Annotated in this window: 52 protein-coding genes and 1 riboswitch (2 of these 53 running past the window's edge); of the genes, 29 read left to right on the top strand and 23 right to left on the bottom strand. The window is 56.7% G+C overall.

The features are described 5' to 3' along the window. The 4 genes from thiQ to sgrR form a co-directional block, all read right to left on the bottom strand. Positions 1-424, bottom strand: the 5' portion of a protein-coding gene (thiQ, locus tag CWM61_RS17750) for a thiamine ABC transporter ATP-binding protein ThiQ (RefSeq protein WP_074386878.1). The gene continues 278 nt to the left of window position 1, outside the view; only the first 424 of its 702 coding nucleotides appear in the window; it begins with the start codon at positions 422-424; its stop codon lies beyond the left edge, outside the window. Beyond that, entirely contained in the window at positions 408-2,018 is a 1,611-nt protein-coding gene (gene thiP, locus CWM61_RS17745) for a thiamine/thiamine pyrophosphate ABC transporter permease ThiP (protein ID WP_100631631.1), read from the bottom strand. The genes thiQ and thiP overlap by 17 nt, the downstream gene beginning before the upstream one ends. Further along, complete coding sequence (gene thiB, locus CWM61_RS17740; protein ID WP_100631630.1) at positions 1,994-2,977, bottom strand: thiamine ABC transporter substrate binding subunit; 984 nt, start codon at positions 2,975-2,977, stop codon at positions 1,994-1,996. The genes thiP and thiB overlap by 25 nt, the downstream gene beginning before the upstream one ends. A gap of 32 nt (positions 2,978-3,009) precedes the next feature. Then, positions 3,010-3,229, bottom strand: a riboswitch (TPP riboswitch). A gap of 37 nt (positions 3,230-3,266) precedes the next feature. Continuing rightward, positions 3,267-4,922, bottom strand: a complete 1,656-nt coding sequence (gene sgrR / locus CWM61_RS17735; protein WP_100631629.1) for an HTH-type transcriptional regulator SgrR — start codon at positions 4,920-4,922, stop codon at positions 3,267-3,269. Between the two features lie 87 nt (positions 4,923-5,009). Between sgrR and sgrT the strand changes: the two genes are divergently transcribed. Together sgrT and CWM61_RS17720 are read left to right on the top strand one after the other, a co-directional pair. Further along, positions 5,010-5,162, top strand: coding sequence for a glucose uptake inhibitor SgrT (gene sgrT / locus CWM61_RS17730; protein ID WP_012542866.1), 153 nt, complete (start codon positions 5,010-5,012; stop codon positions 5,160-5,162). Positions 5,163-5,433: 271 nt separating this feature from the next. Continuing rightward, positions 5,434-6,618, top strand: coding sequence for a sugar efflux transporter (locus tag CWM61_RS17720; protein WP_100631628.1), 1,185 nt, complete (start codon positions 5,434-5,436; stop codon positions 6,616-6,618). A 44-nt stretch (positions 6,619-6,662) separates the two neighbouring features. Here the strand turns inward: CWM61_RS17720 and CWM61_RS17715 are convergent, their stop codons facing one another. Further along, entirely contained in the window at positions 6,663-7,973 is a 1,311-nt protein-coding gene (locus CWM61_RS17715; protein ID WP_100631627.1) for an MFS transporter, read from the bottom strand. Between the two features lie 231 nt (positions 7,974-8,204). Here CWM61_RS17715 and CWM61_RS17710 point away from each other — a divergent pair, with 231 nt between their 5' ends. Beyond that, a complete protein-coding gene (locus CWM61_RS17710; protein ID WP_100631626.1) occupies positions 8,205-9,101 on the top strand; it encodes a LysR family transcriptional regulator in 897 nt (298 codons plus the stop codon). Between the two features lie 37 nt (positions 9,102-9,138). On the opposite strand, the gene aroD is transcribed toward CWM61_RS17710, so the two are convergent. The 9 genes from aroD to leuL all read right to left on the bottom strand — a co-directional run bounded on the left by aroD (position 9,139) and on the right by leuL (position 19,319). After that, positions 9,139-9,894 carry a type I 3-dehydroquinate dehydratase gene (gene aroD, locus CWM61_RS17705; protein ID WP_074386872.1) on the bottom strand — a complete coding sequence of 252 codons (756 nt, stop codon included), beginning with the start codon at positions 9,892-9,894 and terminating at the stop codon, positions 9,139-9,141. A gap of 30 nt (positions 9,895-9,924) precedes the next feature. Then, positions 9,925-11,139 carry an MFS transporter gene (locus CWM61_RS17700; RefSeq protein WP_074386871.1) on the bottom strand — a complete coding sequence of 405 codons (1,215 nt, stop codon included), beginning with the start codon at positions 11,137-11,139 and terminating at the stop codon, positions 9,925-9,927. Between the two features lie 10 nt (positions 11,140-11,149). Beyond that, on the bottom strand, positions 11,150-12,013 hold the full coding sequence (locus CWM61_RS17695; protein ID WP_008807448.1) for a shikimate dehydrogenase: 864 nt from the start codon (positions 12,011-12,013) through the stop codon (positions 11,150-11,152). 11 nt (positions 12,014-12,024) lie between these two features. Continuing rightward, complete coding sequence (locus tag CWM61_RS17690; protein ID WP_074386870.1) at positions 12,025-14,058, bottom strand: FAD-dependent oxidoreductase; 2,034 nt, start codon at positions 14,056-14,058, stop codon at positions 12,025-12,027. A 397-nt stretch (positions 14,059-14,455) separates the two neighbouring features. Further along, positions 14,456-15,061: a 3-isopropylmalate dehydratase small subunit gene (gene leuD, locus CWM61_RS17685; RefSeq protein ID WP_008807446.1), complete on the bottom strand. Its 606-nt coding sequence runs from the start codon at positions 15,059-15,061 to the stop codon at positions 14,456-14,458. Positions 15,062-15,071: 10 nt separating this feature from the next. After that, positions 15,072-16,472 (bottom strand): 3-isopropylmalate dehydratase large subunit, encoded by a 1,401-nt coding sequence (gene leuC, locus CWM61_RS17680; protein ID WP_061155772.1) that lies wholly within the window; start codon positions 16,470-16,472, stop codon positions 15,072-15,074. A 2-nt stretch (positions 16,473-16,474) separates the two neighbouring features. Then, complete coding sequence (gene leuB / locus CWM61_RS17675; protein ID WP_008807444.1) at positions 16,475-17,566, bottom strand: 3-isopropylmalate dehydrogenase; 1,092 nt, start codon at positions 17,564-17,566, stop codon at positions 16,475-16,477. Beyond that, complete coding sequence (gene leuA, locus CWM61_RS17670) at positions 17,566-19,137, bottom strand: 2-isopropylmalate synthase (protein ID WP_061155771.1); 1,572 nt, start codon at positions 19,135-19,137, stop codon at positions 17,566-17,568. Before leuA ends, leuB begins: the two co-directional genes overlap by 1 nt. Before the next feature lie 95 nt (positions 19,138-19,232). Beyond that, entirely contained in the window at positions 19,233-19,319 is an 87-nt protein-coding gene (leuL, locus tag CWM61_RS17665; RefSeq protein WP_004222662.1) for a leu operon leader peptide, read from the bottom strand. 613 nt (positions 19,320-19,932) lie between these two features. Here leuL and leuO point away from each other — a divergent pair. The 23 genes from leuO (at position 19,933) to mutT (ending at position 47,251) form a co-directional block, all read left to right on the top strand. Continuing rightward, a complete protein-coding gene (leuO, locus tag CWM61_RS17655; RefSeq protein ID WP_074386869.1) occupies positions 19,933-20,901 on the top strand; it encodes a transcriptional regulator LeuO in 969 nt (322 codons plus the stop codon). Positions 20,902-21,295: 394 nt separating this feature from the next. Next, positions 21,296-23,020, top strand: a complete 1,725-nt coding sequence (gene ilvI, locus CWM61_RS17645; protein ID WP_061155769.1) for an acetolactate synthase 3 large subunit — start codon at positions 21,296-21,298, stop codon at positions 23,018-23,020. Positions 23,021-23,022: 2 nt separating this feature from the next. Next, a complete protein-coding gene (gene ilvN / locus CWM61_RS17640) occupies positions 23,023-23,514 on the top strand; it encodes an acetolactate synthase small subunit (RefSeq protein ID WP_002888536.1) in 492 nt (163 codons plus the stop codon). A 180-nt stretch (positions 23,515-23,694) separates the two neighbouring features. Further along, a complete protein-coding gene (gene cra, locus CWM61_RS17635) occupies positions 23,695-24,699 on the top strand; it encodes a catabolite repressor/activator (RefSeq protein WP_004145952.1) in 1,005 nt (334 codons plus the stop codon). 641 nt (positions 24,700-25,340) lie between these two features. Then, the gene (mraZ, locus tag CWM61_RS17625; protein WP_012542858.1) at positions 25,341-25,799 is read left to right on the top strand and encodes a division/cell wall cluster transcriptional repressor MraZ; all 459 of its coding nucleotides are present in this window, start codon (positions 25,341-25,343) and stop codon (positions 25,797-25,799) included. Positions 25,800-25,801: 2 nt separating this feature from the next. Beyond that, entirely contained in the window at positions 25,802-26,743 is a 942-nt protein-coding gene (rsmH, locus tag CWM61_RS17620) for a 16S rRNA (cytosine(1402)-N(4))-methyltransferase RsmH (RefSeq protein ID WP_061155768.1), read from the top strand. Beyond that, positions 26,740-27,105: a cell division protein FtsL gene (ftsL, locus tag CWM61_RS17615; protein ID WP_002888550.1), complete on the top strand. Its 366-nt coding sequence runs from the start codon at positions 26,740-26,742 to the stop codon at positions 27,103-27,105. Before rsmH ends, ftsL begins: the two co-directional genes overlap by 4 nt. Positions 27,106-27,120: 15 nt before the next feature. Beyond that, the gene (locus CWM61_RS17610; protein WP_061155767.1) at positions 27,121-28,887 is read left to right on the top strand and encodes a peptidoglycan glycosyltransferase FtsI; all 1,767 of its coding nucleotides are present in this window, start codon (positions 27,121-27,123) and stop codon (positions 28,885-28,887) included. Next, positions 28,874-30,361: a UDP-N-acetylmuramoyl-L-alanyl-D-glutamate--2,6-diaminopimelate ligase gene (gene murE, locus CWM61_RS17605; RefSeq protein ID WP_074386867.1), complete on the top strand. Its 1,488-nt coding sequence runs from the start codon at positions 28,874-28,876 to the stop codon at positions 30,359-30,361. The genes CWM61_RS17610 and murE overlap by 14 nt, the downstream gene beginning before the upstream one ends. Then, positions 30,358-31,716: a UDP-N-acetylmuramoyl-tripeptide--D-alanyl-D-alanine ligase gene (murF, locus tag CWM61_RS17600; protein WP_074386866.1), complete on the top strand. Its 1,359-nt coding sequence runs from the start codon at positions 30,358-30,360 to the stop codon at positions 31,714-31,716. The genes murE and murF overlap by 4 nt, the downstream gene beginning before the upstream one ends. Then, positions 31,710-32,792 (top strand): phospho-N-acetylmuramoyl-pentapeptide-transferase, encoded by a 1,083-nt coding sequence (gene mraY, locus CWM61_RS17595; protein WP_008807434.1) that lies wholly within the window; start codon positions 31,710-31,712, stop codon positions 32,790-32,792. The genes murF and mraY overlap by 7 nt, the downstream gene beginning before the upstream one ends. A gap of 2 nt (positions 32,793-32,794) precedes the next feature. Next, positions 32,795-34,111, top strand: a complete 1,317-nt coding sequence (gene murD, locus CWM61_RS17590; protein WP_061155764.1) for a UDP-N-acetylmuramoyl-L-alanine--D-glutamate ligase — start codon at positions 32,795-32,797, stop codon at positions 34,109-34,111. After that, positions 34,111-35,385, top strand: a complete 1,275-nt coding sequence (ftsW, locus tag CWM61_RS17585) for a cell division protein FtsW (RefSeq protein WP_061155763.1) — start codon at positions 34,111-34,113, stop codon at positions 35,383-35,385. Before murD ends, ftsW begins: the two co-directional genes overlap by 1 nt. Continuing rightward, positions 35,382-36,452 carry an undecaprenyldiphospho-muramoylpentapeptide beta-N-acetylglucosaminyltransferase gene (murG, locus tag CWM61_RS17580; protein WP_008807432.1) on the top strand — a complete coding sequence of 357 codons (1,071 nt, stop codon included), beginning with the start codon at positions 35,382-35,384 and terminating at the stop codon, positions 36,450-36,452. The genes ftsW and murG overlap by 4 nt, the downstream gene beginning before the upstream one ends. Before the next feature lie 48 nt (positions 36,453-36,500). Then, positions 36,501-37,976 (top strand): UDP-N-acetylmuramate--L-alanine ligase, encoded by a 1,476-nt coding sequence (gene murC / locus CWM61_RS17575; protein WP_100631625.1) that lies wholly within the window; start codon positions 36,501-36,503, stop codon positions 37,974-37,976. Continuing rightward, complete coding sequence (locus CWM61_RS17570; protein WP_074386865.1) at positions 37,969-38,889, top strand: D-alanine--D-alanine ligase; 921 nt, start codon at positions 37,969-37,971, stop codon at positions 38,887-38,889. The genes murC and CWM61_RS17570 overlap by 8 nt, the downstream gene beginning before the upstream one ends. 1 nt (position 38,890) lies before the next feature. Beyond that, positions 38,891-39,721 (top strand): cell division protein FtsQ, encoded by an 831-nt coding sequence (ftsQ, locus tag CWM61_RS17565; RefSeq protein WP_004204342.1) that lies wholly within the window; start codon positions 38,891-38,893, stop codon positions 39,719-39,721. Further along, complete coding sequence (gene ftsA, locus CWM61_RS17560) at positions 39,718-40,980, top strand: cell division protein FtsA (RefSeq protein WP_004204343.1); 1,263 nt, start codon at positions 39,718-39,720, stop codon at positions 40,978-40,980. The genes ftsQ and ftsA overlap by 4 nt, the downstream gene beginning before the upstream one ends. A gap of 62 nt (positions 40,981-41,042) precedes the next feature. Continuing rightward, positions 41,043-42,194: a cell division protein FtsZ gene (gene ftsZ / locus CWM61_RS17555; protein WP_002888628.1), complete on the top strand. Its 1,152-nt coding sequence runs from the start codon at positions 41,043-41,045 to the stop codon at positions 42,192-42,194. 100 nt (positions 42,195-42,294) lie between these two features. Continuing rightward, positions 42,295-43,212, top strand: coding sequence for a UDP-3-O-acyl-N-acetylglucosamine deacetylase (gene lpxC, locus CWM61_RS17550; RefSeq protein WP_002888632.1), 918 nt, complete (start codon positions 42,295-42,297; stop codon positions 43,210-43,212). Between the two features lie 323 nt (positions 43,213-43,535). Further along, complete coding sequence (gene secM, locus CWM61_RS17545) at positions 43,536-44,033, top strand: secA translation cis-regulator SecM (RefSeq protein ID WP_061155761.1); 498 nt, start codon at positions 43,536-43,538, stop codon at positions 44,031-44,033. Positions 44,034-44,095: 62 nt separating this feature from the next. Then, the gene (secA, locus tag CWM61_RS17540; protein ID WP_061155760.1) at positions 44,096-46,801 is read left to right on the top strand and encodes a preprotein translocase subunit SecA; all 2,706 of its coding nucleotides are present in this window, start codon (positions 44,096-44,098) and stop codon (positions 46,799-46,801) included. A 57-nt stretch (positions 46,802-46,858) separates the two neighbouring features. Continuing rightward, positions 46,859-47,251: an 8-oxo-dGTP diphosphatase MutT gene (gene mutT, locus CWM61_RS17535; protein ID WP_061155759.1), complete on the top strand. Its 393-nt coding sequence runs from the start codon at positions 46,859-46,861 to the stop codon at positions 47,249-47,251. Positions 47,252-47,303: 52 nt separating this feature from the next. Here the strand turns inward: mutT and yacG are convergent, their stop codons facing one another. The 3 genes from yacG to coaE are packed head-to-tail and all read right to left on the bottom strand — an operon-like array spanning position 47,304 to position 48,871. Further along, a complete protein-coding gene (yacG, locus tag CWM61_RS17530; RefSeq protein WP_061155758.1) occupies positions 47,304-47,498 on the bottom strand; it encodes a DNA gyrase inhibitor YacG in 195 nt (64 codons plus the stop codon). Positions 47,499-47,507: 9 nt separating this feature from the next. Then, positions 47,508-48,251 (bottom strand): cell division protein ZapD, encoded by a 744-nt coding sequence (gene zapD / locus CWM61_RS17525; RefSeq protein ID WP_100631624.1) that lies wholly within the window; start codon positions 48,249-48,251, stop codon positions 47,508-47,510. Then, the gene (coaE, locus tag CWM61_RS17520) at positions 48,251-48,871 is read right to left on the bottom strand and encodes a dephospho-CoA kinase (RefSeq protein WP_100631623.1); all 621 of its coding nucleotides are present in this window, start codon (positions 48,869-48,871) and stop codon (positions 48,251-48,253) included. Before coaE ends, zapD begins: the two co-directional genes overlap by 1 nt. 343 nt (positions 48,872-49,214) lie before the next feature. Between coaE and CWM61_RS17515 the strand changes: the two genes are divergently transcribed. Further along, on the top strand, positions 49,215-50,258 hold the full coding sequence (locus CWM61_RS17515) for a GMP reductase (RefSeq protein ID WP_008807421.1): 1,044 nt from the start codon (positions 49,215-49,217) through the stop codon (positions 50,256-50,258). Positions 50,259-50,294: 36 nt separating this feature from the next. Here the strand turns inward: CWM61_RS17515 and hofC are convergent, their stop codons facing one another. The 4 genes from hofC to nadC form a co-directional block, all read right to left on the bottom strand. Next, positions 50,295-51,500 (bottom strand): protein transport protein HofC, encoded by a 1,206-nt coding sequence (hofC, locus tag CWM61_RS17510; protein WP_100631622.1) that lies wholly within the window; start codon positions 51,498-51,500, stop codon positions 50,295-50,297. Further along, positions 51,490-52,875, bottom strand: coding sequence for a type II secretion system protein GspE (gene gspE, locus CWM61_RS17505; protein WP_100631621.1), 1,386 nt, complete (start codon positions 52,873-52,875; stop codon positions 51,490-51,492). Before gspE ends, hofC begins: the two co-directional genes overlap by 11 nt. A gap of 10 nt (positions 52,876-52,885) precedes the next feature. Further along, positions 52,886-53,317 carry a prepilin peptidase-dependent pilin gene (gene ppdD / locus CWM61_RS17500; protein ID WP_008807418.1) on the bottom strand — a complete coding sequence of 144 codons (432 nt, stop codon included), beginning with the start codon at positions 53,315-53,317 and terminating at the stop codon, positions 52,886-52,888. 181 nt (positions 53,318-53,498) lie between these two features. After that, entirely contained in the window at positions 53,499-54,392 is an 894-nt protein-coding gene (nadC, locus tag CWM61_RS17495) for a carboxylating nicotinate-nucleotide diphosphorylase (protein WP_100631620.1), read from the bottom strand. A gap of 133 nt (positions 54,393-54,525) precedes the next feature. On the opposite strand from nadC, the gene ampD reads away from it, so the two are divergent. After that, the gene (gene ampD, locus CWM61_RS17490) at positions 54,526-55,089 is read left to right on the top strand and encodes a 1,6-anhydro-N-acetylmuramyl-L-alanine amidase AmpD (RefSeq protein ID WP_047667433.1); all 564 of its coding nucleotides are present in this window, start codon (positions 54,526-54,528) and stop codon (positions 55,087-55,089) included. Then, positions 55,086-55,940, top strand: a complete 855-nt coding sequence (ampE, locus tag CWM61_RS17485; RefSeq protein WP_061155750.1) for a beta-lactamase regulator AmpE — start codon at positions 55,086-55,088, stop codon at positions 55,938-55,940. The genes ampD and ampE overlap by 4 nt, the downstream gene beginning before the upstream one ends. Before the next feature lie 120 nt (positions 55,941-56,060). Here the strand turns inward: ampE and CWM61_RS17480 are convergent, their stop codons facing one another. Next, positions 56,061-57,011, bottom strand: a complete 951-nt coding sequence (locus CWM61_RS17480) for a family 43 glycosylhydrolase (RefSeq protein ID WP_100631619.1) — start codon at positions 57,009-57,011, stop codon at positions 56,061-56,063. Further along, positions 57,011-57,671, bottom strand: partial view of a glycoside-pentoside-hexuronide (GPH):cation symporter gene (locus CWM61_RS17475; protein WP_100631618.1) — the end only. 746 nt of this gene lie beyond the right edge of the window; 661 of the gene's 1,407 nt are visible here — the last part of the coding sequence; its start codon lies beyond the right edge, outside the window — the gene reads right to left on this strand; it ends in the stop codon at positions 57,011-57,013. Before CWM61_RS17475 ends, CWM61_RS17480 begins: the two co-directional genes overlap by 1 nt.

Genomic DNA, 57,671 nt, shown 5'->3' with positions numbered 1-57,671 from the left:
GGGCCAGCGCCGCGCGCTGCCGCTGACCGCCGGAAAGCTCGCCCGGCAGGCGTTCCAGCAGCGCATCAATTCCCATCTGTCCGGCCATCGCCGCCACCTGCGCCTGCTGCTCGCGGCTCAGTTTCAGGCCCGGGTGGATCCCGAGGCTGATATTCTGCCGAACCGTGAGATGGTTAAACAGGTTATTCTCCTGGAACAGCATTGAGACCGGACGCTGCGCCGGCGGCGTCGCGTTATGCGTCTCGCCGTTGATCTGCAGGCTGCCGCTGGCGGGCGGCAGAAAACCGGCGATCAGATTCAGCAGCGTGCTCTTTCCGGCGCCGCTGGGGCCGAGCACCGCGATACGCTCGCCGCGCGCGACGTCGAGGGTAAAGCGCATCGGCAGATGCTGGTACAGCCAGGTCACATCATTGAGTTTTAGCATCACGCCCCGGAAGTTTTTCAATCAGCGTAAATAATAAGAAACAGAGCAGCAGCAGGAGCAGGGCGGTGACGGCGCCGTCCTGGCTGCGGTAGGCGCCTATCTGCTGGTACAGATAGAAAGGCAGGGTGCGGAACGCCTCGTTACCGAACAGGGCCACCACGCCGAAGTCACCAATCGACAGCACGCAGGCGAAGGCGAGCGCCTGGGCCAGCGGGCGCCGGAGGGCGCGAAGCTCAACCACCCGCAGCCGCGTGAAGCCTTCAATCCCCAGCGACTGGCACAGCATACTGTAGCGGGCGGTCACGTCGCGCATCGGGTTTTCCAGCACTTTAAGCGCGTAGGGGATCGCCATCAGGGCATTGGTGAAGATGACGATGCCGTCGGCTGACTCCGGCAGTCCGACGCTGTTACTGAGCAGCAGAAAAAAGCCAGTGGCGAGCACAATCCCCGGCATCGCAAGGATTAACATGCCACTCAGCTCCATCGCCTGCCCGGCCAGCGGCCGCTGGCGGGCGCGCAGCTCCCGGCTGCTCCACAGCAGCATCATCGTCAGGGTTACGCTCAACAGCCCGGCGGCGATGGCGATGCGCAGAGAGGTACTCAATGCCTGCCAGAGCGCCGGCTGCGCCAGCACGTTCAGCATGTTGCGGTTGATCCCGTCGACGATGACCGCCAGCAGCGGCGGGAGCAGCAGCAGCAGGGCGGCGCCGATCAAGAGTCCATCACTCAGGCGGCTATGCAGGCGATCGTCAGGGTCGCGCCAGCCGTGGACATGGCTGACGCCGATAGCCACCGCTTTACTCAGACGCTGGCTGAGCAGCACCAGCGCGAGGCAGCAAAGCATCTGGATCAGCGCCAGCATTGCCGCTCGCGCCGGATCGTAGTCAAAGCTCAGCGCCTGGTAGATAGCCAGCTCAATCGTGGTGGCTTTCGGGCCGCCGCCCAGCGAGAGCACGGTGGCGAAGCTGGCAAAGCAGAGCATAAAAATCAGCGCAGCGACGGCGGGAATGTGCCGGCGCATCCACGGCCATTCGACGAAGCGGAAGAAGGCATAGCCGCGCATGCCAAGCTGGGCGGCAATTTGCCGCTGTTCACCAGGGATACTCTCCAGCGCCTGCAGCAGCAGGCGGGTGGCCATCGGCATATTGAAAAAGACGTGCGCCAGCAGGATGCCCTGCAGACCGTAGGGCGAGAAATCCCACTGCCAGCCGAGCGCGTGGAACAGCGCGGCGATCCACCCCTGGCGGCCATAGACGCTGAGGATGCCAAACACCGCCACCAGCACCGGCAGGATCAGGGTCATTGCGCACAGGCGCAGCAGCAGCGTGCGGCCCGGGAAGCGACGCCGGTAAAGCGCGCGGGCGAGAAAGATCGCCGGCCCCACCGAGAACAGCGCTGACAGCGACGCCTGCCAGAAGGAGAAGCGCACCACGTGCCACAGGTAGCTATCGCTGAAGACCGATTGCCAGCCCGCGCCGGGCGCGCTAAACCACAGCGCCATAAATGCCGCCAGCGCGACGGCGCAGAGCAGGGTGGCGGCAAAAAGGCCCGGTAATAGCCCGCTAAGGTTTAGCGGCTGACGGCGCGTTGCCATGCATTAATCCAGGTCTGACGCTCGCTGGCGACCTGCTGCGGGGTAAACGCCAGGGTGGTCTGCGGCTTCACCAGGGTATCAAACCCGGCCGGCAGCGCGACCTGAGTCACCGGGTACATCCAGTTCCCGGTGGGGATGGCGTTCTGGAAGCCAGGCGAGACCATAAATTTGAGGAACTTCTCCGCCAGTTCCGGCTGCTTGCTGGCGGCGGTACGCGCGGCAACTTCGACCTGCAGATAATGGCCTTCAGCGAAGCTCGCCGCCGCATAGTTGTCTTTCTTCTCTTCAATTATGTGGTAAGCCGGCGAGGTGGTGTAGCTTAAGACCAGGTCGCTTTCCCCTTTCAGAAACAGACCGTAGGCTTCACTCCAGCCCTTGGTGACGGTGACCGTTTTCGCCGCCAGCTTCTGCCAGGCCTCGGGTGCTTTATCGCCATAGACCTTTTGCATCCACAGCAGCAGACCCAGCCCCGGGGTGCTGGTGCGGGGATCTTCGTAGATGACGCGCCATTTCTGCGGGCTCTCAACCAGCTCTTTCAGGCTCTTCGGCGGGTTAGCCAGTTTATTTTTGTCATAGACGAAGGCGAAGTAGCCGTAATCGTAGGGGACAAAGGTGTCATTATCCCAGCCGCCCGGCACGCTGACCGCGCTGGCGGGAACGTGGCTTTTGGCGAACAGTTTACTCTGCGCCGCGGCTTCCAGCAGGTTGTTATCCAGGCCAAGCACGACGTCGGCTTTGCTGTTCTTGCCTTCCATGCGCAGGCGATTCAGTAGCGAAACGCCATCTTCCAGGGCGACGAACTTCAGTTCGCAGCCGCAGTCCGCTTCAAAGGCTTTTTTGACCGCCGGGCCGGGGCCCCAGTCGGCAGAGAAGGAGTCATAGGTATAGACGGTGAGGACAGGCTTAGCCAGAGCGGGCATGGCGACGAGCGCCAGCAGCGGGAGTAATTTTTTCAACACTTTGCACCTCAGAAAAAAGGGGGGGCAAAGGATTTTGAGTGAGCCTCAAATCCCTTCGCCGGCGTTATCCGGATCAGGTTCGACGGGTATTTTCTCAGCCCATACGCTTCATCCTTCAAGCCGCATCTGCGTTAGCTTCGCGCGTTCACCCCAGTCACATAGTTATCTATGCTCCAGGGGATTCACCCGCTTGCTGCCTTGATGCAACTTGAATGATATTGCGTATGTTTATTAGCACCCCGTTGAGAACGGCCTTAGTGTAATGATTTTGTCAGATGACGGAAAGCGCTTACGGCTCCGGCGGCGCAAACCACGCGGATTTAAAGTCGAACCAGCCGAGGGTGTTCATCCGTACGCCGCGCATACTGCGCTGCCCCTGAATCATCAGCCAGTGGTGGATCAGCGGCACGATATGTTGCCCGGCCAGCAGTCGCTGGCTCCAGGTGGCCGGATTAAACTCTCCCGCGCGCCAGTTGCAAGCGTCTGCCTGCCAGTCAATGGGGATGCAGCGCTGAATGAGCGGGACTTCGTACAGATAGGCGAAGAGTGAGAATTCGATCGGCAAGGTGAAGTTAACGCTGTTGAGCCAGATATCGCTGACCACCTCGCCGCGATGCCAGGCATCATACTCCAGCTCCTGGATCTCCAGCTTCACCTGATGCGCTGCCAGCAGGTCACGCATAATCCCGCCGATCACCCGGTGTTCGACATGATCGCGGTAATAGGTGAGGGTGACGGTCTCCAGCCCCGCAGGCTTCTCGCAGGCGTGGTTACTGGCGTGATGCCAGCGCGGCAGCAGGCCGTAGGCGGGAAACCAGTTGCCCTGGTAGTGTTCGCCCGCATGGTAGAGCAGGTTGGCGGGCTGAAACAGATAGCTTAACCAGCGACGCACCGCGTCGTTGGCCCCCAGCGGGCTTCGCGAGTCGAACAGCAGGTAATAGCAGCCCTCTTCCAGGCGACTCTCCACCGCTTTTTCGCTTTCGGTATTGCCCTGCAGCGTCAGGCCCCCATTGGGCTCTTCACTAATTTCCGGCAGCACCCAGACGTTCACCTCATCGATCAGCGCCCGGTAGCCAAAATAGTCTTCAAAGGCATGGATCTTGAGCTGGTTCTGATTGTTACGCACCACGGCATAAGGGCCGGTGCCGACCGGCATGGAGGAAAAGTGGTTCATGGTCTGCCACTCCTGCGGCAGCACCATCGCCGGCACCTGACCCAGCAGCCAGGGCAGCCAGCGGTCGGGCTGGCGCAGATGAATATCCAGGGTCCAGGCGGTGGGCGATTCGATGCGTTCGATATGTGAATAGAGCGGCAGGGCATTGCTGCGCTGCAGAGAGGCGATTACATCCTCCATCTCCAGCTCACGGCCATGGTGAAAATGGATGCCCGGGCGGAGGAAAAAGCGCCAGTGGGTGGGGGTCAGTTGCTGCCAGTGGTGGGCAATATCGGCTTCCAGTTCCCCATTTTCCTCATTTACCCGCGTCAGGGCGCTGAATATTTGCCGGGCAATATGCGTTTCCGAACGCCGCAGCGCGCTGCCGGGCAGTAAATTCTTCATCGGACGGTAGTAAAGCACGCGCAGGATATGCCGCCCCTGGCGAAAGCTGCGGCCAAGATGAGAGATCAGCATCTGGCGGACGGCGGCCTTATCGCCGACCAGCTGCACCAACTGATCGATGCGATCCTGCTCGAGGAGATCTTCGGCACGCTGCTGCTGCAGGGCGAGACCGGTATAGAGAAAGGTCAGCCGCGAACGCTTGCCGCGGCCTGCCTCCGCCTCCCAGGCCAACCAACCGCGGGACTCCATCATATTGAGCAAGGTGCGCATATGACGGCGCGAGCAGCTCAGCATTTCCGCCAGCTCGTTGAGGGTGGTCTCCTGCGACTTGCCGTCGCAGCACTGCCATAAGCGGATGAACTGTTGTTGCAGACGGCTGGAAGACATAAAAGGGGAACTCCTGCGCAAAACTCAGCAATTTATTACTCCCCATATTAAGCCAATAATGAATCCCGATGAAGCGAGGAGGTGAATATGATGAGGTCTACCGCAAAATCGTTCTACCAGCGCTATTTTTCTGCGACGCAGGATGCGTCCTGGCTGGCCCGCCTGATGGCAGGACGACAACAGGAAATCCTGGGAGAACTGATGCAGTGGGGAGTGACGTCAAAGGCCTCTGATCATTGACTTGCAGACATCATGTGTGACTGAGTATTGGTGTTATACTCGTCGTTTTTCACGCTGCAGGGGCGTTGGCCGCGACCGCTCGTTTCGCTGTCGATGCGCTCAGGGCCTAACGTTTTGGCCACGCTCACCCTTTCAGGGCCAGCGCAAGCGCTGTGCAAAACGGTTAACCGTTTTGTCCTGCAACATGAAACCCATAGAGTATAGAATCACCCGCCAGCAGAAATCCTCTGCTGGCTTTTTTCGTTTACTTCGCGTGTGTTAAGGACATTTCATGCTGTGGTTGATGACGATGGGGCGACGGCTAAACGGCGTCTATGCCGCCTTTATGCTGGTTGCTTTTATGATGGGCGTGGCGGGCGCGTTGCAGGCGCCGACGTTGAGTTTGTTTCTCAGCCGCGAAGTAGGGGCGCAGCCGTTCTGGGTGGGCCTGTTCTACACCGTGAATGCTATTGTCGGGATTCTGGTGAGTCTGGCGTTGGCTAAGCGCTCCGATAGCCGCGGCGATCGGCGGCGGTTAATTATGCTCTGCTGCCTGATGGCGGTGGGCAATGCGCTGCTGTTTGCCTTCAATCGTCACTACCTGACGCTAATTACCTGCGGCGTGATGCTGGCGTCCATCGCCAATGCCGCGATGCCGCAGCTCTTCGCCCTGGCGCGGGAGTATGCCGACAGCTCAGCGCGGGAAGTGGTGATGTTCAGCTCGATCATGCGCGCCCAGCTGTCGCTGGCGTGGGTGATTGGCCCGCCTCTGGCCTTTATGCTGGCCCTCAATTATGGCTTTACCACCATGTTTTCCATTGCGGCGGGCATCTTTGTGATTAGTCTGGCGCTGATTGCCATCAAACTGCCCTCGGTCCCGCGGGTGGAACAGCCTTCGGAAGAGGCGGCGGCGCTGGTGCAGGCCGGCGGCTGGCAGGATAAGAACGTACGCATGCTGTTTATCGCCTCCACGCTGATGTGGACCTGCAACACGATGTATATCATTGATATGCCGCTGTGGATCAGTAGCGATCTCGGCCTTCCCGATAGCCTGGCCGGGATCCTGATGGGCACTGCCGCCGGACTGGAGATACCGGCGATGATCCTCGCCGGTTACTACGTGAAGCGCTTTGGCAAACGGAAAATGATGGTGGCGGCGGTCGCGGCCGGTGTGCTGTTTTATGCCGGGTTGATTCTGTTTCATGAGCGTACGGCGCTGCTGGCCCTGCAGCTGTTTAACGCGGTCTTTATCGGTATTATCGCCGGGATCGGGATGCTGTGGTTCCAGGATTTAATGCCGGGCCGGGCGGGGGCAGCGACCACCCTGTTCACCAACAGTATTTCCACCGGCGTGATCCTCGCCGGGGTGATGCAGGGGGCGCTGTCGCAAAGTTATGGCCACGCCAGCGTCTACTGGACGATCGCCGCGATTTCGCTGGTGACGCTGTTTTTGACCAGCAAGGTGAAGGATATCTGACAAACCGCCTTGCCCCGGCGTACAGCGTCGCCGGGGCAAGCTGACTACTCCAGGACGATACGCTTGATATCGCCGATGATAAAAATGTAGGCAATCACGCCGATCAGCGCCGTCAGGCCGACGTAGATCAGTGCGTAAAAGAAATTACCCGTTGCGGAAATAATCACGCCAATTATCAGTGGCGCAATAATGGATGCCATATTGGCACAGAAATTAAATATGCCGCCGGTGAGGCCTGCCATATTTTCCGGGGCAATATCAGAAATTAATGTCCAGCCCAGACCGACCATTCCCTGGCCAAAAAACGCCACCGACATAATAATGATAACGGTGCTGTTAGCGCTTACCCAGTTCGCCGCAATAATACAGCTGGACAACAATAAACCGGAAATTATTGGTAACTTTCGACTGATGTTGACGGAGCCGGTTCGCTTCAGCAACCGGTCCGAGAGCCAGCCGCCGAAGAGGATGCCGATTGCGGCGGCGAGGAAGGGCCAGGTGGCGAAGAATCCGACGTGAAGCCAGGGAAGATGGCGCTCATTGGCAAGATAGCTGGGAAACCACGTCAGGAAAAACACCAGCGTAGTGTTCCCGGCGAACTGACCCAGACTGGCGCCTACGATCTGACGACAGCCCAGCAGACGCCTGGCGTCACGCCAGTTAAATGGAACGTTCTGGATTTTATTGTTAATGTTGTTTGCGCCGATGTAATCCAGCTCTGCTTTATTAGCCGTGCGTGATTCATGCGGTTCGTGATAAAAACGCCACCATACCAACGTAAATAAAATACCTAATCCGCCGGTGAGAAAAAACAGCGTTCTCCAGCCATGGTGTTCGAGGATTAGAAATAACAGCGGCGAGAAAGCGGCCAGCCCTATATATTCGCCAACTGTATATGTTGCCGTCGCCCGCGCGCGCTCATGCTGGGGAAACCAGGTGCTGACGATGCGGCTGTTGGCCGGAAAGCAGGGCGCTTCGCTGACGCCAAGCCCCAGGCGCAGGAGGAGCAGGGTTTTCAGCCCGAGGGTAAAACTTTGCAGCAGAGTAAACAGCGACCAGAAGAAAATAGACAGGGCATAAGTGAGCTTGTTACCAAAACGGTCTAAAAATACCCCGCCAGGGATCTGCGCCAGCGCATAGGTCCAGGCAAAGGCGGAGAAAATGATGCCCATCATCGCTGGATCGATATGAATTTCCTGGGTTAATTGTGGGGCGACAATACCCAGGATGGTGCGATCGAGATAATTGATCATCGTTCCGACGGACAACAGCAGTAAAATAACTATCCGAACGCGGCTTCTTTTTTTCGTCCCCGATGAGGAAGTGAGGACTTCCTGAGAGTTTGACATACTCATAGCGAGTTCCTTTAAAGTTTAAAATATTTTTGCATATATTCGCACATGCAAAAACATCTCCAGGAACTATAGATAGTATCTATGAATGGCAACCCTTTGTTGCACATTCATACGCTTCACAAAAGAATATTTGATGTAACGCCGATATTTACCCGCTCCCGCACATTATTGGTGGCTTGCATGGTATATTAGCGTCAGTGCATTTATTCTTATATTATACGGGCAAAAATAATGAACCTAAAGCAACTTTATTATTTTAAACGTCTGTCTGAAACCGAACATTACACCGAAGCCGCCTCCAGTCTGTGCATCACCCAGCCCTCGCTAAGCCATGCGATATCGGAGCTGGAGAAGGAGTTAGGGGTCGCGCTGTTCGCCAGACAGGGACGGAACGTTAAAATTACGCAAAACGGCAAGCGTTTTTTGCCGTATGTCGAAGATGCGCTGGCCTCGCTGGAGAATGGCCGGATGACATTACAAAAAAATGGCGCCGAGAATAAAGAGAATATTCGCATCGCCTTTATTTACACGATGGGCGAATATGTTGTTCCGCAGTTAATTAATCAATATTCTCTTTCACCTGAATGTCACAACGTTACTTTTTCTTTTACTCAGGGGACATCGCTGACCCTATTGCAGGAGCTGAAAGCTGGCAAAGTCGATCTGGCGATTTGCTCTTATATTGCGGATGAGCCGGATATCGATTTTATTCCTGTTATTCAGCAGGAGCTGGTGGTGGTCACGGCGAAGGATCATCCGTTGGCCCGCTTGTATGAACATGAGGTCGATCTGGTAGAGACGATTCATTATCCCTATATCTATTTTTCAGAGAATAGCGGTTTACGTCCGTTTATCGATAATGTGTTTATGCAGCAAAAGCTGGTACCGGAGATCGCCTGCTACGTGGAAGAGGATACCGCGATGGCCGGGCTGGTCAGTATTGACTATGGGATCGCGATTATGCCGCGGATCTCTGCGCTCTCCTATTACAACGTTCACATCCTGAAGATTAAAAACACCATCCCCCCACGCTACATCTATCTGGCGACAATGAAAGATCGGCTACTTTCCCCAGCGCTACAGTCATTTAAAAATGTAGTTATCCACGACAGCCAGAATCTCTGTTAGCGATTGGCCCGGAGGTGATCTCCGGGCCATCCGGGTATCAGGAGAGAATATCCATCACTTCACGTAGCTTAGCGATAGCGATCTGTCCTGGCGCAGAAGCCTGTCCTACGGTGCCGAAGGTCATCGCCGAACCGAACAAGCGCCCGGTCACCCGGCTAACGCCACCGGATTTCCCCATCGACATGGTAATCAGCGGGCGAGTCGCATATTTTTCTTTCATGGTCAGCGTGGCGGCGAGCAGGGTCAGAACGTCCTGCGGCGACTGCGGCATCACCGCGATCTTCGGCAGGTCGGCACCCAGATCCTGCATGCGGCGCAGGCGATAGATAATATCTTCCTGAGCGGGGGTCTTGTGGAAATCATGGTTACTCATGATCACCTTGACGCCCGCGGCATGCGCATCGTCAACCAGCGCGCGGATCTGCGCTTCATCATTGAATAGCTCGATATCGATAACATCAACCAGTCCGCTGCGCGCGGCTTCGCGATTGAGCGTGAAATATGCTTCGTCGCTGATCTCGGTTTCGCCACCTTCTTTTTTGCTGCGGAAGGTGAACAGCAGCGGGAGCGCTTTCAGCGCGCCACGGATTTCCGCCAGCGCGGTCATCACCTGGGTCAGTTCTCTGACCTGGGTAAAGTGGTCAACGCGCCACTCGATAATATCGGCCCCGGCGTCAACCAGGCCGTGGGCGTTACCCAGTATCTCATCCAGGGTTTTGCCGATCAGCGGTACACAAATGAGGGTTTCCCCTTCCTGAAAGGTGATGTTCTTTACGGTTACTGCATTTGTCATGTAGGTATCCATTATTGTTCGCGTTGAACCTCAGGCGGTGACTGCGGTGCGGGACACTTTTTGTGCCGCCCGAGCCTGCAGTTGACGATAGCCGATGTACAGGGCGATCACAAAGCCGATTACGGCGATCAGAAGATCAAACCACATAATGCTGGCGATACTGATCTGCGAAAGCTTTGCGGTGATCAGCGGGATCGTGAAGCTGGCGATACTGCCGGCGGTGTAGAAGATCCCGGTTGCCTTGCCTTTTCCGTTCGGGAAACTCATCGCCATGATGGTTGCTCCCAGCTGCAGTACCCCGCCGGCGGCGGCAAAGCCGATGACAAAGGCGAAGCCGGTGACCATCATCGGCGTCGGGAACAGGCACACCAGCAGCAGCGAAATCATCGACAGGCCAGTATAGATGATCATGGCGATGGCTGAGCTGAACACCTCTTTGACGAAGGCGGCGGTCACGAAGACGCAAACCAGCGAACCGACGGTATAGATGCTAAGCAGTTTAATCGCCGAGGCATAGGGCAGGCCGACCACAAACTGACCGTACTGCGCCAGCCACTGGCTGACCAGATAGAAGGTTGCCATGCCAATGTAGCCGTACAGGGTGAAGACCACCATATCCAGTTTATTGGCCTGCGGCCGGGCAGTTGCTTCCGCCTGCGCCGTGGAGGTTTCCTCTTTTTTCGCCGACTGGCTATCAGGGAACGGCATTTTGAGCAGGTAGATACCGCTCAGGACAAACAGCCCCGCTGCAATCACGAACGAATAGCCGAACCACAGATTCGCCCAGATCAGGAAGCTGATAATGAACGGCAGCAGGAACTGCCCGGCGGAAACGAAGGCTTTGATCAGCACGTTGGCCCGGCTGGCGGAGTGCGGGAAAGACTCCATCAGCGCCGGATAGGTTCCGGAGTCGAGGAAGCTATTCGCCAGGCCCGCCATAATGCCGAAGACGTAGGCCAGATAGATATTTTTAGTCAGCAGGATGCCGACAAAGAAGATTAGATAGCTGAGGATCCCCAGATAAATAAAAGGCTTACGGCCAAAGCGATCCGACAAAAAGCCGGTCACAATGGTCGCCAGCTTGCCGATACCTAACGAGGAGATAACGATGGATACGCCAGCAGCATCTGTTCCCCACTGTTCCTGAAGATGGGCCATGTTGAGGGTGATTAAAAGCACCCCCATGCCGTGGATCAGGTAGTTGAGATACAGCCCTGCCGCAGTAGGGATGTATTTATTTTTCATCATTCGCCTCTTAGAACAGAATGCTCTTGATGTAATCAACCGGCATCTGTTTACCCGTCCAGATTTCGAACGCGCGCGCGCCTTGCCACAGCATCATCCCCAGACCGTTCAGGGTGCGGCAGCCTTTTTTCTCCGCCACTTCCAGCAGGTGGGTTTTACGCGGGTTGTAGACGACGTCAGAGACGATCAGATCCGGGCGCAGGAAGCTGTCGTTCGGCAGCAGCATTTGGCCTTCGAACGGCTTCATGCCAACGCCGGTGGCATTGGTCAGGATCACGCTGCTGTCGATTTCGGCGCGCAGCTTGTCATGATCGTCGAGATCGAACAAATGGATCTCGCAGTTGGTGTTGTTGCGGATCTTAGCTACCGTTTCTTCGGCGTTGGCGAAGAATTTATCGCGGCGGTTAAAGATGGAGATTGCTTTCACGCCATCCAGTGCCGCCTGGACGCAGAGCGCGGTCGCCGCACCGCCGGCGCCGAGCACGGTCATCTTCTTGCCGATGATATCGATACCCGCTTCGCTAAGGGCGCGCATATAGCCGGTGCCGTCGGTGATATGCCCGGTCAGTACGCCATCGTCGTTGACCACGGTGTTGACCGCCCCGACCAGCTGCGCCGCCGGCGACAGTTTATCGAGATACTGGCAAATTTCGGTTTTGTTCGGCATAGAGACATTAAAGCCGCGCAGCTTCATTGCCCGGAAGCCCTGCACAACGTCTTTCAGCTCCTGATTACCGACTTCAAAAGCCAGATAAACATAGTCCAGCCCGAGATGGGCGAAAGCCTCGTTATGCATGGTGGGTGACATGCTGTGGCGAATCGGGGTGGCGATCAGGCCAATCAGCTCAGTGTGTCCAGTAATACGTTCTGCCATGACAAAAATCCTCAATAAGTTAGAAAGGGAATTCGTTGTGCTTCGCGGCTGCCCAGCGCACCCATGTCTTCCAGGGTATCCAGCACGTTGCGGCCTTCGCGGATGCCGTCGATAATGCGCCGCGCCATCAGGCTGTCGCCGATATTCATGATTTTGACGTTATTGGCATTGGCCCAGCGCTCGATCTCGTCGAGACCCGTCCGGTTGGCGCGCATCCCCAGGCAGACAAAGCCATAGTCAAAGGGGATATCGAAGGTTTGCTGTGTATTTTTCACCCGGAAATGGTCAGCAGCGACCGCCATCAGTTGGGTATTCATGTGCTGTTCGACCTGGTGCTCGTCGAGCATGGTCAACATGGCATTTTTGGTAATGATGTCGAGGTCGCGACCGGCGGCGTCCTGCATCTCGATTAATACCGCCTGTGCGCCGCGTGCCGTAAAGTATTCGATAACGTCGAGGCCAACGGCGCCTGCGCCGACGACGGCGATACGTTTACCCTCGATATTGGTAAATTTCGCCAGGTTGTCGATCATGCCGGTAATGGAAAAGACTTTGCCGTCCGCGGTATCAATGTTTTCCCGCAAGCCTTCAATGGGCGGCAGCAGCGGCGTTGAGCCGGTGGCGTTGACAATCAGATGCGGATGCAGGGCGGAAACTGAGGCCACGTCGGCACGTTTGCCGACCTGCAGCATCAGGTTGTCCAGCGAGGCGATGCGATTTTTCATAAACTGCGGGAAATCGGCGATGCGCTTTTTCTCTGGCAGACGGGAGATATCGCTGGCGAGACCGCCGACGTGGTTTTTCGCCTCCAGCAGCCAGGTATGGCAACCGACTTCCGCCGCGGTGCAGGCGGCTTCCATCCCGGCGGTGCCGGCGCCGATGACTACTACGTTCGTTTCGCGACTGACGCGGCGCATTTTGTAGGCATCGCCGTGGATGATGTCTGGGTTAATCGAACAGCGCAGCGGGCGCGAGCGGGCGATGCGATGGTCAGCGCAACCGATATTGCAGGAGATGCATTTGCGCATCAGGCGCTCTTTACCGCCTTGCACCTTCTGCACCCACTCCGGCTCGGCAATCAGGCCGCGGCCAATGGCAATAAGGTCGGCATCGCCGCTGGCGAGAATATCCTCGGCCACCTGTGGTGAGCGAATATTGCCGGCGATGACCGTGGGCTTATGGAATTTATCGCGCACCGCGCGGGAAAGATAGCGCTTCCAGCCATCCTCCAGCGACATCTGGTCGATTTGCAGATTCAGGTTGTCATTCTGCGCCGCAGAGACGTTGATGATATCGACCTTATCCTGGCAGAGTTCAAGGATCCGCAGGGAATCTTCGAGGGTATTGCCACCTTTGAGGAAGTCATCGGCGCTGATGCGCAGGCTGACCGGAAAACGCGGCCCCACGCAGGCGCGCACTTTATCGATAATCAGACTTAATATCCGGGTACGGTTTTCGACGCTGCCGCCAAATTCATCGGTGCGTTTGTTAAATAACGGCGATAAAAACTGGCTAATTAAATAGGAATGACCGGCATGAATTTCGACGCTGTCAAAACCCGCACGACGAACGCGCTCCGCGGCATCACCAAATTTTTCAACGGCATGATAAATTTCCTCATGCGTCATCGGGCGCGGAATATTTCCGTTCTTTTTCGAGGGCGTCGAGGAGGAGGAGAGCGGCGTCTGACCGTCGAGGCGGTAGGCATAAGCGGAAGCGCCAGCATGATTTAACTGAATGGATACGCAGGCGCCATGTTTATGCAGGGTTTCGGTTAATTTAAACAGTCGCGGAATATATTGATCGTTATCGATGCGCAGCTGTGTGGTGCCATTGGAAGCGAAGGGAAAATCAATACAGATATTTTCGATGGTGATAAGTCCGGTGCCGCCTTTAGCCCGCAGTTCGTAGTATTCAAGCTGTTCCTGCGAGACCTCGCCGTTGAGCGTGGCCATATTGGTGCCCATAGGGGGCATGATAATGCGGTTTTTAAGCGTCATGCCGTTGATGGTCAACGGACTGAAAAGGTGCGGGTAGTGGCTCATCTCTTCTCTCCACAGGAGGCCGGGAGGCCGATATGCGGGGGCCCGGGCGTGTCCTTAGTTAATATTTCTCTGTGGTAAAAGATAGCGAGGGGAAAAATCGAAAAATAATGCTTTTTTTTGTTCTGAGCTATAGGGGTTCTCTATGAGATTAACGCTTCCTTCACATTCTTATATTTTTATATTAAACACTCGTACCTTATTTTTACTTGCAGTGAAGGGATAATACATAAACAGCGCAGAGAAAGGGGAGGAAAGCGGAATGATTCGCCTTTATCTCTTAGTGCAGGTCAGCGTAATGGTCTGGCGACCAGCGCGAGAATATTGTTTTTTGTGCGCGGGATCTCAATTTCCCGCCACGATAAAATAAAAAGCCCGGTCAAATGACCGGGCCCGAAGGTTAATTCATAAACGCCGGCAGCTTGCGTTCATAGTCGGAAATCGCCTCTCCGTGCTGCAGCGTCAGGCCGATGCTATCCAGGCCGTTGAGCATACAGTGGCGACGGAAGTCGTCGATCTTAAAGCTGTAGGTTTTATCCCCAGCTTTAACTACCTGCGCTTCCAGATCCACTTCAAACGTCATGCCCGGGTTGGCCTGCACCAGCTTGAACAGCTCGTCGACCTGCTCGTCGCTCAAGGTTACCGGCAGCAGCTGGTTATTGAAGCTGTTGCCGTAAAAGATATCGGCAAAGCTTGGCGCAATAACGACCTTAAAGCCGTAATCGGTCAACGCCCACGGCGCGTGCTCGCGCGAGGAGCCGCAGCCGAAGTTTTCACGTGCCAGCAGGATTGACGCCCCTTTGTATTGCGGGAAATTCAGCACAAAATCCGGGTTCGGCTGCTGGCCTTTATCGTCGAGAAAGCGCCAGTCGTTAAACAGGTGGGCGCCAAAGCCAGTGCGGGTCACTTTCTGCAAAAACTGCTTGGGAATAATCGCGTCGGTATCGACGTTTGCAGCATCCAGCGGAACCACCAGGCCGGTATGTTGGGTAAATTTCTCTGCCATGATGGTCTCCTTACTTCAGATTACGGATATCGGCGAAATGACCGGTAACAGCTGCCGCTGCGGCCATTGCCGGGCTCACCAGGTGCGTGCGTCCGCCGCGGCCCTGACGGCCTTCAAAATTACGGTTGCTGGTGGAGGCACAGCGCTCGCCCGGATTCAGGCGGTCATTGTTCATTGCCAGACACATCGAGCAACCCGGTAAGCGCCACTCAAAGCCGGCTTCGATGAAAATCTTATCCAGGCCTTCCGCTTCCGCCTGCGCTTTCACCGGACCGGAACCCGGCACCACCAGCGCCTGGACACCCGGCGCCACTTTACGCCCTTTAGCGATTTCCGCCGCGGCGCGTAAATCTTCGATTCGCGAGTTGGTGCAGGAGCCGATAAACACTTTATCGATAGCCACATCCGTCAGCGGGATCCCGGATTTCAGGCCCATGTAGGCCAGCGCTTTTTCGGCGCTGGCGCGTTCCACTGGATCGCTGAATGACGCCGGATCGGGGATATTATCCGTCACTGAGATCACCTGGCCCGGGTTGGTGCCCCAGGTCACCTGCGGGGCAATCTCTGCCGCCTGCAGCGTCACCACGGTATCAAACGTCGCGCCGTCGTCGGTTTTCAGGGTTTTCCAGTACGCGACGGCATCGTCAAAATCTTTGCCTTTCGGCGCGTGCAGACGGCCGCGTACATAATTGAAGGTGGTTTCGTCTGGCGCGACCAGGCCCGCTTTGGCACCCATCTCGATCGCCATGTTGCACAGGGTCATACGCCCTTCCATGCTCAGATCGCGGATCGCTTCGCCGCAGAACTCAACCACATGGCCGGTGCCGCCGGCGCTACCGGTTTTACCGATGATGGCCAGCACGATATCTTTGGCGGTAATGCCCGGCGCCGCTTTGCCTTGAACTTCGATTTTCATGGTCTTCGCGCGGCCCTGTTTCAGGGTCTGGGTCGCCAGCACATGCTCCACTTCGGAGGTGCCGATACCGAACGCCAGCGCCCCGAACGCGCCGTGGGTGGCGGTATGGGAGTCACCGCAAACAATGGTCATCCCTGGCAGGGTGACGCCCTGTTCCGGGCCCATGACGTGGACGATGCCCTGGTATGGGTGATTCAAGTCATACAGCTCAACGCCAAACTCTTTACAGTTCTTAATCAGCTCCTGCATCTGGATGCGGGCCATCTCGCCGGACGCGTTGATATCTTTGGTCTGCGTCGAGACGTTGTGATCCATGGTAGCGAAGGTTTTACCCGGCTGGCGCACCTGGCGGCCATGTGCGCGCAGGCCGTCAAACGCCTGCGGGGAGGTCACTTCGTGCACCAGATGGCGGTCAATGTACAGCAGCGGGGTTTCGTTCTGCGCCTCATACACTACGTGCGCATCAAATAATTTTTCGTATAACGTCTTCGCCATGATTACACCCCTTCTGCGACATAGCGGGCAATAATATCGCCCATTTCATCAGTACTGACCGCCGCCGTACCGCGCGCCAGGTCGCCGGTACGAACCCCTTCTTCTAAGGCACGGTTGATGGCGCTCTCAATGGCGGTCGCCGCTTCGTCAGCGTCGAGGCTGTAGCGCAGCAGCAGGGCCAGAGAGAGGATCTGCGCGATCGGGTTAGCGATATTTTTGCCGGCGATATCCGGTGCGGAACCGCCCGCCGGCTCATACAGGCCAAAACCTTGTTCGTTGAGGCTGGCGGATGGCAGCATACCCATCGAGCCGGTGATCATCGCGCACTCGTCGGAGAGGATGTCGCCAAACAGGTTGGAGCACAGCAGCACGTCGAACTGGGACGGATCTTTAATCAGTTGCATGGTGGCGTTATCGATATACATATGCGCCAACTCAACGTCCGGATACTCCTTGCCGATCTCGGTGACGATTTCGCGCCACAGAATGGACGACTGCAGGACGTTGGCCTTATCGATGGAGGTCACTTTGTGACGACGCTTACGAGCGGATTCAAAAGCGATGCGCGCGATACGTTCGATTTCAAAGCGGTGATACACCTCGGTATCAAAGGCTTTCTCATGCTGACCGCTGCCTTCGCGGCCTTTTGGCTGGCCGAAGTAGATGCCGCCGGTCAGTTCGCGAACGCAGAGAATGTCGAAGCCGTTGGCAGCGATGTCGGCGCGCAGCGGGCAGAACTCCTCCAACCCCTGATACAGTTTGGCCGGACGCAGGTTGCTGAACAGTTTGAAGTGCTTACGCAGCGGCAGCAGCGCACCGCGCTCTGGCTGCTCGGCGGGCGGCAGGTGTTCCCATTTCGGGCCGCCAACGGAGCCGAACAGGATCGCATCCGCCTGTTCGCATCCGGCGACGGTCGCCTGCGGCAGGGGAGTCCCCTGACGGTCAATAGCCGCCCCACCGACGTCATACTGGCTGGTGGTAATGTGCATGGCAAAACGTTGGCGCACGGCTTCCAGTACTTTCATCGCCTGGTTCATCACTTCCGGGCCAATGCCATCACCCGGCAAAACGGCAATATGGTAATTCTTCGACATTACACGGTTTCCTTATTGTTCTCTTTATTCTGAGCTTTGCGTTGCAATTCTTTTTCGACTTCGGCGGCGCGCCAGATGTTGTTCAGCACGTGAACCATGGCTTTTGCTGACGACTCAACGATATCTGTGGCCAGACCCACCCCGTGGAAGCGGCGGCCGTTGTAGTCAACGACGATATCCACCTGGCCCAGGGCATCTTTGCCGTGGCCTTTTGCACTTAAGCCATACTTCACTAATTCAATGTTGTAATTGGTGACGCGATTAATGGCCTGGTAGATGGCGTCGACCGGGCCATTGCCGTTGGCGGCTTCGGTTTTGATCTCATCCCCACAGACCAGCTTGATCGAGGCGGTCGCGATATCGCTGGAGCCGGACTGGACGTTGAAGTAATCCAGACGGAAATGCTCCGGCTCTTCCTGCTGCTTGTTGATAAACGCCAGCGCTTCCAGATCGTAATCGAAGACCTGGCCTTTTTTGTCCGCCAGCTTCAGGAAGGCGTCGTACAGATGATCCAGGTTGTAATCGCTCTCCTGGTAACCCATCTCTTCCATCCGGTGTTTCACCGCCGCGCGGCCGGAGCGGGAGGTCAGGTTCAGCTGTACCTGGTTCAGGCCGATGGATTCCGGGGTCATGATTTCGTAGTTTTCGCGGTTCTTCAGCACGCCGTCCTGGTGGATGCCGGAGGAGTGGGCGAAGGCGCCGGTGCCGACGATGGCTTTGTTGGCCGGGATCGGCATATTGCAGATTTGGCTGACGGTCTGGCTGGTGCGCCAGATTTCATGATGATTAATGTTGGTGTGCACGTTCATGATGTCTTTGCGCACTTTGATCGCCATGATGACCTCTTCCAGCGCGCAGTTACCGGCGCGTTCGCCGATACCGTTCATCGCGCCTTCTACCTGGCGTGCACCGGCGTGGACCGCGGCGAGGGCGTTACCGACGGCGATGCCCAGATCATCATGGGTGTGGACGGAAATAATCGCTTTGTCGATATTCGGCACGCGATCATACAGGCCGCTGATAATGTTGGCGTATTCGAACGGCATAGTGTAGCCGACGGTGTCCGGGATATTAATGGTGGTGGCGCCAGCGTTGATCGCCGCTTCGACGACGCGAGCCAGATCGGCAATCGGCGTACGGCCAGCGTCTTCACAGGAGAATTCGACATCGTCAGTGTAGTTGCGCGCCCGCTTCACCATATAGATCGCGCGCTCAATCACTTCATCCAGCGTGCTGCGCAGTTTGGTGGCGATATGCATCGGCGAGGTCGCAATAAAGGTATGGATGCGGAAAGCTTCAGCCACCTTTAAGGATTCCGCTGCTACATCAATATCTTTCTCAACGCAGCGCGCCAGAGCGCAAACACGGCTGTTTTTGATGGTGCGCGCGATACTTTGCACCGATTCAAAATCGCCCGGGGACGAGACCGGGAAACCGACTTCCATTACGTCGACCCCCATACGCTCAAGGGCCAGAGCGATCTGCAGCTTCTCTTTGACACTCAGGCTTGCCTGTAACGCTTGTTCGCCATCACGTAAGGTCGTATCGAAAATAATGACTTGCTGGCTCATGGTTTGGATCCTTAGTCTGTGTCCTGGCGCCTTGTTGACGAGCATAAAAAAACCCGCGCCAAGGCGCGGGTTTTATAGTCTTGCTGGAAGATGACTTAACGCTGAACGTCGCCCAACAGCCTACCGCGCAAATGGCATGCGTTTAGTAGTAGTAGGCTGGTGATACGAGCGGTGCGAATCATTGCGTCAAACTCCAGATGAAATCGTTATGCTTTTAGAGTTACTGGATAGCCGTTTTAAAGTCAACCCCTGGCACGGAAAAAGCGTTATTGGCTCACGATGTGAATTAGCAAATTGTGCTGATGTAAGCCCTGTTTTGCCGAAGATCCTATTTTGGACAAAGGGAGGCGCGTCCTCATTTGTTTCATTTGAAAAAGTGCTTTGCATTCAACGCATCGCCCACGATGTGCCGTGAACGAGGCGGCAAAAAAAAGCTATCTGAATGAAAATATTATATTTATTTTCCTTGTGAATGTATTTGCTCATTAGCGGATTATTTTTCAATGATAAGTATTTGTTAATAATATGGTGTTAAAACTAAAATACTTTATTATTGCTTAAGTTACAGTTAACTATTGGTGTTGTTTTTATTTTTACGGATTATGGTTACACTCATCATCATTAAGTAACTGGTATGGTTTGAGCGGTTCATTTTCCTGGTAATCCCGCTTTTTCACTGCCACTCATAGCCTTGATATATTCCTAAAAATCTCCTTTGCTATTTTGCAAATGTCATTTGCATGATAAATGATATTTTCGACGCTAGTTATAGTGGTTTAGTAAAGGGAATTCATCGTGACGGCGGAATTAGATATGTTAATTGAAACTCCAGAATATAAAACAGCCCCCGGACAGGAAGTCGTTAAACCTCAACTACGGATGGTTGATCTCAATCTGCTCACCGTTTTTGATGCGGTGATGCAAGAGCAGAATATTACCCGTGCCGCCCATACGCTCGGCATGTCGCAACCCGCGGTGAGCAATGCGGTTTCACGTCTGAAAGTGATGTTTAATGATGAGCTGTTTGTGCGCTATGGCCGCGGTATTCAGCCGACGGCGCGGGCCTATCAGCTTTTTGGTTCTGTGCGCCAGGCACTACAGCTGGTACAAAACGAATTGCCGGGCTCTGGTTTTGAACCGCTAAGCAGTGAGCGCGTTTTCAATCTGTGCGTCTGCAGCCCGCTGGATAACATCCTGACGTCGGTTATTTTTAATAAAGTTGCGGAGATCGCGCCCAATATTCATTTGGTCTTTAAATCCGCGCTGAATCAAAATACAGAACATCAGTTACGTTACCAGGAAACGGAATTTGTGATCGGTTATGAAGAGTTCCGTCGCCCTGAGTTTGCCTGCGTCCCGTTATTCAAAGACGAAATGGTTTTGGTGGCCAGTCGCAACCACCCCCGTATTTCCGGGCCGGTGATGGAGGCGGATATTTATCGTGAGGAGCATGCTACGGTGGCTCTCGATCGGTATGCCTCATTCAGTTTACCGTGGTATGACACCGCCGATAAGCAGGCGCGTATCGCCTATCAGGGTAATGCGATGGTCAGCGTATTAAACGTGGTATCGCAAACCCAGATGGTGGCCATTGCGCCACGCTGGTTGGCCAATGAGTTTGCCGATAAATTAGCACTGCAAATATTACCCTTACCGTTGAAGGTCAACAGCCGGACCTGCTATCTCTCGTGGCATGAAGCGGCTGGCCGCGATAAAGGCCATCAGTGGATGGAAGAGCTGCTGGTGGATATTTGCAAGCGCTGAGTCGATGGCAACGAGGATGAAAGGAGCTTCGGCTCCTTTTTTTATATGATATAAATTCGATAACGCAGAATTTTGTTCTGTTTGGCCTGTGCGAGACGCTCGTCGGGTTCGTGAAAAATGGATCAATTCCTGCTATCACGCCTTTTCTCCGAGTATTTACCATTCCCTTTTCTTATCTCTGAAGCAATCCACCATATTTTCACCTCTCCGCTTTCTTTTCTTCTTATTACGGGGGGAACACATCCCCTGCGGCGAATTGCCTGCCTGCTGGCGAGCAGTTATGGTAGTGGCATGCAGTCCATTCACCTCAGTGCGGAGGGTCTCTCCTCCGCATCGTGCGAGCGCGCGGAAATTGAGTTCCGCTGTCGTAAAACAATAAGCCTGGAGGCAAACCATGGAGATGTTGTCAGGAGCCGAGATGGTCGTCCAATCGCTTGTCGATCAGGGCGTCAAGCAAGTATTCGGCTATCCCGGAGGCGCAGTCCTCGATATCTACGATGCGTTACATACCCTTGGCGGTATCGATCATGTGCTGGTTCGCCACGAGCAGGCGGCAGTGCATATGGCGGATGGTCTGGCGCGGGCGACCGGCGAGGTTGGCGTCGTGCTGGTCACCTCAGGACCAGGGGCCACGAACGCCATCACCGGCATCGCGACGGCCTATATGGATTCCATTCCGCTGGTGATCCTCTCCGGGCAGGTGGCAACATCGCTGATCGGTTACGATGCCTTCCAGGAGTGCGACATGGTGGGAATTTCCCGTCCGGTGGTGAAGCACAGTTTCCTGGTGAAGCAGACGGAAGATATTCCCGGTGTCCTGAAGAAAGCCTTCTGGCTGGCGGCCAGCGGTCGCCCCGGACCGGTGGTGGTCGATCTGCCGAAAGATATTCTCAATCCGGCGAAAAAGCTGCCGTACGCCTGGCCGGACGCGGTGAGTATGCGTTCGTATAACCCGACTACCAGCGGCCATAAGGGACAGATTAAACGCGCCTTGCAGACCCTGGCGGCGGCGAGTAAGCCGGTTGTTTACGTCGGCGGCGGGGCGATCAATGCGCATTGCGAACCCCAGCTGCGTGAGCTGGTGGAAAAGCTGAAGCTGCCGGTTGCTTCCTCCCTGATGGGGCTTGGCGCTTTCCCGGCGACGCACTCGCAGGCGCTGGGGATGCTGGGTATGCACGGCACCTATGAAGCCAACATGACCATGCACCATTCGGACGTCATTTTCGCCGTCGGCGTCCGCTTTGACGATCGGACCACCAACAATCTGGCCAAGTACTGTCCGAACGCGACAGTGCTGCATATTGATATCGATCCGACCTCGATCTCGAAAACCGTGCCGGCAGATGTGCCGATCGTCGGTGATGCCCGGCTGGTACTGGAGCAGATGCTGGAGCTACTGGACCAGGAAGAGACGCAGCAGCCGCTGGACGACATTCGCGACTGGTGGCAACAGATCGAGCAGTGGCGTGCCCGCCATTGTCTGCGCTACGACGACCAGAGCGATAAAATCAAACCGCAGGCGGTGATTGAAACTATCTGGCGGCTGACCCAGGGCGATGCCTACGTCACTTCCGATGTGGGCCAGCACCAGATGTTCGCCGCCCTTTATTACCCCTTCGACAAGCCGCGGCGCTGGATTAACTCCGGTGGCCTCGGCACCATGGGCTTTGGCTTACCGGCTGCGCTGGGGGTCAAAATGGCTCTGCCGGACGAAATGGTGGTCTGCGTGACCGGTGACGGCAGTATCCAGATGAACATTCAGGAACTCTCTACTGCGCTGCAGTATGAGTTGCCGGTACTGGTGCTCAACCTTAACAACCGCTATCTCGGGATGGTGAAGCAGTGGCAGGATATGCTCTATTCCGGACGCCATTCGCAGTCCTATATGGAGTCGCTGCCGGACTTTGTGCGTCTGGCGGAAGCCTATGGTCACGTCGGGATCCGCATTAGCGAGCCGCAGGAGCTGGAGTCAAAGCTTGCTGAAGCGCTGGAGCAGGTGCGCCAGCGCCGGCTGGTGTTTGTCGATGTCACCGTCGACGGCAGTGAGCATGTGTACCCCATGCAGATCCGCGGCGGCGGCATGGATGAGATGTGGTTGAGCAAAACGGAGAGGACCTGATTATGCGCCGGATATTATCGGTATTACTGGAAAACGAATCGGGCGCATTGTCCCGCGTTATCGGCCTCTTTTCCCAGCGCGGCTATAATATAGAAAGCCTGACTGTGGCGCCGACGGACGACCCTACGCTCTCCAGAATGACCATCCAGACCGTGGGCGATGAAAAAGCGATCGAGCAGATTGAAAAGCAGCTGCACAAGCTGGTGGATGTGCTGCGGGTCAGCGAGCTGGGGCAGGGGGCCCATGTCGAACGCGAAATCATGCTGGTGAAGGTACAGGCCAGCGGTTATGGCCGTGAAGAAGTGAAGCGCAACACCGAAATCTTTCGTGGGCAGATTATCGATGTGACGCCTTCTATCTATACCGTTCAGCTCGCCGGGACCAGCGATAAGCTTGATGCTTTCCTGGCCTCGCTGCGTGATGTCGCTCGGATCGTGGAAGTCGCTCGCTCCGGTGTGGTCGGCCTGTCTCGCGGTGATAAAATCATGCGCTGAGGATCGGGAACTGATGCAAAAATAGCCCGGCAGCGACTGTCGGGCTTTTTTTTTGCGAAATCAGTAGGAACTGTAAGCGAAAGCGGTTGCTGCGCTAACTATTCTGCGCTTAGATGTTATAAAAAGGGTTCCATACCTGAATAATGGTTATGTTTGGCACTTCTTACCCAAGGGGCAATTGTGAAACTGGATGAAATCGCCCGGCTGGCCGGTGTTTCAAGAACCACCGCGAGCTATGTGATTAATGGCAAAGCGAAGCAGTACCGCGTAAGTGACAAAACGGTCGAGAAGGTGATGGCTGTGGTGCGAGAGCACAACTATCATCCGAATGCGGTCGCTGCTGGCCTGCGTGCAGGACGCACACGATCTATCGGTCTGGTGATCCCGGATCTCGAAAATACCAGCTATACCCGCATTGCAAATTATCTGGAACGTCAGGCGCGTCAGCGCGGCTATCAGCTGCTGATTGCCTGCTCTGAGGATCAACCCGATAACGAGATGCGCTGCATTGAGCATCTGCTGCAGCGCCAGGTTGACGCTATTATCGTCTCCACCTCGCTGCCACCAGAGCACCCTTTCTATCAACGCTGGGCTAACGATCCTTTTCCTATTGTCGCGCTTGACCGCGCCCTTGACCGCGAGCATTTCACCAGTGTGGTCGGCGCTGATCAGGATGACGCTGAAATGCTCGCTGCCGAGCTGCGGACCTTCCCTGGCGAAACGGTACTTTATCTCGGCGCGCTGCCGGAACTGTCGGTGAGCTTCCTGCGCGAGCAGGGCTTCCGCAAAGCCTGGCAGGACGATCCGCGTGAGGTGCATTATCTCTATGCCAACAGCTATGAGCGCGAAGCGGCGGCTCAGCTATTTGAGAAATGGCTTGAAACCCATCCGATGCCCCAGGCGCTGTTTACCACCTCTTTCCCGTTGCTGCAGGGAGTGATGGATGTGACGCTGCGCCGCGAGGGCAAACTGCCCTCTGAGCTGGCGATCGCCACCTTCGGCGATAATGAGCTGCTCGATTTTCTGCAGTGCCCGGTGCTGGCGGTGGCTCAGCGCCATCGCGATGTCGCTGAGCGGGTGCTGGAGATCGTCCTTGCCAGCCTCGATGAACCGCGCAAGCCAAAGCCGGGCCTGAGCCGTATTCGCCGTAATCTTTACCGTCGCGGTAGCCTGAATCGCCGTTAAGGGCGCTACATCGCCAGCGTCCAGGATTATTCCTGGCGGGCCTGCCGGAAAGCAGGCCTTTGGCGATTAATCAGGCAACTGACGTTAAAAATGCAAAACTGAATATATTTCAGACAAATCCCTAAACTTCTTTACGCGTTATTTTGTTTTATTCGCTGGCAGTCATTTTTGTTACTCAAAACGGGACACAAAAAATGATTAAGCGGGCTTTAATTGTATTATTTTGTTACATTCACCGGGTTAATTGCTGAATTAACACCCATTTTGTTCGCCCCGACCTTTCTCTCCTGCCTTATCCCGCGCCTGGTCCGCCCTTCAGACAGCAACAGGTACTGTTAACGGCCGGCATAATGGCCTAAAATGCCGCTCGCGTCGCAAACTGACACTTTATATTTTCCCGCCGAAGATATTTTGTTGTTTATAACTGTTACGAGTTTGTTGGTTATTTTCTTACACGTATTCATAACGTTAATTTGCCTCGCCTGTTGATGAATTTTTCATCAGGGCTAATGTCGGCTGTAAATAATGGGTTTTTGAGCTCTGTTGGCATCCGTGCTGGCTTGACAAGCTTTTCCTCCGCTCCGTAAACTCCTTCTGGTGGGAATTTGTGGGATAAAGTGGCGAAAAGGGGTGAGGCTGGCATGTTCCGTGGAGCAACGTTGGTCAATCTCGATAGCAAAGGCCGCCTGGCCGTGCCAACGCGTTATCGCGATGGGCTGATCGAGGACGCTGCCGGTCAATTGGTGTGCACCATTGACATTCATCACCCGTGCCTGCTGCTTTATCCATTGCCTGAATGGGAAATCATCGAGCAGAAATTGTCGCGTTTATCGAGCATGAATCCCGTTGAGCGGCGCGTGCAGCGTCTGCTTCTGGGTCATGCCAGCGAATGTCAGATGGATAATGCCGGACGATTGCTCATCGCGCCGGTGTTACGGCAGCATGCCGGGCTGACAAAAGAAGTGATGCTGGTCGGGCAGTTTAATAAGTTTGAACTGTGGGATGAAACGACCTGGTATCAACGGGTCAAGGAAGATATCGACGCTGAGCAGTCCGCGACCGGTGAACTGTCGGAGCGCCTGCAGGATTTGTCCTTATAAAAATGATGGAAAATTTTAAACACACTACGGTACTTCTGGATGAAGCCGTCAATGGCCTCAATATTCGTCCAGACGGTATCTATATTGATGGTACCTTTGGCCGCGGCGGTCACTCGCGCCTGATCCTCTCCCAGCTGGGAGCGGAAGGACGTTTGCTGGCAATCGATCGCGATCCACAGGCGATTGCTGTCGCAAAAACCATCGATGATCCCCGCTTTTCCATCGTACATGGTCCTTTTTCACAGCTCGCTGACTACGTCGACGAGCGCAATCTTACCGGTAAGATCGACGGCATTCTGCTCGATCTTGGCGTCTCCTCTCCGCAGTTGGATGATGCGGAACGCGGCTTTTCCTTTATGCGCGACGGTCCGCTGGACATGCGCATGGATCCGACGCGCGGTCAGTCTGCGGCCGAATGGCTACAAACCGCCGAGGAAGCGGATATTGCCTGGGTGATTAAAACCTTTGGTGAAGAGCGGTTTGGCAAACGTATCGCCCGCGCGATCGTGGAGCGTAATCGTATTGAACCGATGACCCGCACCAAAGAGCTGGCGGAGGTCATCGCCGCCGCGATGCCGGTAAAAGATAAGCACAAACATCCCGCGACCCGTACCTTCCAGGCGGTGCGCATTTGGGTAAACAGTGAACTGGAGGAGATAGAGCAGGCGCTAAAAAGCTCGCTCAGCGTGCTGGCCCCGGGTGGACGGCTGTCGATCATTAGTTTTCATTCGCTGGAAGATCGCATTGTGAAACGCTTTATGCGTGAACAAAGCCGCGGTCCGCAGGTTCCGGCGGGAATACCGATGACCGAAGCGCAGCTCAAAAAACTGGGCGGCCGTGAGTTACGAGCACTAGGCAAGTTGATGCCGGGCGAAGAAGAGGTGGCAGAGAATCCACGTGCCCGTAGTTCAGTGCTGCGTATCGCAGAGAGGACGAACGCATGATCGGCAGAGTGACAGAGGCCTTAAGCAAGGTTAAAGGGTCGATTGGAAGCAACGAGCGCCATGCTTTGCCTGGCGTGATCGGGGACGACCTTCTGCGGTTTGGGAAACTGCCACTCTGCCTGTTCATTTGCATCATTATTACGGCGATTACCGTGGTCACCACCGCGCACCATACGCGCCTGTTGACCGCGCAGCGTGAACAACTGGTTCTGGAACGCGACGCCCTGGATATTGAGTGGCGCAACCTGATCCTCGAAGAGAACGCACTCGGCGATCACAGTCGGGTTGAGCGGATCGCGACCGAGAAGTTGCAGATGCAGCACGTCGATCCATCACAAGAAAATATCGTTGTACAGAAATAAGGATTATTGCGACGGATGAAAGCAGCGCCAAAAACGCCAAAAGCAAAGCGTCAGGAAGAACAGGCCAACTTTATCAGTTGGCGTTTTGCGTTGCTGTGCGGCTGTATTCTGCTGGCGTTGACTTTCCTGCTGGGGCGTGTCGCCTGGCTACAGGTGGTCAGCCCCGATATGCTGGTGCGTCAGGGCGATATGCGCTCGTTGCGCGTACAGGAAGTGTCTACCGCGCGCGGGATGATTACCGACCGCTCCGGGCGGCCGCTGGCGGTCAGCGTGCCGGTGAAGGCTATCTGGGCCGATCCGAAGGAACTCCATGATGCCGGCGGGGTCACCCTGGATACGCGCTGGAAGGCGCTGGCGGATGCCCTCAATATGCCGCTGGATCAGCTGGCAACGCGCATCAACACCAATCCGCGGATGCGTTTTATCTATCTGGCGCGTCAGGTTAACCCTGACATGGCCGACTACATCAAAAAGCTGAAGCTGCCAGGCATTCATCTGCGCGAAGAGTCCCGTCGTTACTATCCTTCCGGAGAAGTAACCGCTCACCTCATTGGCTTCACTAACGTCGACAGCCAGGGGATTGAAGGGGTCGAAAAAAGCTTTGATAAATGGCTCACTGGTCAGCCGGGCGAACGTATCGTGCGTAAAGACCGCTATGGCCGTGTGATTGAAGACATCTCTTCTACCGACAGCCAGGCGGCACACAACCTGGCGCTGAGTATCGACGAGCGCCTGCAGGCGCTGGTTTATCGCGAGCTGAACAACGCCGTGGCCTTTAACAAAGCGGAGTCAGGTACTGCCGTTCTGGTAGACGTTAACACCGGCGAAGTGCTGGCGATGGCCAACAGCCCATCGTACAACCCGAATAATTTCGCGGGCACCTCCAAAGATACCATGCGTAACCGCGCCATTACCGACGTGTTCGAACCGGGTTCAACGGTGAAACCGATGGTGGTGATGACGGCGCTTCAGCGCGGCATCGTTAACGAAAATACGGTGCTGAATACCATTCCCTATCGAATTAACGGCCACGAAATCAAAGACGTGGCGCGCTACAGCGAATTGACCCTGACCGGGGTGCTACAGAAGTCGAGTAACGTCGGTGTTTCTAAGCTGGCGTTAGCGATGCCGTCCTCAGCGTTAGTAGATACTTACTCACGTTTTGGGCTTGGAAAGGCGACCAATTTGGGGTTGGTCGGAGAACGCAGTGGCTTATATCCTCAAAAACAACGGTGGTCTGACATAGAGAGGGCCACCTTTTCTTTCGGCTATGGGCTAATGGTAACCCCGTTACAGTTAGCGCGAGTCTACGCAACGATTGGCAGCTATGGCATCTATCGCCCGCTGTCGATTACCAAGGTTGATCCACCGGTTCCGGGCGAGCGCGTCTTCCCGGATTCACTCGTTCGTACCGTCGTTCATATGATGGAAAGCGTGGCGCTGCCCGGCGGCGGCGGCGTGAAAGCGGCGATCAAAGGCTATCGCATCGCGATTAAAACCGGTACGGCGAAAAAAGTGGGGCCGGATGGCCGCTATATCAACAAATATATTGCTTACACCGCAGGCGTTGCGCCCGCCAGCCATCCGCGCTTCGCGCTGGTGGTGGTGATCAACGACCCGCAGGCAGGTAAATACTACGGTGGCGCCGTTTCCGCGCCGGTGTTCGGTGCCATCATGGGCGGCGTATTGCGCACCATGAACATCGAGCCGGATGCGCTGGCAACGGGCGAAAAAAGTGAATTTGTAATTAATCAAGGCGAGGGAACAGGTGGCAGATCGTAATTTGCGCGACCTACTCGCTCCGTGGGTGCCAAACGCACCGGAGCGCATTCTGCGAGAGATGACGCTGGACAGCCGGGTGGCTGCTTCCGGCGATCTCTTTATCGCGGTACAGGGTCATCAGGCGGACGGGCGTCGTTATATCCCGCAGGCGATAGCGCAAGGTGTGGCTGCCATTATTGCTGAAGCGCAGGGCGAGGCTGAAGACGGTGAGATCCGTGAAATGCACGGCGTGCCGGTTATCTACCTGAGCCAGCTTAACGAACGTCTATCGGCGCTGGCCGGGCGTTTTTATCACCAGCCATCGCAACAGCTGCGTCTGGTGGGCGTCACCGGTACTAACGGTAAAACGACCACCACCCAACTGCTGGCGCAGTGGGCGAAACTGCTCGGCGAAACCAGCGCAGTGATGGGTACCGTTGGCAACGGCCTGCTGGATAAAGTCGTGCCGACCGAAAATACCACCGGTTCTGCGGTAGACGTTCAGCATGTGCTCTCCAGTCTGGTCGAGCAGGGGGCAACCTTCGGCGCGATGGAAGTCTCTTCCCACGGTCTGGTGCAACACCGCGTGGCGGCGCTGCAGTTTGCCGCCTCGGTGTTTACCAATCTGAGCCGCGACCACCTCGACTACCATGGCGACATGGAGCACTACGAAGCGGCGAAATGGCTGCTGTACTCGACCCATCATTGCGGTCAGGCCATCGTCAATGCTGACGATGAAGTCGGGCGTCGCTGGCTGGCGAAACTGCCGGATGCGGTGGCGGTGTCGATGGAAGATCATATCAATCCGAACTGCCACGGCCGCTGGCTGAAGGCCACCGGGGTTAACTATCACGACAGCGGCGCGACCATCCAGTTTGACTCCAGCTGGGGTAAGGGTGAAATCGAAAGCCGCCTGATGGGCGCCTTTAACGTCAGCAACCTGCTGCTGGCGCTGGCCACGCTGCTGGCGCTGGGCTATCCGCTGGCCGATTTGCTGAAAACCGCAGCGCGTTTACAGCCAGTATGTGGCCGTATGGAAGTGTTCAGCGCGCCGGGTAAACCGGCCGTGGTGGTGGATTATGCCCATACCCCTGACGCGCTGGAAAAAGCGCTGCAGGCCGCGCGCCTGCACTGCAGCGGCAAGCTGTGGTGCGTTTTCGGCTGTGGCGGCGACCGTGATAAAGGCAAGCGTCCGCTGATGGGCGCTATCGCTGAAGAATTTGCCGACATCGTGGTGGTCACTGATGACAACCCGCGTACTGAAGAGCCGCGGGCGATCATCAACGATATTCTGGCCGGGATGCTCGATGCGGGTCATGCGAAGGTGATGGAAGGCCGCGCGGAAGCGGTCACTAACGCTGTGATGCAGGCGAAAGAGAACGACGTGGTGCTGGTGGCGGGTAAAGGCCATGAAGATTACCAGATCGTCGGCAATCGCCGTCTGGATTATTCCGACCGCGTCACCGTCGCGCGTCTGCTGGGAGCGGTAGCATGATTCGCTTTACGTTAAGCCAGCTCGCCGCGATCACCCATGGCGAACGGCAGGGTAGCGACATCGCTATCGACGAGGTGACCTCCGATACCCGTAAAGTGACGGCGGGCTGCCTGTTTGTGGCGCTGAAAGGCGAGCGTTTCGACGCTCACGATTTTGCCGAACAGGCGAAAGCCGCTGGCGCTGGCGCACTGCTGGTGAGTCGCCCGCTGGCCTGCGATCTCCCGCAGGTGATCGTGAAAGATACCCGCCAGGCTTTCGGTGAGTTAGCCGCCTGGGTGCGTCAGCAGGTACCGACCCGGGTCGTCGCCCTGACCGGCTCGTCCGGTAAAACCTCGGTCAAAGAGATGACCGCGGCGATCCTTAGCCAGTGCGGCAACACACTGTATACCGCCGGCAACCTGAACAACGATATCGGCGTACCGATGACCCTACTGCGTCTGACCAAAGAGCATCAGTACGCGGTGATCGAACTCGGCGCCAATCACCAGGGCGAAATCGCCTGGACCGTCAGCCTGACGCGTCCGGAAGCGGCGCTGGTCAATAACCTCGCTGCGGCGCACCTTGAAGGCTTCGGCTCGCTGGCAGGCGTGGCGAAGGCGAAGGGCGAAATCTATACCGGTCTGCCGGAAAATGGCATCGCTATTCTCAATGCCGACAATAACGACTGGCTGAACTGGCAGACGGTGATTGGCGATCGCAAAGTGTGGCGCTTCTCACCGAATGCGGCCAACAGCGACTTCACGGCGACCAACGTGCAGATCACCAGCCACGGTACCGAATTTACGCTGCAGACCCCAACCGGCAATGTTGACGTACTGCTGCCGTTGCCGGGACGCCATAACATCGCTAACGCGCTGGCGGCAACCTCGCTGGCGATGGCGGTTGGCGCCGATCTGGCGGCGGTAAAAGCCGGTCTGGCGCAGTTGCAGGCCGTTCCGGGGCGTCTGTTCCCGATCCGACTGACGGAGAGCCAGCTGTTGCTGGATGACTCCTACAACGCCAACGTTGGTTCGATGACCGCGGCGGTGCAGGTACTGTCAGAGATGCCCGGCTTCCGGGCGATGGTGGTCGGCGATATGGCGGAGCTTGGCGCGGAAAGCACGGCCTGCCATCGCGAAGTCGGCGAAGCGGCGAAAGCAGCAGGGCTGGATTGCGTTCTCAGCGTCGGCACCTTGAGCGCGGATATCAGCCGCGCCAGCGGCGTGGGCAAACATTTTAATGATAAAGCCGCAGTAGTGGCTCGCCTGCGCGAGCTGCTGGCGGAGCACAAGATAATGACCATTTTAGTGAAGGGTTCACGTAGTGCCGCCATGGAAGAGGTAGTACGCGCATTACAGGAGACTGGGACATGTTAGTATGGCTGGCCGAACATTTGGTCAAATATTATTCCGGCTTTAACGTCTTTTCTTATCTGACGTTTCGCGCCATTGTCAGCCTGCTGACCGCGCTGTTCATCTCATTGTGGATGGGCCCGCGCATGATCGCCCGTCTGCAAAAACTCTCCTTCGGCCAGGTCGTACGTAACGACGGTCCGGAGTCCCACTTCAGCAAACGCGGCACGCCGACCATGGGGGGGATCATGATCCTCACTGCGATCACCGTCTCCGTTCTGCTGTGGGCTTACCCCTCCAACCCGTACGTCTGGTGCGTACTGACGGTATTAATCGGCTACGGGATCATCGGCTTTGTTGATGATTACCGTAAAGTCGTGCGCAAAGATACCAAAGGCCTGATCGCCCGCTGGAAATATTTCTGGATGTCGGTGATTGCGCTGGGCGTGGCGTTCGCGCTCTATCTGGCGGGGAAAGACACCCCGGCGACCGAGCTGGTAGTGCCATTCTTTAAAGATGTGATGCCGCAGCTGGGCCTGCTCTATATCCTGCTGGCTTACTTCGTTATCGTCGGTACCGGCAACGCCGTCAACCTGACCGACGGCCTCGACGGCCTGGCGATTATGCCGACCGTCTTCGTTGCGGCCGGCTTCGCGCTGGTGGCATGGGCCACCGGCAACATGAACTTCGCCAACTACCTGCACATTCCCTATCTGCGCCATGCCGGCGAGCTGGTGATCGTCTGTACGGCGATTGTCGGCGCGGGTCTGGGCTTTCTGTGGTTTAACACCTATCCGGCGCAGGTCTTTATGGGCGACGTCGGTTCGCTGGCGCTCGGCGGCGCGCTGGGCATTATCGCCGTGCTGCTGCGTCAGGAATTCCTGCTGGTGATTATGGGCGGCGTTTTCGTCGTGGAGACTCTGTCGGTGATCCTGCAGGTTGGCTCCTTTAAGCTGCGCGGTCAGCGCATCTTCCGTATGGCGCCGATTCACCATCACTATGAACTGAAGGGCTGGCCGGAGCCGCGCGTTATCGTGCGCTTCTGGATTATTTCGCTGATGCTGGTGCTGATTGGCCTGGCGACGCTGAAGGTACGTTAATCATGGCAGATTATCAGGGTAAAAAAGTCGTCATTATTGGGCTGGGTATGACCGGCCTGTCATGCGTGGACTTTTTCATGGCGCGCGGCGTGACGCCGCGTGTAATGGACACCCGCGTCGCGCCTCCGGGGCTGGATAAACTACCCGAATCGGTCGAGAGCCATATTGGCGGGCTCAATGATACCTGGCTGCTGGCGGCGGATCTGATTGTCGCCAGTCCCGGGATCGCGCTGGCCCATCCTTCCCTGAACGCGGCGGCCGATGCTGGCGTAGAAATCGTTGGCGATATCGAACTGTTCTGCCGCGAAGCGCAGGCGCCGATTATCGCCATTACCGGCTCTAACGGTAAAAGCACCGTCACTACCCTGGTGGGCGAGATGGCGAAAGCGGCCGGGGTTAACGTCGGCGTGGGTGGTAATATCGGCCTGCCGGCGCTGATGCTGCTGGACACCGATCGTGAGCTGTATGTGCTGGAGCTCTCCAGCTTCCAGCTGGAAACCACTTCCAGCCTGCAGGCTGTGGCGGCAACCATCCTCAACGTGACTGAGGATCATATGGACCGCTATCCGCTTGGGCTGCAGCAGTATCGTGCGGCGAAGCTGCGAATTTACGAGAATGCAAAAACCTGCGTGGTGAACGCGGACGATGCGCTCACGATGCCGGTACGCGGCGCGGACGATCGCTGCATCAGCTTTGGTGTCGATGTCGGTGACTACCACCTTAACCGCCAGCAGGGCGAAACCTGGCTGCGGGTCAAAGGTGAGAAAGTGCTCAACGTGAAAGAGATGTCCATCACCGGGCAGCATAACTACAGCAATGCGTTAGCGGCGCTGGCGCTGGCCGATGCCGCAGGCCTGCCTCGGGCCAGCAGCCTGAAGGCATTGACTACCTTCACCGGCCTGGCGCATCGCTTCCAGTTGGTGCTGGATCACAACGGCGTCCGCTGGATTAACGATTCAAAGGCGACCAACGTCGGCAGCACCGAGGCGGCGCTGAACGGCCTGCAGCTGGATGGCACGCTGTATCTGCTGCTGGGCGGCGACGGCAAGTCCGCTGATTTTACTCCGCTGAAGCGCTACCTTGGCGGCGATCGTATTCGCCTGTACTGCTTTGGTCGCGACGGTGCCGAACTCGCTGAGCTGCGTCCGGACGTGGCGGTACAAACTGAGACCATGGAACAGGCGATGCGTCAGATTGCTCCCCTGGTGAAAGCGGGCGATATGGTCCTCCTGTCGCCAGCCTGCGCCAGCCTGGATCAGTTTAAGAACTTTGAACAACGGGGCGATATTTTTGCCCGTCTGGCGAAGGAGTTAGGTTGATGCGTTTCTCTCTCCCACGCCTGAGAATGCCGCAGCTGAGCTTGCCTCGGTTGAGACTACCGCGACTGCCGGGGATGTTTATCTTCGCCTGGCTGTTCGCCGCGCTGAAAGGCTGGGTGATGGGCTCGCGCCCGAAAGATAACGACAGTCTGGTGATGTATGACCGGATGCTGCTGTGGCTGACCTTCGGCCTGGCGGCGATCGGCTTTATCATGGTCACCTCTGCGTCAATGCCGGTGGGACAGCGCCTGGCGAGCGATCCTTTCCTTTTTGCCAAGCGTGATGGCCTGTACATCGTGCTGGCTTTTGTCCTGGCGCTGGTGACGCTGCGGTTGCCGATGGACTTCTGGCAACGCCACAGTACCGCGATGCTGATTGCCTCAATTGTGATGCTGCTGATCGTACTGGTGGTGGGTAGCTCGGTAAACGGGGCATCGCGCTGGATCGCCCTTGGCCCGCTGCGTATTCAGCCGGCGGAGTTCACCAAGCTGTCGCTGTTCTGCTATATCGCCAACTATCTGGTGCGTAAAGCCGACGAAGTGCGTAACAACCTGCGCGGGTTCTTAAAACCGATGGGTGTGATTTTCGTGCTGGCGATCTTGCTGCTGGCGCAGCCTGACCTCGGTACGGTGGTGGTGCTGTTCGTCACCACGCTGGCGATGCTGTTCCTCGCCGGCGCGAAGCTGTGGCAGTTCATCGCCATTATCGGCATGGGTATCTCAGCGGTGGTCCTGTTGATCCTCGCCGAACCGTACCGTATTCGCCGCGTGACTTCCTTCTGGAACCCGTGGGAAGACCCCTTCGGCAGCGGCTACCAGCTGACCCAGTCGCTGATGGCCTTCGGCCGCGGCGAGATGTGGGGGCAGGGCCTCGGTAACTCGGTGCAAAAACTGGAGTATTTACCGGAGGCGCACACTGACTTTATCTTCGCCATTATCGGCGAAGAACTCGGTTATATCGGTGTGGTACTGGCGCTTTTAATGGTATTCTTCGTCGCTTTCCGCGCCATGTCGATTGGCCGTAAAGCGCTGGAGATCGACCATCGCTTCTCCGGCTTCCTCGCCTGTGCCATCGGTATCTGGTTTAGCTTCCAGGCGTTGGTTAACGTCGGTGCGGCGGCGGGAATGCTGCCGACCAAAGGTCTGACGCTGCCGCTGATCAGTTATGGTGGTTCCAGTCTGCTGATTATGTCGACAGCCATCATGTTGTTGTTGCGAATTGATTATGAAACGCGTCTGGAAAAAGCCCAGGCGTTTACGCGGGGTGTTCGATGAGCGGTCAGGAAAAGCGGTTGATGGTGATGGCGGGCGGAACCGGTGGGCATGTGTTCCCGGGGCTGGCGGTCGCGCACCATTTAATGGACCAGGGCTGGCAGGTTCGCTGGCTGGGTACCGCCGATCGTATGGAAGCGGATTTAGTGCCGAAAAACGGCATCGAGATTGATTTTATCCGTATCTCCGGCCTGCGTGGCAAAGGGATAAAAGCGCAACTGTTGGCGCCGGTGCGTATCTTCAACGCCTGGCGTCAGGCGCGAGCGATCATGAAGCGTTTCCAGCCGGATGTGGTGCTGGGCATGGGCGGCTATGTCTCCGGACCTGGCGGTCTGGCGGCGTGGTCGCTGGGGATCCCGGTGGTCCTCCACGAGCAAAACGGTATTGCCGGCCTGACTAACAAGTGGCTGGCGAAGATTGCGAAGAAAGTGATGCAGGCGTTTCCCGGTGCGTTCCCGCATGCGGACGTTGTCGGGAACCCGGTGCGCACCGACGTACTGGCGCTGCCGCTGCCGGGTCAGCGTCTGGTGGGGCGTCATGGACCGATTCGCGTGCTGGTGGTCGGTGGCTCTCAGGGCGCGCGCGTCCTGAACCAGACCATGCCGCAGGTGGCGGCGAAGCTTGGCGATGCGGTGACCATCTGGCACCAGAGCGGTAAAGGCGGCCAGCAAACCGTGCAGCAGGCCTATGCCGCTGCGGGGCAGCCGCAGCATAAAGTGACGGAATTTATTGATGACATGGCCGCGGCGTATGCCTGGGCAGATGTCGTGGTTTGCCGTTCCGGCGCGCTGACGGTCAGCGAAATCGCTGCCGCCGGTTTACCGGCGCTGTTTGTACCGTTCCAGCACAAAGATCGTCAGCAGTACTGGAATGCGCTGCCGCTGGAGAAAGCCGGCGCGGCGAAAATTCTCGAACAGCCTGAGTTCACGGTAGAGGCGGTTGCCTCAACCCTGGCGAGCTGGGATCGGGAAACGCTGTTGGATATGGCGGAACGAGCGCGTGGCGCTTCGATTCCGGACGCTACCGAGCGAGTAGCAGAAGAGGTCAGCGCCGTAGCTTTGGCGCGCTAATTGCGGTGATTTTCACCGCCCGAATGACAGAAGTTGATGGCGTAAAGAATGAATACACAAGATTTGGCAAAACTGCGTTCCATAGTGCCCGAGATGCGTCGCGTCCGGCACATTCACTTTGTCGGCATCGGCGGTGCCGGTATGGGCGGTATTGCCGAAGTGTTGGCTAATGAAGGTTACCAGATCAGCGGCTCCGACCTGGCGCCGAATCCGGTAACCCAACAGCTGTCGCAGCTTGGCGCCACTATTTATTTCAACCATCGCCCGGAAAACGTGCGCGATGCCAGCGTTGTCGTCGTTTCCAGCGCGATTTCTGCGGATAACCCGGAAATCGTTGCCGCACACGAAGCGCGCATCCCGGTGATCCGCCGTGCGGAAATGCTGGCGGAGCTGATGCGCTTTCGTCACGGGATCGCGATTGCCGGAACCCACGGCAAAACCACCACCACCGCGATGGTTTCAAGTATTTACGCGGAAGCCGGACTTGACCCGACCTTCGTCAACGGCGGGCTGGTGAAAGCGGCGGGCGTGCATGCCCGTCTCGGCCATAGCCGTTACCTGATTGCGGAAGCGGATGAGAGTGATGCGTCGTTCCTGCATCTGCAGCCGATGGTCGCGATTGTGACCAACATCGAAGCCGACCATATGGATACCTACCATGGCGACTTCGAGAATCTGAAGCAGACCTTTATTAATTTCCTGCACAACCTGCCGTTCTACGGACGCGCGGTGATGTGCGTGGACGATCCGGTGATCCGTGAACTGCTGCCGCGCGTCGGCCGGCAGATCACCACCTACGGTTTTAGCGACGACGCCGACGTTCGCGTTGAGGATTACCGTCAGCTTGGGGCGCAAGGTCATTTCCGCCTGGTGCGTCAGGATAAAGAGATCCTGCAGGTCACGCTCAATGCCCCGGGACGCCATAACGCATTGAACGCGGCGGCGGCGGTGGCCGTAGCGACGGAAGAGGGGATTGACGACCAGGCGATCCTGCGCGCGCTGGAAAGTTTCCAGGGAACCGGACGCCGCTTTGATTTTCTTGGCGAGTTTCCGCTGGCGGAAGTCAACGGCAAGTCGGGCAGTGCGATGCTTATTGATGACTACGGACATCACCCGACGGAAGTGGACGCCACCATCAAAGCCGCGCGCGCTGGCTGGCCGGATAAAAATCTGGTGATGCTGTTCCAGCCGCACCGTTATACCCGTACCCGCGATCTGTATGACGATTTCGCCAACGTGCTGACCCAGGTCGATGCGCTGCTGATGCTGGATGTGTATCCGGCGGGTGAAGCGCCGATCCCGGGCGCCGATAGCCGCTCACTGTGCCGTACCATTCGCGGTCGCGGTAAAGTTGACCCGATCCTGGTCTCTGACCCGGCCCAGGCCGCGGAGATGCTGGCGTCGGTGCTGACCGGTAACGATTTAGTGCTGGTGCAGGGCGCGGGCAATATCGGAAAAATTGCCCGTCACCTGGCTGAAATCAAACTGGCTCCGCAAAAAACGGAGGAAGAGCGCCATGGCTGATAAAATCGCGGTGCTTTTCGGTGGAACCTCCGCTGAACGTGAAGTGTCGCTGAATTCAGGCGCCGCGGTGCTGGCCGGGCTGCGCGAAGGCGGAGTGGATGCTCATCCGATCGACCCGCGCGACGTCGATATTACCCAGTTAAAAAATCTGGGCTTTAAGAAAGCGTTTATTGCCCTACATGGCCGCGGCGGGGAAGATGGCACGCTGCAGGGGCTGCTGGATCTGATCCAGTTGCCTTATACCGGCAGCGGGGTGATGGCCTCCGCGCTGTCGATGGATAAACTGCGCAGCAAATGGCTGTGGCAGGGGGCGGGATTACCGGTCGCGCCGTGGGTCGCGCTGACCCGCGCACAGTTTACTGCAGGACTTTCTGCTGCTGTTGAACAACAGATTGCGGCGCTGGGCCTGCCGGTCATCATCAAGCCGAGCCGTGAAGGCTCCAGCGTCGGGATGTCGAAAGTCAGCGAAAGCTGCGATTTACCGAGTGCATTGGCGCTGGCTTTTCAGCATGATGATGAAGTTTTGGTCGAAAAATGGCTTAGTGGGCCGGAATTTACCGTCGCCATCGTCGGTGAAGAAATTTTACCGTCAATACGTATCCAGGCCGCGGGAACCTTCTATGATTATGAGGCGAAGTATCTGTCTGATGAGACGCAATATTTCTGCCCTGGATTTGAAGATCCCGCGCGTGAGTCAGACATCCAGAGCCTGGTGCTTAAAGCCTGGAATGTTCTGGGGTGTAAAGGCTGGGGCCGTATTGACGTGATGCTGGACAGCGATGGCCAGTTTTATCTGCTGGAAGTAAATACTTCCCCGGGCATGACCAGCCATAGCCTTGTACCGATGGCGGCGCGTCAGGCAGGAATGAGCTTCTCCCAGCTTGTTGTACGAATTCTGGACCTGGCGGGGTGATATGTCGCAGGCTGCGCTGAATACGCGGAACCATGAAGAGGACGTTTCTTCTTCGCGTCGGAGTAATGGAACGCGGCTGGCAGGGATCGTTTTCCTGCTGGCGGTGCTGTTTACCGTGCTGGTCAGCGGGTGGATGGTTCTTGGCTGGATGGAAGATGCGCAGCGCTTGCCGCTGTCGAAGATGGTGGTGACCGGCGAGCGTCACTATACGCGCAATGATGACATCCGCCAGGCGATTCTGGCGTTGGGTTCACCAGGTACTTTTATGACTCAGGATGTGAACATCATTCAGAGTCAAATTGAACGCTTGCCGTGGATTAAGCAGGCGAGCGTCCGTAAGCAGTGGCCCGATGAATTGAAGATTCATCTGGTTGAATATGTGCCGATTGCGCGCTGGAATGATCAACATATGGTGGATGCAGAAGGAAATGCCTTCAGCGTACCGGCGGATCGCACCAGTAAACAGAATTTACCGATGTTATACGGCCCGGAAGGCAGTGAGAACGAAGTGCTGCAAGGGTATCGTGACATGGGGCAGGTGCTGGCAAAGGATAAATTCACGTTGAAAGTGGCGGCGATGACCGCCCGTCGCTCCTGGCAGTTGACGCTTAATAATGACATTAAGCTCAACCTTGGCCGTGGCGATACCATGAAACGGCTTCAGCGCTTTATGGAACTCTACCCGGTTCTTCAGCAGCAGGCGCAGACCGACGGCAAACGGATTAGCTACGTTGATTTGCGTTATGACTCGGGTGCGGCAGTGGGCTGGGTACCTGCTCCCGCAGAGGAAACTAATCAACAACAGAATCAGGCACAGGCAGAACAACAATGATCAAGGCGACGGACAGAAAACTGGTAGTTGGACTGGAGATTGGCACCGCTAAGGTGGCCGCTTTAGTAGGGGAAGTTCTGCCCGACGGCATGATTAATATCATCGGCGTGGGCAGTTGCCCATCACGTGGTATGGATAAAGGCGGTGTGAACGACCTCGAGTCGGTGGTGAAATGCGTACAGCGCGCCATCGACCAGGCCGAACTGATGGCGGATTGCCAGATTTCATCAGTTTATTTGGCACTTTCGGGTAAACATATAAGCTGTCAGAATGAAATCGGGATGGTACCGATTTCGGAAGAAGAAGTGACGCTGGATGACGTTGAGAACGTGGTCCACACCGCGAAGTCGGTTCGCGTCCGCGATGAACATCGCGTCCTGCACGTCATTCCGCAGGAATATGCCATCGACTACCAGGAAGGGATTAAAAATCCGGTAGGGCTGTCTGGTGTGCGTATGCAGGCGAAGGTGCATCTGATTACCTGCCATAACGATATGGCGAAAAACATTGTTAAAGCGGTGGAACGTTGCGGTCTGAAAGTTGACCAACTTATTTTCGCCGGGTTAGCGGCCAGTTATTCGGTATTAACAGAAGACGAACGTGAGCTGGGCGTCTGCGTCGTGGACATCGGTGGTGGTACAATGGATATCGCCGTCTATACCGGCGGCGCGCTGCGTCATACCAAAGTGATCCCGTATGCCGGGAACGTGGTGACCAGCGATATCGCCTATGCCTTTGGTACGCCGCCGAGCGATGCCGAAGCAATTAAGGTTCGTCACGGTTGCGCATTAGGTTCCATCGTCGGTAAAGACGAAAACGTCGAAGTCCCGAGCGTAGGCGGACGTCCGCCGCGCAGCCTGCAGCGTCAGACGCTGGCAGAGGTGATTGAACCGCGCTATACCGAGCTGCTTAATCTGGTCAACGAAGAGATCCTGCAGCTGCAGGAACAGCTCCGCCAGCAGGGTGTCAAACATCATCTGGCGGCAGGGATTGTGTTAACCGGCGGCGCGGCGCAAATTGAAGGCCTGGCGGCCTGTGCGCAGCGGGTTTTCCATACCCAGGTGCGTATTGGCGCGCCGCTGAACATCACCGGTTTAACGGATTACGCCCAGGAGCCGTATTATTCGACGGCGGTTGGGCTGCTGCACTACGGCAAAGAGTCACATTTGAGTGGTGAAGCGGAAGTCGAAAAACGCGTGACGGCGTCAGTGGGCTCGTGGATTAAACGACTCAACAGCTGGCTGCGAAAAGAGTTTTAATTTTTTAAGAGAACGCAGACAATTAGCGTTCTCAGGCGACAGGCACAAGACGGAGAGAAACTATGTTTGAACCTATGGAACTGACCAACGACGCGGTGATTAAAGTCATCGGCGTCGGTGGTGGCGGCGGTAACGCCGTTGAACACATGGTGCGCGAGCGCATTGAGGGTGTTGAATTCTTCGCGGTGAACACCGATGCGCAGGCGCTGCGTAAAACGGCTGTTGGCCAGACTATCCAGATCGGTAGCGGTATTACCAAAGGTCTGGGCGCTGGCGCGAACCCGGAAGTCGGCCGTAATGCGGCGGACGAAGACCGCGAAGCGCTGCGTGCGGCCCTTGATGGCGCAGACATGGTGTTTATCGCGGCTGGCATGGGCGGCGGTACCGGTACCGGTGCGGCGCCAGTGGTTGCGGAAGTGGCGAAGGATCTGGGTATCCTCACCGTTGCGGTGGTCACGAAGCCGTTTAATTTTGAAGGCAAGAAGCGCATGGCGTTTGCTGAGCAGGGGATCACCGAGCTGTCCAAGCACGTTGACTCACTGATCACCATCCCGAACGACAAGCTGCTGAAAGTACTCGGCCGTGGTATTTCTCTGCTCGACGCGTTCGGCGCGGCAAACGATGTACTGAAAGGCGCGGTGCAGGGTATCGCCGAACTGATTACGCGTCCGGGCCTGATGAACGTCGACTTCGCGGACGTCCGTACCGTGATGTCAGAAATGGGCTACGCGATGATGGGCTCCGGCGTGGCGAGTGGTGAAGACCGTGCGGAAGAAGCGGCTGAAATGGCTATCTCTTCTCCGCTGCTGGAAGATATCGACCTGTCCGGCGCGCGCGGCGTACTGGTTAACATCACTGCGGGCTTCGACCTGCGTCTGGATGAGTTCGAAACCGTGGGTAACACCATCCGTGCCTTTGCGTCGGATAACGCGACCGTGGTTATCGGTACCTCTCTGGACCCGGATATGAACGACGAGCTGCGCGTGACCGTGGTGGCGACCGGTATCGGCATGGACAAGCGTCCGGAAATTACCCTGGTGACCAACAAACAGGTTCAGCAGCCGGTGATGGATCGCTACCAGCAGCACGGCATGTCGCCGCTGACGCAAGAGCAGAAGCCGGCAGCAAAAGTGGTGAACGACAATACGCCGCAAACCGCGAAAGAGCCGGATTATCTGGATATCCCAGCCTTCCTGCGTAAGCAAGCCGATTAAGAATCGACTGGAAGTTGGGCATCTGCGCTCTTTGTGCTAAACTGGCCTCCCGATAGTGGTGTACACTTCGGTTGGATAGGTAAATTGGCGAGATTATACGATGATCAAACAAAGGACTCTTAAACGTATCGTTCAGGCGACTGGTGTCGGTTTGCATACCGGCAAGAAAGTCACACTGACGTTACGCCCTGCGCCGGCAAATACCGGGGTCATCTATCGTCGCACCGACTTGAATCCACCGGTAGATTTTCCGGCTGATGCCAAATCTGTGCGTGATACCATGCTCTGTACTTGCCTGGTTAATGAGCATGACGTGCGGATTTCTACGGTTGAACACCTGAACGCCGCATTGGCTGGCCTGGGTATCGACAACATTATTGTTGAAGTCGATGCACCGGAAATCCCGATTATGGACGGTAGTGCGGCTCCGTTCGTTTATCTGTTGCTGGACGCCGGCATCGATGAACTGAACTGCGCCAAGAAATTTGTCCGTATCAAAGAGACTGTTCGCGTCGAAGATGGCGACAAATGGGCTGAATTCAAACCGTACAATGGTTTTTCGCTGGATTTCACCATCGATTTTAACCATCCGGCGATTGATGCCAGCACCCAGCGCTATACGCTGAACTTCTCGGCCGATGCGTTCATGCGTCAGATTAGCCGTGCGCGTACCTTCGGTTTCATGCGCGATATCGAATATCTGCAGTCCCGCGGCCTGTGCCTGGGCGGCAGCTTCGATTGTGCCATCGTTGTTGACGATTATCGCGTACTGAACGAAGACGGTCTGCGCTTTGAAGACGAATTTGTTCGCCACAAAATGCTGGATGCGATCGGTGACCTGTTTATGTGTGGTCACAACATTATCGGCGCATTCACGGCGTACAAATCGGGTCACGCGTTGAATAACAAACTGCTGCAGGCGGTCCTGGCAAAACAGGAAGCCTGGGAGTATGTGACCTTCGAAGACGACGCAAAACTGCCTATGGCGTTCCGCGCACCGTCGATGGTTCTGGCGTAAGCCTGACCATTCAGTAAATTCGACTGGTAACCTGGTACTCTCTCCGACCAGGGAACCAGTCGTTTTTCTTTTATAACCCCTTCCAGTTATTTTTCGCAGTGATTGCCGGGCAATAATTAGCGTGCGTTCGCTGTTTTATTAAGCGTTTTCCCCGGGCAATCGCCTTCATTCATGCTGCCTCAGCGCGGTAATAATGTTAGTATTTGAGCGCAAAACTATTTCTCCGGGTTGCTTTACCCCGTGGATGTCAGGGTGTCCTGCAAAAAACGCTAATTAAGAGGCAGCCTGAACGATAACGGGTATACCAACGAAAGGTAATAAAAGTGAGTGGATTGCTGACGCGCTGGCGACAGTTTGGCAGACGGTATTTTTGGCCGCATCTCCTGTTGGGGATGGTCGCGGCCAGCTTTGGCCTGCCCGCGCTTAGCAACAGCCATGAAACCGCGACGCCGGCGAAGGCGACGGCCAGCAACCACAATCCGAGCAAAGTCAATTTCTCCCAGCTGGCGCTGCTGGAGAGCAATCGTCGGCCAAACTTTACCGTCGACTACTGGCATCAGCACGCCATTCGCACCGTCATTCGTCATCTCTCCTTCGCGATGGCGCCGCAGGCATTGCCGGTGGCGGAAGAGTCGTCCCCGCTGCAGGCCCAGCATCTGGCGCTGCTCGATACGCTCAGCGCGCTGCTGACCCAGGACAGTACGCCGCCGGTGGTGATCCGCCAGGTGGCTTACATCCCTTCCTCATATTCTGCGTTCCGCGTGAGTGCCTGGATTAGCCAGGTGGCGGGGATCCGCGCAGGGCCTCAACGTCTCAGCTGAAAATAACCACGGACCATCCTATTTTTTGTGACTCCGCACCGCGGGGCGTTTGAGATTTTATTATGCTTATTAAAATGTTAACCAAGGTTTTCGGCAGCCGTAACGACCGTACGCTGCGTCGTATGCGCAAAGTTGTCAATATCATCAACGGTATGGAACCGGCGATGGAAAAACTTTCTGATGACGAGCTGAAAGCGAAAACTGCTGAATTCCGCGCGCGCCTGGAAAAAGGCGAAGTGCTGGAAAACCTGATCCCGGAAGCCTTTGCCGTCGTTCGTGAAGCCAGTAAGCGCGTGTTCGGCATGCGCCACTTCGACGTCCAGCTGCTGGGCGGTATGGTGCTTAACGATCGCTGTATCGCCGAGATGCGTACCGGTGAAGGTAAAACCCTGACTGCGACCCTGCCAGCGTATCTCAACGCGTTGACCGGTAAAGGCGTTCACGTGGTCACCGTCAACGACTACCTGGCGCAGCGTGACGCCGAAAACAACCGTCCGCTGTTCGAATTCCTTGGCATGAGCGTGGGCATCAATATGTCCGGTCTGCCAGCGCCGGCGAAGCGTGAAGCCTACGCTGCCGATATTACCTACGGCACCAACAACGAATACGGCTTCGACTACCTGCGCGACAACATGGCCTTCAGCCCGGAAGAGCGCGTTCAACGTAAACTGCACTATGCGCTGGTGGATGAGGTGGACTCCATCCTGATCGACGAAGCGCGTACCCCGCTGATCATCTCCGGCCCGGCGGAAGACAGCTCTGAAATGTACCGCAAGGTAAACAAAATCATCCCGCACCTGATCCGTCAGGAAAAAGAGGATTCGGATACCTTCACCGGTGAAGGCCACTTCTCCGTTGATGAGAAAGCCCGCCAGGTTAACCTGACCGAACGCGGTCTGGTACTGATCGAAGAGCTGCTGGTCCAGGAAGGCATTATGGAAGAAGGTGAGTCGCTGTACTCCCCGACCAACATCATGCTGATGCACCACGTGACCGCCGCGCTGCGTGCCCATGCGTTGTTCACCCGCGACGTTGACTACATCGTTAAAGATGGCGAAGTTATCATCGTCGATGAGCACACTGGCCGTACGATGCAAGGCCGCCGCTGGTCCGATGGTCTGCACCAGGCGGTTGAAGCCAAAGAAGGCGTGGAGATCCAGAACGAGAACCAGACGCTGGCCTCTATCACCTTCCAGAACTACTTCCGCCTGTACGAGAAACTGGCGGGGATGACCGGTACAGCGGATACCGAAGCCTTCGAATTCAGCTCTATCTATAAGCTGGATACCGTTGTCGTGCCGACCAACCGTCCGATGATCCGTAAGGACATGGCGGATCTGGTCTATATGACCGAAGCGGAAAAAATTCAGGCGATAATCGAAGATATTAAAGATCGTACCGCTGCTGGTCAGCCGGTGCTGGTCGGTACTATCTCGATCGAAAAATCCGAAGTGGTTTCGCGCGAGCTGACCAAAGCCGGCATTAAGCACAACGTCCTGAACGCCAAGTTCCACGCCAGCGAAGCGGATATCGTTGCTCAGGCGGGTTACCCTGCCGCGGTGACCATTGCCACCAACATGGCGGGTCGTGGTACCGATATTATGCTCGGCGGTAGCTGGCAGGCGGAAGTCGCCGCGCTGGAAAATCCGACGCCGGAACAGATTGAAAAAATCAAAGCGGACTGGCAGGTGCGCCATGATGCGGTTCTGGCCGCAGGCGGTCTGCACATCATCGGTACTGAGCGTCATGAATCACGCCGTATCGATAACCAGCTGCGTGGCCGTGCGGGTCGTCAGGGTGATGCCGGTTCTTCCCGCTTCTACCTGTCGATGGAAGATGCCCTGATGCGTATCTTCGCCTCCGATCGTGTGTCCGGCATGATGCGCAAACTGGGGATGAAACCGGGTGAAGCCATCGAGCACCCATGGGTGACTAAGGCTATCGCCAACGCCCAGCGTAAAGTGGAAAGCCGTAACTTTGATATTCGTAAGCAGCTGCTGGAATATGATGATGTGGCCAACGACCAGCGCCGCGCGATCTACACTCAGCGTAACGAACTGCTGGACGTGTCTGATGTCAGCGAAACCATCAACAGCATCCGCGAAGATGTCTTTAAAGCGACTATCGATGCGCATATTCCGCCGCAGTCACTGGAAGAGATGTGGGATATTGAAGGCCTGCAGGAGCGTCTGAAAAACGACTTCGACCTCGATCTGCCGATCAAAGAGTGGCTGGATAAAGAGCCGGAGCTGCATGAAGAGACCCTGCGTGAACGTATTCTGCAGAGCGCGGTAGAAACCTACCAGCGTAAAGAAGAAGTGGTCGGCGCCGAGATGATGCGCCACTTCGAGAAAGGTGTGATGCTGCAGACCCTGGACTCCCTGTGGAAAGAGCATCTGGCGGCGATGGACTACCTGCGCCAGGGTATCCATCTGCGCGGCTATGCGCAGAAAGATCCGAAGCAGGAGTACAAGCGCGAATCGTTCTCTATGTTTGCTGCGATGCTGGAGTCACTGAAGTATGAAGTGATCAGCACCCTGAGCAAAGTTCAGGTGCGGATGCCGGAAGAAGTTGAAGCGATGGAGCAGCAGCGTCGTGAAGAGGCCGAGCGCCTGGCGCAGATGCAGCAGCTCAGTCATCAGAGCGATGATGAGGCCGCAGCCGAGGATCTGGCGGCACAAACCGGCGAGCGTAAAGTGGGGCGTAACGATCCCTGTCCGTGCGGTTCTGGTAAAAAGTACAAACAGTGCCACGGCCGTCTGAGCTAAGGCCTGATAAAAAAACAAAGGCGCAGAATTCTGCGCCTTTTTTATGGAGCTGATTCAATGAAAAAACTGCAAATCGCCGTCGGGATAATTCGCAATCCGCAAGGCGAAATCTTTATTACCCAGCGCGCCGCTGATGCCCATATGGCGAATAAGCTGGAGTTCCCGGGAGGGAAGATTGAATCTGATGAGACGCCGGAGCAGGCACTGATTCGCGAGCTGCAGGAAGAGGTTGGGATTACGGTAAGGTCTGCAACGCTATTTGATAAGCTGGAATATCAGTTCCCCGACCGCCATATTACGCTGTGGTTTTTCCTCGTGGAAAGTTGGCAAGGTGAGCCATGGGGGAAAGAGGGGCAGCCGGGGCGGTGGATGGCGGGACAAACACTGGATCCAGAGGCGTTCCCCCCGGCGAATGAACCGGTTATCAGCAAACTCATCGCCCAGGGCTGAGCATCAGGCTACGATGCTAACCCGATAATTATCGGGTTAGCATGTCGGTAAATCAGGGCTGCTGTTCACTCCATTCATCGCTGTCGGAGAGATCGCCCGCGCTGGGGATACGCTTCTCTTCTGCGGCCCATTCTCCCAGGTCGATCAGCTGACAGCGCTTGCTGCAGAATGGACGAAAGGGACTCTGCTCGCCCCACACCACGTTTTTGCCGCAGGTCGGGCAGTTGACGATGGTCTCTTCAGACATGTTATCTCCTTAGCAGCAGGCCAGTTCAAAATCAAAGCGCTCCGGCACGATCCCATACTCACTATCCAGCGGCATGAAGCGGATGGCGAAACGGCTCTTATGGCCGGAGATCTGCGGATACAGCTGGTGAGCCAGATCGAGGCGCAGGCGTAGCAGGTCAGCATCATCGCCATTATCCTGGTAAAAACCATTGAGGCTGGTCTGTTTACGAAACGGCGCAGAGTTACGGATCAGGTCGAGGATCAGGTTCAGGGACTGTACCAGCGGATCGAGGCTGGTAAGCCAGCTGGCCGCCTGCTCGTCCCGATGCGCCTGTGGCATATGGAGCCAGATATGCAGGGTCGGTAAATCGAAGCTGCAGCAGCCGCCTGGAATACTCAGGCGCTGACGCACCAGCGCAATCAGGCGATCTTCCCGCAGAAACTGACCAATACGCGGCGCGGCCATCAGGGTGCTGGAGGACTGTTTCAGTTGCTGGCGCAGCTCGTTAATACGCTCCTGATCGACGCCCGGCACTTCTGCCCAGGACTGGAGCTTGCGCTGCTGGCGCTCCAGTTCTTTAACCAGGTCGGTACGCACCTCGCCACGCTCCAGCACATCCAGGAGATCGCCGGCGTTACGGAAAAAATGGAGCGCATCGGCATGAGTGGCAATCATCGGATGGAAAGCCATCTGCTGGATCAGAAATTCGATGCGCAGCCAGGTACGCATTTTCTCATTAAGAGGATGTTCAAACAGAACGGGGGTATGCATTACGAGTTTTCCTGTGAGGCGGCCTGCGATGCCAGCGTTAAATACTTTTCGTGCAGGCGGGCAACATCCGATGCCACTGCATTCGGCGTGCCAGTGTTTTCAATAACATCGTCCGCGACTGCCAGGCGCTGCTCGCGCGTGGCCTGAGCGGCAAGAATATGTTCAGCATGTTCGCGGCTGACCTTGTCACGCAGCATGGTGCGTTCGATCTGCGTTTCTTTTGGCACATCGACGACCAGTACGCGATCGGCCTGGCCGGACAGGCGGTTTTCGACCAGCAAAGGTACGACCCAGAGGAGATAAGGGGAGGTAGCAGCCTGCATCTGGCGGCGCGTTTCCTGCTGGATCAGCGGATGTAACAGCGCGTTAAGCCAGGCTTTATCCTCCACGTGAGCAAAAATTTTTTCCCGCAACAGGCGGCGGTTCAGCGTGCCGTCGGGGGCAATCATCTGCGACCCAAAGTGGCTGGCGATGGCCTGAAGCGCTGGGGTGCCAGGTTCGACCACCTGGCGGGCGATAACATCGGCATCAACAACGTTAACCCCGAGCTGCGCGAAGGCGTCGGCGACAGTGCTTTTACCGCTGCCGATCCCACCTGTTAACGCGACTGTGTACCCCATATCTTCTGACCCTGAAACGGATTGCTCGTATTTTTTGCATTCAGACAGCGATGACTGGCCGCACGTCGGAGAGGTGATAGTGATCATATCGTGATAGTCACGTGTCAACCGGGATCGCCGCCCACTATTCTGTTTCTTTTAATCAAGCAAATCAAATGGTTAAAAATAATACGCTGGCGAGGAAAGGCATAAGTGCTTTTTTCTCCATTCACCAGGTAAATTTATACGATTGTAGCGTAAAAAAAGTGAAAATCGCAGTCTTGCGCAGGCCTGATTCGTGCGTATGATAACGTCACTGGAGTTGTGCTCTCACAATAATGCAATTAACCCCAGGAATTCGCACATGCGTATTGAAGAAGATCTGAAGCTTGGTTTCAAAGACGTTCTTATCCGCCCGAAACGCTCTACTCTCAAAAGCCGTTCTGATGTTGAGCTGGAACGTGAATTCACTTTTAAACATTCAGGCCAGACCTGGTCCGGTGTGCCAATTATTGCGGCCAACATGGATACCGTCGGCACCTTCAGTATGGCGAAAGCGCTGGCCACTTTTGGTATTCTGACTGCGGTACACAAGCACTACACCGTTGAGGAATGGCAGGCGTTTGTACAGGGCGCATCCGCAGACGTCCTCAAGCATGTGATGGTTTCCACCGGCACTTCCGATGCCGATTTCGAAAAGACCCAACAGATCCTCTCTCAGAATCCGCAGCTGAACTTTGTGTGCATCGATGTGGCTAACGGCTACTCTGAGCACTTTGTGCAGTTTGTGGCGAAAGCCCGTGAAGCCTGGCCGCAGAAAACCATTATCGCCGGGAACGTGGTCACCGGTGAAATGTGCGAAGAGCTGATCCTCTCCGGCGCCGATATTGTGAAAGTCGGGATTGGCCCAGGTTCCGTCTGCACTACCCGCGTCAAAACTGGCGTCGGCTATCCGCAGCTCTCCGCCGTGATCGAGTGCGCTGATGCGGCACATGGCCTGGGCGGCCAGATCATTAGCGACGGCGGATGCACCATGCCGGGCGATGTGGCGAAAGCTTTCGGCGGCGGCGCCGATTTCGTGATGCTCGGCGGCATGCTGGCGGGCCATGAAGAGAGCGGCGGAACTATCGTTGAAGAGAACGGGGAAAAATTCATGCTGTTCTATGGCATGAGCTCCGAGTCGGCGATGACGCGCCATGTGGGCGGTGTCGCGAAATACCGCGCGGCGGAAGGGAAAACCGTTAAGCTGCCGCTGCGTGGCCCGGTGGACAATACTGCTCGCGATATCCTTGGCGGCCTGCGTTCAGCCTGCACCTATGTTGGCGCTTCGCGTCTGAAAGAGCTGACCAAACGGACGACCTTTATCCGCGTTCAGGAACAAGAGAACCGGATATTCAATAGCCTGTAATCGGCTTCGCTGGCGCCTGTGCTGCGCCAGCGTTTCTCACCCTCCCGCCCCACCAATGGCATCGCCCAGATGAAAAATGGGCAAATACATCGCCACCACCAGGATGCCGACCAGTGAGCCGGTTATCACCAGCATGAGGGGTTCGAGATGCGCAGCCAGACTGTCGGCTCGCTGATGCGTTTGCTCTCGATGATGGCGCGCCAGATTTTCCAGCATCTGATCCAGCGCCCCCGCGCTTTCACCCGTACGGATGAGCTGCAGGCACAGCGGAGTGAAACCGCCGCACCGGCTTAACGCCTGCCAAATCGGTTCCCCCTGGGCTATCAGCGTACGGGCTTGCGCCAGGCGCTGGCGCCAGAGCGGGCACGACAGAGTTGCTTCCACACTTTGCAAACCCTGCAGAAAGCTAATACCGGCGCTTTGGGTTAACGCCAGGACGGTGAAGATCAGGCTCAGCTGTTGGCCGCCGATCAGGGGGCCGATGAGAGGGAGCGCGTTCAGCAGCCGCTGGCGACGCAGCAACCAGTCGCTACGCCGCCGGACCAGCTGGTTGAGCAGCAGCGGGCTCAGGAAAAGGGCCAGCAGTAGCGGCCAGCCGCGACTGAGCATGTCGCCTGCCGCAACGACCATCCTCGTCAACAGCGGCAGCGGCGTACTGAACGTCTGGTAGATGGCGGTGAACTCGGGCAGGACAAAATAGAGCATTCCCAGCACCACCAGCAGCGCCAGGGCGAGCACAATCAGCGGGTAACGCAGCGCTTTTTTGACCTTGCCGGCGAGCCTCTGCTGCTCCTGCTGTTGGTTGGCCAGCTGCAGGCAGCAGATATCAAGCTTGCCTGTCAGTTCGCCGGTGCTAATCATCGCCAGATAAAGTGGCGGAAAGGCTTGCGGCCACTGCGCCAGCGCGGTAGAGAAAGCTACACCCTGAGCCAGCTCGCGGCCCAGAGCCTCAAGCAGGGCTTGCCACTGGGCGTGCGGTTGCTGCTGCGCCAGTAGCGATAAACCGTCCGCCAGCGGCAGGCCGGCCTGCAGCAAGGTGGCGAGCTGACGGATCGTTTCGCTGCTGTAGCGAGGGTGCCAGAGGCTCAACTTCACTGCACAGCGGCGCACGGCCAGCGGCATGACGTGCTGCTGCTGCAGGTGATGCAGCACCTCCAGACGACTGGTTTGCCATAGCATCCCCTGGCTCGGGGCGCCGTGCGCATCGATACCGCGCCAGCGCCAGAGACGTTTAGTCGCCATGGGGGATCCCCAGCACCCGCACCACCTCTTCAAGGCTGGTCAGCCCTTGTTCGATAGCCTGACAGCCGCTTTCAAAAAGCGTCATCATCCCCGCGGCTCGCGCCAGAGATTCAATCTCAATGGCATTCAGCCCCTGGACTATTCCCTGGCGTAACCCGGGGGTGACAGGCATGACCTCAAATAGCGCCAGCCTGCCGTGATACCCGTGATAACAGTGTTCGCAGCCAGCCGCCTGCCAGCGCGGCAGCGGGCGCGGCCACAGGCTGTGCGGCAGGTCGGCGGCGCTACCGACATTGCGCCGACAGTGGGGGCACAGCTTGCGGACCAGGCGCTGGGCGATAACCAGCGAGAGCGCTGAAGATATCATCCAACGGGCAATGCCCATTTGCTGCAGGCGAGTAAGGGTTTCGCTGGTGGAGTTGGTGTGCAGGGTGGAAAGCACCAGGTGGCCGGTCTGAGCGGCTTTGAGCGCGATTTCAGCGGTCTCGGCATCGCGGATCTCGCCCACCATGACAATATCCGGATCCTGGCGTAACAGGGCACGAAGTACGCTGTGAAAGGTGAGTCCGGAATGCGGATTAATTTGCGTCTGATTCATCCCGGCGATGGGGATCTCCAGCGGATCCTCAACGCTACAGATGTTCACTTGCTCCCGGTTTCTGGCCTGGAGGGCGCTGTAGAGGGTCACCGTTTTACCGCTTCCGGTCGGGCCGGTGACCAGCAGTAGACCCTGCGGCTGATTCAGCGCCTGGCGAAAGGCCGCCAGCTGGGAAGAGGAGAGCCCGAGGGCCTCCAGATCCAGGGCCTGGTCAACCTGATGCAGAAGACGCAGGACAATTTTTTCGCCATAGCGGCAGGGCAGAGTGGCGATGCGAAAGGAGAGCGGTCGTCCGCCGAGGTTCAGCGCGAACTGACCATCCTGTGGTAAACGATGCTCGGCGATATCCAGACTGGCCATCACCTTGAGTCGCGCGATAACCGGTGCGGCCAGCTCGGGGGCCAGCAACGGCAGGGCGTGAAGGACGCCATCGACCCGCAGGCGGATGCGTAAATGCGTTTCCGTGGGTTCGATATGAATATCGGACGCCCGCTGACGCAGAGCCTGTTCGAGGATCTGGTTGACCCGTTCGGCAATATTCTCTGGCCCCGCATTTTGCGCCAGTTGCGCCTGCTTTTCCTGGGCCTGCAGACGCTTGTCCATCTGTTCCTGGCTCCAGCATTCAATATCGATTCGCTTTTGCGTCGCGAAGCGCAGCGCCTCCATCAGTTCCGCCGGTGGGGTATCGACCACCGCAATGGCTATTGTCTGCTCGTCGCTATGCAGCAGCATGGCGTGATAGCGGCGGCAGAGAGGGATCAGTTGTTCTGTTTTCATGTGTTTGCCCTTACTTCACCCGGAAGACGTCTTCGCAGGCCTGCTGAAGGGCGCTGTTGCCGGTGATGGTGCAGACGCGCTGCCAGCCAGTGACGCCCTCGGCGTTATCCCAGGTCGGCGTCAGAGTGACGCCCAGTCCGTTCAGGCTTTCCTGGCCGGTGAGGGTGACGACCCCTTTGGCCACGCTCATGGCGGAGAGGTAGCGCGTGGTTGTCGGCGAGGGAATGCCGTTGCTGCCGCCGTCACATACCGTCAGGCCGCCATGATCGAGCGCGCAAAGTTCGATGGCCGTCCGATAGGGGACAAAGGTCTGTAGCAGGTCGGTGAGGGCGGCTTTACGCAGGTAGTTCTGGTAGGCCGGGATGCCAATGGCGCTGAGAATAGCGATGATCCCAATGACCACCATCAGTTCAATCAGGGTGAAACCACGTTGTTTATCCATAAGTTGCTCCTTGTTGTGACAGGAGCACTGTGACGGGATTCGGGATACCAGGCGAGGAGGCGAAAACGATCCGGGAAACCAGATTCCAGGGTTTTTACTTTGATTACATGGTGGGCATGAACGGCTGCGAGTCGGCTCGCAAATTCAGGCCCTCACGCCCGGAGGCGTGAAGGCCAATTGCTTAGCGAAAACGCATCGACAGGTCGAGCGCCTGCACATGTTTGGTCAGGGCACCGACAGAGATATAGTCGACGCCGGTGTCGGCAAATTCGCGGATGGTGTCAAAGGTGACGTTACCGGAGACCTCCAGCGACGCCTGGCCTGCGGTGATTTTCACCGCCTCGCGCATCAGATCGGTGGTGAAGTTATCGAGCATAATGATATCGGCCCCGGCTTTTAACGCCTGCTCCAGCTCATCCAGGGTTTCTACTTCCACTTCCACCGGCACATCAGGATGTAGCCAGAACGCCTTTTCTACCGCCTGACGGATCGAGCCGGAGGCGATGATATGGTTTTCTTTAATCAGGAAAGCGTCGAACAGGCCCAGTCGATGATTGGCGCCACCGCCGCAGAGTACCGCGTATTTTAGCGCAGTACGCAGCCCTGGCAGCGTTTTACGCGTATCCAGGAGTTGGGTTTTGGTCCCTGCCAGCAGGTCGACGTAGCGGCGGACGACGCTGGCGACGCCGGAGAGGGTTTGCACAAAGTTCAGCGCCGTGCGTTCGCCGGTGAGCAGAATACGCGACGGACCTTCGAGTTCAAACAGCGGCTGATCGGCTTTGACCGCATCGCCGTCGGCCACGTGCCAGGTGATGTTCACGTCGTCACCGGCGAGCTGAATAAAGACCTCTTCCACCCAACGTTTGCCACAGAAGACGCCATCTTCGCGGGTAATGACCACCGCATGGGAGCGTGCATCCTGCGGCAATAATTGCGCGCTAATATCGTTGTTGGCGTCGACTTCGCCGCCCAAATCTTCCCGCAGGGAGTGTGCGACAGCATCGGTAATATCGAGATTAATACGTTCCAGCAGCACGTCACGGCGGCGGTCGGGGTTGTAACGACGAGGCGACATGATAAAGCTCCAGATAGATAAGATTCAGAAGTGGGAAACATGCTAACCTGAACGACGTTTCAGTACCATACACACTTCATCCTTTGGGCCGGCGTGTGGCCCGGAAGCATGAGTTCGCGAAAGGAGATCCCGCATGCAGTTGAACGAGGGATGGCTGGTCGGCGCGCGTCGGGTTCCCTCGCCGCACCATGACTGCCGTCCGGATGAAGAAGCCCCTTCCTTACTGGTGGTGCATAACATTAGCCTGCCACCGGGTGAATTTGGTGGTCCGTGGATTGATGCGCTGTTCACTGGCACCCTGGATCCGCATGCGCATCCTTTCTTTGCCGAGATTGCTCATCTGCGCGTTTCGGCACATTGTCTGATTCGCCGTGATGGCGAAATCGTGCAGTATGTACCTTTCGATAAGCGTGCGTGGCATGCGGGGGTCTCCTGCTATCAGGGGCGCGAACGCTGCAATGACTTTTCCATCGGCATTGAGCTGGAAGGCACGGATACCCTGGCGTATACCGATGCGCAGTACCAGCAGCTGGCGGCGGTGACGGAACTACTGATCACGATTTACCCGGCTATCGCCGAAAACATCGCGGGCCACTGCGATATCGCGCCCGTGCGGAAAACCGATCCAGGACCGGCCTTTGACTGGATAAAATTCCGGGCGCTACTCAGTGCGCCGTCAGATAAGGAGACATCATGACGCTGTTTACGACGCTGCTGGTGCTTATCGCCGAACGGCTGTTTAAGCTGGGCGAACACTGGCAGCTTGATCATCGGCTGGAGGTGGTGTTCCGCCGGATAAAACATTTTTCGCTGCTGGGCACGCTGCTGATGACGGTGGTGGCTGTCGTGGTGGTGTATCTCATTCAGCGCCTGCTGCAGGGACAGCTATTTAACATACCATTGCTGGTGTTCTGGATCTTGCTGGGCCTGCTGTGCATCGGGGCTGGCAAGGTTCGGCTGCATTATCATGCCTATCTGAAAGCGGCGTCGCGCAATGACAGTCGAGCCTGCGATGCCATGGCCAGCGAGCTGACGCTGATTCACGGCGTACCGCCGGGCTGTGATGAGCGTGAATACCTTAGCGAACTGCAAAATGCGCTGCTGTGGATTAACTATCGCTACTATTTGGCGCCGCTTTTCTGGTTTGTCGTGGGTGGGGCGTGGGGCCCTCTGACGCTTATCGCTTACAGCGTACTGCGGGCCTGGCAGACGTGGCTGGCGCGCTACCAGACGCCGCATCACCGTTTGCAGTCCGGAATCGATGGAATCCTGCATATTGTGGACTGGCTGCCGGTGCGTCTGGTGGGGGTGGTCTATGCCCTGGTGGGGCATGGTGAGAAAGCCCTTCCGGCGTGGTTTGCCTCGCTAGGCGACCGCCATTCGTCGCAGTATCAGGTATTGACCCGCCTGGCGCAGTATTCCCTGGCCCGTGAACCGCATGTGGATAAAGTGGCGACGCCAAAAGCCGCAGTATCGATGGCCAAGAAAACCTCGCTGGTGGTGGTGGTGATCATGGCGCTGCTGACGATTTACGGCACCCTGGTTTAACGACCTGAGTCCGCACTTTGCCTGCCACGATGCACGCACCAGCGGGACGCTTGTTGCCGGGTGGCGGCTGCGCCTGACCCGGCCTGCAGAACCCGCGCCAGCGGGCGTCATAGCGAACCGCTACAGCGTATCCGCCGGCGGGATGCCGAAGTCGGGCATCCCGTCCTCCCTCCAGTTGACGAGTTTTAACCGCGTATGGCGATTAGGGTCATACAGCGGATCGCCTTCTATCTCGGTGTAATTCCGCGCGTGATACACCAGCACATCTTCTCCTTCCGGCGTTTGGGTAAAACTATTATGGCCTGGGCCATACTGGCGGTTTTCATAGCTGGTACGAAAGACCGGCTGCGGGGCTTTATGCCAGTTCGTCGGCTGCAGCGGATCGGCCTGCAGATCGATCCAGAGTAACCCCATGCAGTAGTTTTCATCGGTGGCGCTGGCGGAATAGCTGATGAACAGCTTATCGCCATGCACCAGCACTGCAGGACCTTCGTTGACCTTAAATCCCCGGCACTCCCAGTCGAACTCCGGCTTGCTCAGCATGACCGGCTCGCCTTTTAGCGTCCACGGGTTGGCCATTTCAGCAAGATACAGGTTTGAGTTGCCTTCGATATGCGGGGATTTTTGCGCCCACAGATACCAGCGTTTGCCCTGATGGATAAAAGTAGTGGCATCGAGGGCGAAGGTATCGAAAGGCGTGACCACCTGGCCTTTTTCCTGCCAGCGACCGGTCAGCGGATCGCTGTCGGCGCACTCGAGAACGAACATGCGATGCTGGAACATCCCCAGCGCATCCAGATCGTGGGTATGGGTAGCGGCAAAATAGATATACCACTTACCGTCTATTTCATGCAGCTCCGGCGCCCAAATCAGCTGGCTCATCGGCCCGCTTTGCGGCGCGCGCCAGACCACCACTGGTTCAGCTTCGGGCAATCCTTCAAGGGTGGCCGCGCGCCGGATCTCCAGCCGGTCGTATTCCGGCACCGAGGCAATAAAGTAGTAGTGGCTAAGATGGCGCAGGATAAAGGGGTCTGCACGCTGTTCAATAAAGGGGTTTGGCCAGTTGTTCATCAGGCTTTCCTTACGTGTTCACTGGTTTTCAGTTCCTGGTATTCGTTCAGCTCGCTGTAGTTGCTGCGGCGCTTCTCTAAATCGCTCTGAATCTGGCGCATCAGGGTGCGGTCAACCTTGAGCAGGCGCACCACGCCGGCGGTGATCAGATAGCCGACGCCGGGGATGACCGAGAACAGCAGCACGATGCCGTTGAGGGCGGAGGCGCTTTGTGCTTTGGCGCCGGCGTCGTAGCCGTACCATGACAGCAGGAAACCGACCATTGCCCCGGCGACCGCCAGGCCAACCTTGAGGAAGAACAGATTGCCGGAGAAGCTAATGCCGGTGATGCGCTTGCCGGTTTTCCACTCGCCGTAGTCGTCAACGTCGGACATCAGTGACCAGTGCAGCGGGGAGGGGATCTGGTGCAGGATGTTGAGCAGGAAGTAGAGCACCATAATCAGCGTGGTGGCGTGTGGATTAAAGAAGTAGAAGGCGCAGGAGAAAATCGCCAGCGCGATGTTGGTCCAGAAGAAGACCTGCAGTTTGCACCAGCGGTCGGTGAGGACTTTCGCCAGCATGCTGCCAATCATCATCCCGACCACGCCGAGGCTGATAAACAGGGTAGCAAAATGGGTGCTTTGTCCCATCACCCAGGTGACGTAATACATGGTGGCGGCC

It is taken from the genome of Klebsiella sp. K-Nf6, assembly GCF_002806655.1.
GTDB classification, from domain to species: Bacteria; Pseudomonadota; Gammaproteobacteria; order Enterobacterales; family Enterobacteriaceae; genus Klebsiella; species Klebsiella variicola.
This window is presented reverse-complemented; position numbering and strand designations above follow the sequence as displayed.

Bases quoted from the DNA above. Each gene is read 5' to 3' on its own strand.
- aroD (WP_074386872.1), bottom strand. From the start codon at position 9,894: ATGACAAATGCAGTAACCGTAAAGAACATCACCTTTCAGGAAGGGGAA.
- ftsL (WP_002888550.1), top strand. From the start codon at position 26,740: ATGATCGGCAGAGTGACAGAGGCCTTAAGCAAGGTTAAAGGGTCGATT.
- mutT (WP_061155759.1), top strand. From the start codon at position 46,859: ATGAAAAAACTGCAAATCGCCGTCGGGATAATTCGCAATCCGCAAGGC.
- CWM61_RS17715 (WP_100631627.1), bottom strand. From the start codon at position 7,973: ATGAGTATGTCAAACTCTCAGGAAGTCCTCACTTCCTCATCGGGGACG.
- murC (WP_100631625.1), top strand. From the start codon at position 36,501: ATGAATACACAAGATTTGGCAAAACTGCGTTCCATAGTGCCCGAGATG.
- ftsA (WP_004204343.1), top strand. From the start codon at position 39,718: ATGATCAAGGCGACGGACAGAAAACTGGTAGTTGGACTGGAGATTGGC.
- yacG (WP_061155758.1), bottom strand. From the start codon at position 47,498: ATGTCTGAAGAGACCATCGTCAACTGCCCGACCTGCGGCAAAAACGTG.
- CWM61_RS17695 (WP_008807448.1), bottom strand. From the start codon at position 12,013: ATGGCAGAACGTATTACTGGACACACTGAGCTGATTGGCCTGATCGCC.
- gspE (WP_100631621.1), bottom strand. From the start codon at position 52,875: ATGAAAACAGAACAACTGATCCCTCTCTGCCGCCGCTATCACGCCATG.
- murF (WP_074386866.1), top strand. From the start codon at position 30,358: ATGATTCGCTTTACGTTAAGCCAGCTCGCCGCGATCACCCATGGCGAA.
- sgrR (WP_100631629.1), bottom strand. From the start codon at position 4,922: ATGTCTTCCAGCCGTCTGCAACAACAGTTCATCCGCTTATGGCAGTGC.
- ftsQ (WP_004204342.1), top strand. From the start codon at position 38,891: ATGTCGCAGGCTGCGCTGAATACGCGGAACCATGAAGAGGACGTTTCT.
- ampE (WP_061155750.1), top strand. From the start codon at position 55,086: ATGACGCTGTTTACGACGCTGCTGGTGCTTATCGCCGAACGGCTGTTT.
- lpxC (WP_002888632.1), top strand. From the start codon at position 42,295: ATGATCAAACAAAGGACTCTTAAACGTATCGTTCAGGCGACTGGTGTC.
- mraZ (WP_012542858.1), top strand. From the start codon at position 25,341: ATGTTCCGTGGAGCAACGTTGGTCAATCTCGATAGCAAAGGCCGCCTG.
- thiP (WP_100631631.1), bottom strand. From the start codon at position 2,018: ATGGCAACGCGCCGTCAGCCGCTAAACCTTAGCGGGCTATTACCGGGC.
- murG (WP_008807432.1), top strand. From the start codon at position 35,382: ATGAGCGGTCAGGAAAAGCGGTTGATGGTGATGGCGGGCGGAACCGGT.
- CWM61_RS17710 (WP_100631626.1), top strand. From the start codon at position 8,205: ATGAACCTAAAGCAACTTTATTATTTTAAACGTCTGTCTGAAACCGAA.
- leuB (WP_008807444.1), bottom strand. From the start codon at position 17,566: ATGTCGAAGAATTACCATATTGCCGTTTTGCCGGGTGATGGCATTGGC.
- rsmH (WP_061155768.1), top strand. From the start codon at position 25,802: ATGATGGAAAATTTTAAACACACTACGGTACTTCTGGATGAAGCCGTC.
- zapD (WP_100631624.1), bottom strand. From the start codon at position 48,251: ATGCATACCCCCGTTCTGTTTGAACATCCTCTTAATGAGAAAATGCGT.
- leuC (WP_061155772.1), bottom strand. From the start codon at position 16,472: ATGGCGAAGACGTTATACGAAAAATTATTTGATGCGCACGTAGTGTAT.
- CWM61_RS17570 (WP_074386865.1), top strand. From the start codon at position 37,969: ATGGCTGATAAAATCGCGGTGCTTTTCGGTGGAACCTCCGCTGAACGT.
- CWM61_RS17610 (WP_061155767.1), top strand. From the start codon at position 27,121: ATGAAAGCAGCGCCAAAAACGCCAAAAGCAAAGCGTCAGGAAGAACAG.
- ftsZ (WP_002888628.1), top strand. From the start codon at position 41,043: ATGTTTGAACCTATGGAACTGACCAACGACGCGGTGATTAAAGTCATC.
- ilvN (WP_002888536.1), top strand. From the start codon at position 23,023: ATGCGCCGGATATTATCGGTATTACTGGAAAACGAATCGGGCGCATTG.
- leuL (WP_004222662.1), bottom strand. From the start codon at position 19,319: ATGATTCGCACCGCTCGTATCACCAGCCTACTACTACTAAACGCATGC.
- CWM61_RS17700 (WP_074386871.1), bottom strand. From the start codon at position 11,139: ATGAAAAATAAATACATCCCTACTGCGGCAGGGCTGTATCTCAACTAC.
- leuD (WP_008807446.1), bottom strand. From the start codon at position 15,061: ATGGCAGAGAAATTTACCCAACATACCGGCCTGGTGGTTCCGCTGGAT.
- ampD (WP_047667433.1), top strand. From the start codon at position 54,526: ATGCAGTTGAACGAGGGATGGCTGGTCGGCGCGCGTCGGGTTCCCTCG.
- coaE (WP_100631623.1), bottom strand. From the start codon at position 48,871: ATGGGGTACACAGTCGCGTTAACAGGTGGGATCGGCAGCGGTAAAAGC.
- secA (WP_061155760.1), top strand. From the start codon at position 44,096: ATGCTTATTAAAATGTTAACCAAGGTTTTCGGCAGCCGTAACGACCGT.
- sgrT (WP_012542866.1), top strand. From the start codon at position 5,010: ATGATGAGGTCTACCGCAAAATCGTTCTACCAGCGCTATTTTTCTGCG.
- hofC (WP_100631622.1), bottom strand. From the start codon at position 51,500: ATGGCGACTAAACGTCTCTGGCGCTGGCGCGGTATCGATGCGCACGGC.
- leuA (WP_061155771.1), bottom strand. From the start codon at position 19,137: ATGAGCCAGCAAGTCATTATTTTCGATACGACCTTACGTGATGGCGAA.
- mraY (WP_008807434.1), top strand. From the start codon at position 31,710: ATGTTAGTATGGCTGGCCGAACATTTGGTCAAATATTATTCCGGCTTT.
- ilvI (WP_061155769.1), top strand. From the start codon at position 21,296: ATGGAGATGTTGTCAGGAGCCGAGATGGTCGTCCAATCGCTTGTCGAT.
- CWM61_RS17690 (WP_074386870.1), bottom strand. From the start codon at position 14,058: ATGAGCCACTACCCGCACCTTTTCAGTCCGTTGACCATCAACGGCATG.
- nadC (WP_100631620.1), bottom strand. From the start codon at position 54,392: ATGTCGCCTCGTCGTTACAACCCCGACCGCCGCCGTGACGTGCTGCTG.
- murD (WP_061155764.1), top strand. From the start codon at position 32,795: ATGGCAGATTATCAGGGTAAAAAAGTCGTCATTATTGGGCTGGGTATG.
- ppdD (WP_008807418.1), bottom strand. From the start codon at position 53,317: ATGGATAAACAACGTGGTTTCACCCTGATTGAACTGATGGTGGTCATT.
- CWM61_RS17515 (WP_008807421.1), top strand. From the start codon at position 49,215: ATGCGTATTGAAGAAGATCTGAAGCTTGGTTTCAAAGACGTTCTTATC.
- CWM61_RS17720 (WP_100631628.1), top strand. From the start codon at position 5,434: ATGCTGTGGTTGATGACGATGGGGCGACGGCTAAACGGCGTCTATGCC.
- CWM61_RS17480 (WP_100631619.1), bottom strand. From the start codon at position 57,011: ATGAACAACTGGCCAAACCCCTTTATTGAACAGCGTGCAGACCCCTTT.
- ftsW (WP_061155763.1), top strand. From the start codon at position 34,111: ATGCGTTTCTCTCTCCCACGCCTGAGAATGCCGCAGCTGAGCTTGCCT.